The organism is Neomegalonema sp. (assembly GCF_028688855.1).
GTDB lineage: Bacteria > Pseudomonadota > Alphaproteobacteria > Rhodobacterales > Rhodobacteraceae > Neomegalonema.
On sequence record NZ_JAQTXI010000012.1, the window covers coordinates 1 to 54,317 of the forward strand.

Consider the following 54,317-nt stretch of genomic DNA (forward strand, 5'->3'; position numbering starts at 1 on the left):
GTGATTGCCGCCGGGGCGTCCGCCGCCCTGGTTGCCGCCCCAGTTGCCCCAGCTGCCGCCATGCGAGCCGCCCTTGGAGCCGCCTTTCGAGCCGCCCTTGCCGAAGATTCCGCCCAGACCGCCGCCGAGGCCGCCGATGTTCAAGCCCATGATCGAATCCTTCTGGAGTTGGAGACGGCGCTCACCCGCTGTGAAGCTCTGTCGCCGGTTTCGATATGGCACATCTTATCGTGAATATTTTACATTGGGCAAGGTGGATCGTCCTAAATAGATACAATATATCCTTATGGTCAGGATCCTCCCCCGAGATGGACCGCAAAGGTGAAAATCTTCCGCCTTCCGGCGCGAGGCGTCGGCCCTTTCGCCGGTCCCGGAATCCTCCGGATCCGGAGGACCCGAATCGGTCCTTCAGCGCAGGGCCGCCCGCGCCAGATCCGCGCCCGCTCCGGAGGGATCGCGCGCCAGAGCCTCGCGCCAGTCGGCCTGAGCCCCCGCCGCGTCGCCCAGAGCCCGCCGCGCCGCGCCGCGCTCGTAAAGCGCCAGACTCGACGAAGGCGAAAGCCGCACCGCCGCCTCCGCGCTGGCCAGAGCCCCCGCCGCGTCGCCCGTCCGGCGCAGGGCCGCCGCGTGGAGGCTGCGCAGGTCGGACTCCTGCGGCGCAAGCCGGATCGCCTCGGCCAGATCCGCCGCCGCGCCCGCCGCGTCGTTCAGAGCCGCCCGCGCCCGCGCCCGACCCTCGTAGGCCGCCGCGGAGATTCCCGAACCGGGCGCCGCGCTCAGGGCGTGGCCGTAGTCGGTCTGCGCGCCCGAGGCGTCGCCGCCCGCGAGCCGCAGATCCGCCGCCTGAAGGAAGATCTCGCCGCGCTGAGCCGCAAGCGGCGTCTCCAGGCCCAGAGCCTCCAGAGCCGCCGCCGCCTCCAGCGCGCGGCCCAGCCCCGCCAGAGCCATGGCCTCGCAATGGCGCGCCGGAGCCCCTCCGCCCGCGCCGCGCCAGCCCTGGGCCTCGGCCAGAGCCCCCGCAGGATCGGAAGCCGCCCGAGTCACGCAGGCTTCGTAGCGGTCGGCGCCGGGGGCGGCGGGATGGGCGGCGTTCTGCGCGAGGGCGGGCGCCGTCGGGAGCAGGAGCAGGGCGGAGAGGAAGAGGGCGCGCATGGAGCCTCCTGAAGGAGTGGGCCGGAAGGCCGCGAGTCTACGCCTCCCGGCGCTCCGGAGCGAGAGGCGCGCCTTCTCCCCTTGCGCAAAGCCGCGTGAGGCCGATATAGAGGCGTCGGGAGGTCGTGCGGGCGGAAGCCTCGCCAACCCGGTCAGGTCCGGAAGGAAGCAGCCGTAACGAGATCGCTTTCGGGTCGTGCGGCCTCTCCCGAGATCCGTTCCTCAGGTTCAGGAGGCTGCATGTCCGGCGGCGCCGCGGACGGAGCGGAGAGCGCGGGCTATCTTGTGCTCGCCCGCAAGCATCGTCCCCAGACCTTCGACGCCCTGATCGGTCAGGAAGCCATGGTCCGCGTGCTGGCCAACGCCTTCGCGACCGGACGCATCGCTCAGGCCTATGTGCTGACCGGCGTGCGCGGCGTGGGCAAGACCACCACGGCGCGGATCATCGCGCGCGGGCTGAACTGCGTCGGGCCGGACGGGACCGGCGGACCCACCATCTCCCCCTGCGGACTCTGCGAGCCCTGCCGCGCCATCGCGGAAGGCCGCCATGTCGACGTCATCGAGATGGACGCCGCCTCGAACACCGGCGTCGACTCCATGCGCGAGGTCATCGAGAACACGCGCTACCGGCCCGCTTCGGCGCGCTTCAAGGTCTATGTCGTGGACGAGGCGCACATGCTCTCGACTTCGGCCTTCAACGCCTTGCTGAAGACCCTCGAAGAGCCGCCGCCGCATGTGAAGTTCCTCTTCGCCACCACCGAAATCCGCAAGATGCCCGCCACGATCCTCTCGCGCTGCCAGAGGTTCGACCTGAGGCGCGTCTCCGTCGAGCGCATGACGGCCTATCTGGGCGAGCTGGCCGGGCGCGAGGGCGCGAAGCTGGAGCCCGAGGCTCTGGCGCTGATCGCGCGGGCTTCGGAAGGCTCGGTGCGCGACGGGCTGTCGATTCTGGATCAGGCCATCGCCACGGCGGCGGGAGAAACCGCCGCCGCCGCCGAGATCCGGCGCATGCTGGGGCTGGCGGATCGGGCGCGGATCCATGATCTGCTCGACCATATCCTGAAGGGCGCCCCCGCCGAGGCTCTGGCGGAGCTGCGCGACCAATACGCCGCGGGCGCCGATCCGGCGGGGATCCTCCGCGAACTGGCCGAGGCCGTCCACGGGCTTTCGGTGCTGAAGGTCTCGCCGGAGCATGCGGACCCGGCGCTTTCCTCCGAGGCTCAGGCCCGCAGTCGCGCCATGGCCGAGGGGCTCGCCATGCGCACGCTCACGCGGCTCTGGCAGATGCTGCTGAAGGCGCTGGAGGAGGCCGACCAGGCGCCTTCCGCGCTGATGGCCGCCGAGATGGCCGTCATCCGGATCTGCTGGGTCGCGGATCTGCCCAGCCCCGAGGAGATCCTCAAGCGTCTGGAGGCCGAAGGCCCCGCCGCTTCTCCTGCCGGTCCTTCGGCGCCTCCGGGCGGCGGGGGAGGGGGCGCGCGGGCGGCTCTGGCCCTGGCGCCCCAGCCTCTGGGCGAGGCCGCGCCCCTGGAGGCCGTCGCGCCGCAGCATGATCCCGCGCCGCAGGATCTTCAGGGGCTCTCGGCGCTCTTGCGGGCGAAGAAGGAGCTGGTCCTCGCGCTGGAGGTGGAGGGTGGCCTTCGGCCCACGCGCTTCGAGCCCGGACGCATCCTCTTCGCGCCCTCCGGATCCTATGGCGGCGAGGCCGCCTTGCGCCTGTCGCAGAAGCTGGCCGCCTGGACGGGCCGTCCCTGGCTGATCGAGCCCGACGAAGCCGCGCCGACCGCCGCCGCCGCGCCCGCGAGCTTCGCCGAATCCCGCGCCGCCGCCGTCGAGGCGCTGTCGGAGCGGCTGCGGGCGGATCCTGCGGTGGCGGCTCTGCTGGCCGCCTTTCCGGGCGCCGAATTGCTGAAATCGGCGCCTCCCGCCGCGACGCCCGCCCCCGCCGATCCGCCGCCCCTCGGCGACGGAGAGGCGCCGGAGGATCCGGAGGCTTACGGCGCCGCTTTCGATGATGAAGCCCCATGGGGAGAAGAGTGATGTTCGGAGCGATGAAGGGCCTTGGCGACATCGGCAAGATGATGAAGCAGGCCAAGGAGATGCAGGAGAAGATGGCCCAGATGCAGGAGGATCTCGACCGCGTCGAGGTCGAGGGCCGTTCGGGGGCCGGGCTGGTCCATGCGGTGATGAGCGCCAAGGGCGACCTGCGCAAGCTGACCATCGACCCGAGCCTGCTCGATCCCGCCGACGCCGAGATGGTCGGCGATCTGATCGTCGCCGCCGTGGCCGACGCCCGCGAAAAGGCCGCCGTGAAGATGCAGGAGGAGATGGCCAAGGTCACTCAGGGCCTGCCGCCGGGCATCTTCGGGGGCTGAGCCCTCGGGAGAAGCGGGCGGCGCGCCGCCCGTCTTCCGGATTTCAGGCGTCCGAAAACTCGGCCGCGCCCCTGACCTCGCGGCGGGCGGCGGTCCGGCGGCGATGATCGGCGAATTTCTCGCCTTCGCGACGGCCGGTGCGGAAGCCGTTGACCTTCCAGGTCTTGCAGAGCTTGCAGCCCGCCCTCTGGTTGCGGGCGCGGCCTCTCTTGTGATGCATGGGGGTTCTCCTTCAGCGAAAGGACCTTGCGTCGGAATGTCGCGAGTCGGGCCGCCGCGCAAGTCCCGCCTGCGGGCTCGCCCGGAAAAAACCCGCCCCGATGCGCTCCGGACGCGCCTTTCCGGAGCCTGCGCGGCAGGCGATTCGCCGCATCCCCTTTCGCCTGCGCGCTCAAGGCGGTTATGGTGCCAAGCAGGGGATCGGCGTGCGAAAGAGAGCGGGTCATGCAGGCGAGGACGGGGCGGGCGCAGGAGAAGACGCCCGCAAGGAGACGCATCAACGGGGGCAGGGCGATCAGGTGGGGAATCTGGCGGGGAATCCGGAGCGGCGCGGCTCTGGGGCTTCTGGTCTGGGCCTCGGGGGCCGAGGCGCAGCGCGTCGGAGAGCCTCCCGAACCGGGACGCGTCTATACGGGCGAAGGCCGCTGGATCGGCGGCCTGCCGGATCTGGCGGCGCGTCTGGCCGAGACGCGCTTCGTGGCCATCGGCGAGACTCATGACAATCCCGATCATCACCGGATCCAGGCGGCTCTGACCGCCTCCCTCAAGCCCGAAGTTCTGGCCTTCGAGATGTTCCCCGAAGAGAGCGAGGAGGCGCTGAACGACCTGCGGGCCTTCGGCGTCTCGCGCGCGCGCCTCGCGGAGGCGCTGGACTGGGAGAACCGCGGTTGGGGCGACTGGGATTTCTACGCCCAGATCCTGGAGGCCGCGCCCTGGGCGGGCGTGACCGGCGGCGGTCTGCCGCGCGACGTCCTGCGCCGGGTCTCCGCCGAGGGGCTTTCGGCCGCGCCCGGCGACCTCGTGGCGCGCTACGGGCTGGAGGCGCCTCTCGCGCCGGAGGCCGAGGCGGCCTTGCTCGGGATCTTGAACGAATCGCATTGCGGCCATCTGCCCGCCGCTCGGGTGGGAGGGATGATGGCGGTCCAGCGGCTCTGGGACGCCAGCTTCGCCGAGGCCTGGGCGCGCGGCGCCGGAGAGGAAGGACGCGGCGTGCTGATCGCGGGCGCAGCCCATGTGCGTTCGGATTGGGCGGCTCCTGCCCTGATGCGGCGCGCCCATCCGGAGGCCAGGGTGGCGGCGGTGGGGCTCTTCGGCCATCGGCCCGAAGCGCAGACGCTCGCCGATTACGATCTTGCGCCTTACGACTTCATCGTCATCACCGAGGCCGATCCCGAGCGTCCCGACCCTTGCGCGGGTCTGCGCGCCGCCGCCGAGGCTCGCGCCCGCGCGGAGGCCGGAGCCCCCGAAGAGCCCGAAGCCGGAGAGACCGGCGCGCCCTGAGCGCCCCCTCCGGAAGAGGCGCTCCCGGAAGGCGCGGCCCGGCTCACAAGCGCGCGAGAGCCCCTGTCCTGTCCGGGGTTTGCGGCTATGCTGCGCCGCGCGGGGCTCCGGTCGGGGCCCCGAGGATGAGTGAAGGAAGGCCATGTCCGATTCTGCGAAATCCGTCCTGACGCGTCGGGAGGCTCTGGCCCTGGGCGGCGCGGCGATGCTCGGCGCGGGCCTGGGCCCGGTCGGGGCCCTCGCGCGGGAGGCCTCGGCGATCGGCCCCGCCACGGCGCAGGCTCTGGCGGCGCGGGGCTGGTCGGAGGCGGCCTTCGATCCGCGTCTGAGCCTGAGTCTGCCCGATGTGGTGGAGAACGGCGCCAATGCGCCCGTGGACCTCTCCATGTCGGACCTGCCCGAGGGGGTCTTCGTGAAGCGGCTGGGGCTTTACGCCGAAGCGAACTTCACGCCGGAGATCGCGCTCTACCGTTTCGGCCCCGCGACGGGCGCGCCCCTGCGGATCTCGGTGCGGGCGCGTCTGGCGGAGTCGCAGACGGTCCTCGCCGTGGCGGAGCTCTCCGACGGGAGCCTGCTGGCGGCGGATTTCGCGGTCAAGGTCGCCATCGGCGGCTGCGCGGGCTGAGGAGGAAGCGTCCATGAGCGACGAGGAATACGAGATCAGGCCGCGTCTGCGGGCTCCGAAGACCGCCGCCCCCGGCGAGCGCGTCACCATCCGCAGCCTGCTGATGCATCCGATGGAATCGGGGCGGCGCAAGGATCTGGAGGGGAAGGACATCCCGCGCCGGATCATCTACAGCGCCCGCTTCACGGTCGGGGGCGAGGAGGTCTTCGCGGCGGAGCTCTCGCCCATGAACGCCTCGCCGCTCTATCTCGAATTCGACCTGACCATAGAGGGCCCGACGCTCCTCGAAGCGGAGTGGATCGAGGACGGCGACGAACGCCGCTGGACCGCCTCGACGCGCATCGAGATCGCCTGACCCCTTTCCCCTGCGGAGCCCTGCCTCATGACCGCCCTTTCCGATTCCGGGGTCAATCCTCGTCGCCGCGCCTTCGTGACGGCCCTGTTCTTCGTGGCGGGGCTGGCGACGGTCTTCATCGCGCTCGGGGCGACGGCCTCGGCGCTGGGCCAGGCTCTGGCGCGCTACAAGGACCTGCTCGCCATGGCGGGCGGGGCGGTGATTCTCGTCTTCGGGCTGCATTTCCTCGGGATCCTGCGGATTCCCTTCCTCTATCGCGAGGCGCGGGTGCAGGGCGTGGGCGGAGGGGGCACGCGCCTGGGCGCCTACGCCATGGGTCTGGCCTTCGCCTTCGGCTGGACGCCCTGCGTCGGGCCGGTGCTGGCGGCGGTGCTGTTTCAGGCGGCTCAGGCCGAAAGCCTCGGGCGCGGGGTGGGGCTGCTGGCGGCCTATTCGGCGGGGCTCGGGATTCCCTTCCTGCTGGCGGCCTTGTTCATCACGCCCTTTCTGGGCTTCGTGAAGCGGTTCCGCAGAAGCCTCGGGGTGATCGAGAAGGTCATGGGCGGGATTCTGGTGGTCGTGGGGCTGTTGTTCCTGACCGGCGGATTCACCCAGCTTTCGCTCTGGATGCTGGAGAACATGCCCTTCCTCGCCCAGATCGAGACCTTCGCGCCCGGCGCCGAGGGGCTGCGCAGCGGCGGAATCGACGTGGGCTATCCGGCGGCCTTCTTCGGCGGGCTGCTGAGCTTCCTGTCGCCTTGCGTGTTGCCTCTGGCGCCGCCCTATCTGGCCTATGTCGCGGGGATGAGCCTCGACGAGATGAAGGGCGACGGAGAGATGAAGGCGGTGAAGGCGGCCTGAGGGAGGGTCAGTCCCCGCCGCGTTCGATGACGAAGATCAGGGCGCCCTCGAAATTCCGGCGGGTGTCGATCAGCTTGTGGCCCTGTTCGGCGCAATAATGGGGCGCGTCGACGATGGCGGCGGGGTCGTCCGCGATCAGACGCAGACGACTCCCCGGACGCATCCCCTGAAGCCGCTTGTGCGCCTTCAGCACCGGCAGGGGGCATTTCAGCCCCCTGGCGTCCATTTCGGATTCCATGTCGGGTTCTTCGGTCACGTCATGAGCCTTCCCAGCGGCGTAGGGCCAGGACCGCATTCAACCCGCCAAAAGCAAAGGAATTGGATAGGGCCGCCGAGATTTTCGCTTCACGCGCGCAATTGGTCACGATGTCGAGGTCGCATTCCGGATCTGGCTCCTCATAGTTGATCGTGGGCGCGATGATTCCCTCGCGAAGGGCCATGATGGTCGCCACCGCCTCCAGAGCCCCCGCGCCGCCGATGCAATGGCCATGCATGGATTTCGTCGAGGTGACGCTGAGCGCCTCCGCCGCCGGGCCGAGCGCCGCCCGCAGCGCCGCGCATTCGGTGCGGTCGTTGGCCTGGGTGGCGGTGCCGTGGGCGTTGACGTGCCGGATGGCCTCGGGCGAGAGCCGCGCGTCCTCCAGAGCGGCGCGGATGGCCCGCGCGGCGCCGTCCAGCGAGGGCTGCACGATGTCGCTGGCGTCGGAGGTCATGCCGAAGCCGAGGATCTCCGCGAGGATCTCGGCGCCGCGGGCCTTCGCCGATTCCAGCTCCTCGAGGATCAGCACCGCCGCGCCCTCGCCCTGGACCATGCCGCTGCGGTTGCGCGAGAAGGGGCGGCAGGCGTCGCGGGCCATGACCCTCAGGCCCTCCCAGGCCTTGAGCACGCCATAGGTCAGCCCCGATTCGGCGCCGCCCGTGGCGGCCATGTCGGCGCCCCCCGAGCGGATCAGATGGAAGGCCTGTCCGATGGCGTGATTCGAGGAGGCGCAGGCCGTCGAGACCGACCAGGCCGGGCCCTTCAGACCATATTTGATGCTGATCTGGCTGGCGGGGGCGTTGGCCATCAGGCGCGGCACGATGAAGGGATGGACGCGCGTCTTCCCCTCGCCGTAGACGAGCCGGTAATTGTCGTCCTGGGTGTGCTGTCCGCCCATGCTGGTGCCGATCACCGTGGCGGCGCGCAGCTTGCGTTCGTCGCTGAGTTCGAGGCCGCTTTGCGCCATGGCCTCGGCGGCGGCCACGAGGGCCATCTGGGTCACGCGGTCGAAGAGCGAGATGTCCGAGCGGGAGAAATGCTCCTCGCCGATGAAGTCCCGGGCCTCGGCGGCGAAATTCGTCGAGAGCCCTTCGGTGGGAATCATCTGGATCGGCCCGATTCCCGAGCGCCCTTCGCGCAGCCCCTGCAGAAACCTTTCCCGCCCGACGCCGAGGCTGGAGACGACGCCGGATCCGGTCACCACGACGCGGCGCACGCGTCAGGACTCCTTTTCGGCGAGGAGCCGGCGCACCGCCTGCGCGGCCGCGCCCACGGTGGAGATGTCGAAATCCGAGGCGTTCGGATCATTGGCGTTGTAGGGCACCGAGATGTCGAAGGACTCCTCGATGGCGAAGACGATCTCGACCAGCGCCAGCGAATCGAGGCCGAGCCCGTCGGGCGTGGAGTCGGGCGTGATCTGTCCGGGGTCCATCATGGCCTGCTGGGCGATGATGCGGCGGACTTCCGCGAAGACGGAGTCGGCGGTCTCGGTCATAGGGTCCCCTTCATCTGCTCGAACGACGCGTTTCAGGACGCGTCGCGCTTCGGTTCGGTCAGCGCGGCGATCTGGCCCCGCATCTTCTCCATGAAGCGCGGCAGCCGCCGCTGCGCCATGAAGACCCGGATGGCCTCAGCATGGGGCAGGGCCGGAAACCCCATCATGACGGCGCCCGGCGCCACATCGCCGCTGACGCCCGAGGCCGCCGTGACCACCGCGTCGGAGCCGATCCTGACGTGGTCGGCCACCCCGACCTTGCCCGCCAGCACCACCCGGTCGCCGATCTCCGTGCTGCCTGCGATTCCGACATGCGCGCAGATGAGGCAGTTCCGCCCCATGCGCACATTGTGCCCGATCTGCACGAGGTTGTCGATTTTCGTTCCGTCGCCGATCTCGGTGTCCCGGAGGGTGCCGCGGTCGATGGCCGCGCCCGCGCCGATCTCGACGTCGTCGCCGATCCGCAGCCCGCCCAGCGAGAAGACCCGCATCAGACGGGTGTTCTTCGCCTCTTCGGCCACGGCGCCGGTGGATCTGGCGCTCTCGACGGATCCGCGTTCGGGCGTGGCGAAGGAGAAGCCGTCGGCGCCGAGGACCGCGTTGGGATGGATGATCGCCCGCGCGCCGATGCGCGCCCGCGCGCAGATCCGGACGCCTGCGCCGATCAGGGCGTCGGGGCCGATCAGGGCGCCTTCCGCGACGCTGGCGTGCGAGAGGATCCGCGCCCTCGGGCCGATCTTCGCGCCGGGCCCGATCCAGACGAAGGGCCCGACGCCGGAGCCCTCGCCGATCTCGGCCGAGGGATCGACGAAGGCCGTCGGATGGACGCCCTGCGGGGCGTGGATCTCCGGAGCGAATCGGGCGGTGATCGGGGCCATGGCCGATTTGGGGCGACGCACGAGAATCGCGCCCTCCAGCCCGAGGGCCTTCCAGTCGGCGCCCTCGCGCAGCACGGCGGCGCGGGCGGGCGGCCTGACGAGCTTCTCCAGATCCTCGGCCATGGCGAGGGCGAGATCGGTCGGCGCGGCCGCGTCGGAGGGATGGGCGGCGCGGTTCACGCGCAAGGCGCCGTCTCCTTCGAGGCGCGCGTCAAGGGCGGCCGCAAGCTCGGCGAGGGAGACGTCCATGCTGACCCTTCCTTGAGTCCGGGGGGAGAGTGCGCAGGCGCGGAAGCCGCGCGCCTGCGCCTTGCTCTCCGCTTAGCGCGGCGGCTCCCGTCTTGTCAAAGCGTCGGACGGAGAGCCGCGGCGGGCGCGAGAGGCGCCGAAGCGGGCGCGACCGGCGCCGAGACGGGAAGGGGCGCGTCTATGGCCGCGTTCTGGAGAGCCGCCGCAAGCTTCTCGTCGCGATTGTAGACGTCTTCGCGGAACTGGAGCCGCCCCTGGGAATCGACCCAGGCCGTGTGATAGGTCAGGCGCACCTGAACCGGACGGCGCAGACGCACCAGATGCTCGACGTTGTTGGCGAGCTGCCGCGCGACCTCGGCCTGGGGATCCTCGGCCTGGGGCGCGAGCAGCGCCTGAGCCAGCTCCAGCGGGCGCTCGACGCGCACGCAGCCGTGGCTGAAGGCGCGGGCCTCGGCGCCGAAGAGATGCCGCGAAGGGGTGTCGTGCAGATAGATGTTGAACTGGTTGGGGAACATGAACTTCACCCGCCCGAGCGCGTTGTCCGGGCCGGGCTTCTGGCGCACCAGGAAGGGGAAGTTGCGCGGGGTGATCTTCGACCAGTCCACCTTCGTGGAATCGACCACCTCTCCGCCGCGGGTGAGCTCCATGTTGCTCTCGACGAAATATTTCGGATTGCTCTGGGCCTTGGGCAGCATCTCGTTGCGGGCGATGCTCATGGGCACGTTCCAGCTCGGATGGAAGACCATGTGGTCGATCCGGTCGTCGAATTCGGGCGTCATGCTGCCGTCTTCGGTCTGGCCGACGGCCACGCGGCTCCAGAGGACGGGCTGTCCGGCCTCGTAGAGGGTCATCTCGAAGCCCGCGAGGTTCACGTCGACGCGGCGCGGCTCGGCGGTCCGGCCGTTGCGCCAGCGCAGACGCTCCATGTTCAGCATGATCTGCGCGATGCGCCGCTCGATGGGCGCGTTCAGCGCGCGCAGGGTGCGCGGTCCGGCCACGCCGTCGGGCTGGAGCCCGTGGCGGTTCTGGAAGGCGGCCACGCCCTGCATCAGCCGCTGGTCGTAAAGGGAGGCCTGGACGAGCGCGGAGACGGGGAGCGGCGCGCCGAACTGCGGGCCGACGCTCATCGCCTCGACCTCCGGCGGCAGATCCCCCAGAGCCGCCAGACGCCGCCGCAGCAGCGTCACGGCGGGCGAGGCGTCGCCGGGGCGCAGGATCCCGAATTCGGGCAGAGGCCCGCCCCAGCCCCCTTGAGAGGAGAGGCGCAGATAATCGCTCAGCACGCCCTTGAGCCGCGCGTATTCCGGCGCGCGGGGCGCGAGATCCTCCAGATAGGCGCCCAGATCGGGCGCGGCGGCGGCGGCCTCCAGCAGATCGGCGGGAGCGGGGCGGGTCACGTCCAGATGGATGTCGGCGTCCACCGAACGGGGCTCCACCAGCCCGACCGAGACGTCGCGGGCGTAGGAGAGGAAGGCAGTCGCGAGATCCAGATCCAGCGCCGAGGCGTCGGCGGGGCTGAGCGCCGTCGAGCCTTCGAGGCGTCCGCGCAGGGCGGCGCCGCCGTATTTGCGGGCGGGCAGGGCGTGTTCGGCGGCGCGCTCCAGGGTCTCGGCGAGGAGCAGCGCGCGGGCCGGAGTCCAGATGGGCTGGCCGCGTCTGGCGGCGAAGCTCTGGGCGGCGCGGCGGTCGAGGACGTTCTGGGCGATGGGGGCGGGCTTGGGCGGCGGCTTGGGCGAGGAGGCCAGAGGCTTTTCGGGGCCGCTCAGGGGCTCGATCGTCGGCGCGGGAGCGGCGGGCCGGGCGGCGACGGCCGCGGTCGCGGCGGTCGCGACCTGGGTGCGGGCCGCCGCGGCGAGGCTGCGGCCCTCGCCCGTTTCGGCGAAGGCCGACAAGGAGGCGGGCGGGGAGGCCGCGGCCAGAGCCGCCAGGATGGAGATGGCCGCAACGCGCATGGAGAAGGCTCCCTCTGGTCCTTGCGCCTCTCGGCGCGTCGTTTCGCCACCTTGGGGGGCGATGGTAAAGGCGGCTTTAAAGCCATCTTAGGGTTCTTTATACACTGTGGCGGCTAGACTATACGGCGAGCTTCCTGCCGTGCGCGATCACAAGAAAGTTCGAAACCCCGGTCTCTACGCTTCCAAGGATGAATTATGGCCGACACCGATCAGATGACGCCCTCGCGTCGTCGAGTCCTTCAGGCCCTGAGCGCCTGCGCCTTCTCCGCCGTCGCCGCGCCCGCCGTCGCGGGGCCTCTCTTCTCGCCGCTTCCGGCCCGGAAACCCGCCGTGCGCCGACTGCGCCTGAGCAACGCCCATACGGGCGAAAGCTTCTCGGGCGTTTATTTCGCGAACGGCGCCTATGTGCGCGAATCCCTGACGCGCCTCAATTATCTGCTTCGGGACTGGAGAAACAACGAGATCATCGCCATCGACCGCCGAACCCTGGACATCGTATCTCAAATGCAACGTGATCTGGATACGGACGAGCCTTTCAGCGTCATCTCGGCCTATCGCACGCCCGCCACCAACGCCATGCTCCGCGAGCGGGATTCGGCGGTGGCCTCGCGCTCCTATCATCTGCGGGGCATGGCCATGGACCTGAGGCTGAAAGGCCGCAGCGTCGAGCAGATCCGCCGCGCGGCGGACAGCCAGAAGGCGGGGGGCGTCGGGGCCTACGCCAATTCGCGCTTCGTGCATGTGGACAGCGGCCCGCTGCGCAGCTGGCGCGGCTGAGGCCGGGGAAGCTTCTCCGGAAAGGCCTCCATGCTCCGGACCGACGGCCGCGTTCCGCGCGGCCCTCCATGCGGAGCCCGCGCCTTGCGCGCGACCCCCCGGGTTGGGCTGGGGCGGGATCGGGAGGCCGCGCGGCCGCGCGTCTCTGGAGACGCGCAGGCCCTCTGTATCAAGACGGAAATAACGGCGGGCGCATGAGCGGATTGCGGCGCCGGAAGGGCCATTTCGGGATGAAATGCGGCGAAGCCCGTCCTGCGGCCTGCGCCCGAGGCCCCGGTCAGGCCGGATTCCGCGCCTTCGGGCCCTCTCGCACGGATCTTGCTGGAGTTCCGCCGGGAGTCCGCCGGACGGAGGGAGGCGCCCGGTCCGCCGCCGCGAATCCCTGGCCGAATCGTTCCGAGCCCGTCCTTTTACGGCTTGGGAAGGGGCGCAAGGCATAGTCCGGCGCTGGACTTCGGAGCGCGGCTGATCTTGGGGGCCGACGAAGCGGGATGGACGCGATGCGGAAGAACGGTCTGCGGTCGATCAGGGGAGTCATGGCGGCGGCGGTCCTCGCCCTGGCGGCGGCTCCGGGATTCGGGACGCCCGGCGCCTCCGGACGCGCCTTCGCGGCCTCGACGGCGCCCGCCTCGGCCGAGAGGATGAGCCTGGAGATCGACGGCGGCGCCTCCGTGACGCTGGAGCGCGTCGCGCCGCCCCGGCCCGAGGTCTTCGCGGGCGCCCCGGCCTACGCGCTCTGGACGCGCGACGGATTCGCCGAGCCGGTGCGCTTCCGGCTCTCCTCCAATCATGCGGCCTATGTGCGGGGCTGGCGTCTGGCCATCTACCGCTCCGGCGACCTCGAAAGGCGCCGTCCGGTCCAGAGCTTTTCGGGGCGGGGCGCGAGCTACGTCGAATCGCCGGTCTGGGACGGTTCGGCGGCGCCGGGCGTGCCGAAGCTGCGGCCCGGCGAGGAGCTGTTCTACGTCTTCGAGGCCACCGACCGCATGGGGCGCGTGGCGGCCTCCGATCCGGCGCCTCTGCTGCTGGCGCGCTACGTCATGCCGCAGCAGGCCCGCACGCTGAAGTCTCAGGCGCAGTCGACGGCCCTCTCCGGGCGTCCCGAGATGGACGCCGGGCAGGCCTGGGGCTTGCGCATCCGGGTGGCGGGGCTCAAGGCGGGCGAGACCCTGCGACTCGACGGCATGGCTCTGGCCGCCGATTCCTCGGGCGCCGCCGAGCTGACCCAGATCCTGCCGCCCGGCCGCTACGCTCCGAAGGTCGAGCTGACCCGCGCCAGGGGCCGCACGGTTCAGGCCGAGCTCGCCTTCGCGCTGGGCGATCCCGCCGCGAACGCCCAGCCGCGTCCGCTCTGGGGGGCGGGCAGCGCGGCCGCCGTGGCTCTGGCCCGGCCCGCGGCCGTCCCGACCCGCAGCGCCCATTACGAACTCGCCAACCAGACGATGATCTACCTCCCCGACACCGACGTCGCCCGCGATTCGGTGCGCGCGGTCGTCATGGTCGAGGGCGAGACCGCCGCCGCGCTTTCGGCGGGCGAACATTACGTGCTCGATTCGCTCCAGGGACGGCTTGCGCTGACCTCGGCGGGGCGCGACCTCATGGACGGAATCGCCCAGGGGCTGGAGGAGGGCGGCCAGGCCGGCCGTCTGGAGATCGGATATCGTCCTCTCGCCGAGCTTGAGCCCGCCGACGCCGCGCCTTCGGCGCCGGTGGCGGCCGCCAGCGGCGACGGCGCCGATTTCGTCGTGACCTATGGCGACGCCCTCGGGCCGGATCTGCGGCTCGCCGCCGCCGAGGCCCTGATCGCCGAGACCATCGCCGAGGGCGAAGCCGAAAACGAGGCCGACGCCCGCACTCCCCTCCTCGCCCGCGCGCCGGAAGCGGAGACGAAGCCGGAGGCCAGGCCCGAACCGGTCCTGACGGCTCAGGCCAGGCCCCGTCCCGACCATCCGCTGGAGTCTCCCGCGCCCCGCGCCAAGCCCCGGAGCGCCGCCCCCGCCGCCGAGACCCCGCCCGCCGTCCTGCTGGCTTCGGCGCCCGCCGCGCCCGCTCCGGTGGAGGCCGCGCCGCTCTTCGACGATCCGGGGGCTCTGGTCCTCGTCGCGGCGGAGAGGCCGAAGCGGTCGGGCGCCGCGCCCGCCTCCAGGTCCGAGCCGAGCCTCGTGGCTCAGGGCCTCTTCATCGCGGCCTCGGCGCCCGCGGGCTTCGAGTCCGCCGCCCATCCGGGCGAAGAGGCCGCCCGCGCGCCCGCGCGCCTCAGCGCCGCACCGCCGCCCGCCGCCCGCAGCATCGCCGAGATCCTCACTCAGGGCTTCATCCTCGACAAGGACTGAGCCGGGTCCTCGGGAACCCTGCGCGGAAGGCGGAGCGGCGCGGAATCCGGAAAAAACATCCCGGCCCGGTTGGCGCGCTTGCCGATTTCGCATATCATCGCCACATAGGGATCCAGCGCGCTCCGCAGGAGCCGCGGCTTGGCCGCGGAGCTCCTGAGGCCGGAGCGGGCGCGGTCCGGCTTGGAGAAACATGCGGCGATGAATCCAACGACCTTGCGCGGCGTCGCCTATTGGGGGCTGGCGATCGTCATCCTCTTCACGGGTCTGGGCGCCGTCGCCGCCAACGCCGATGAGAAGGAGGCTCCCGCCCCCGTCGCGGAGCCCGCGCGATGAGCGGCGGCAAGCCCTGGGGCGGGCCTTACAGCCCGAAACGCCCTTCGCGGCCCTCGCGGCCGGATTCCCGCGCGCCTGTCGGGACCGGGGAGCGGGCGGATCGTCTGCCCCCCACCGAGAGCCTGCCCGTCTACGGCGAGGAGCGCGAGGCGGCGAAATCCTCCGGCTCTCCCTTCGAGCAGCCCCTCCGCCGCCCCCCGGCCTCCGAACGCCCGGCCTCTCCGCCGCGCGACGACTGGAGATCGCGCTTGACCTCCTCAGCCAAGCCCTATGACGCCGCCGAGCGGCTGCGCCGCCGCGACTCCGCGCGCGCGCGCCGCATTCCGTGGTTCGGCCTGCCGATCCTCTTCGCGGCCTTCGGCTCCCTGGCGACGGGGAAGCCGGGCGGCATGATCGCCTTTCTGGGCGCCTGGGCGCTGCTGGCGCTCGGCTCCCATCTGATCGGCGAGGGCCAGAAGGCCCAGGAGGCCTATGACGCGCGCAGCCTCGCGGCGGCGCCCTCCCTGCCGCGCAAGCTGCTGGGTTCGCTGGCGGTGGGGCTCGGGGTGGGTCTGGCGGGGGTCATGGCCTTCGGCTTCTTCTCGGGCGCGGCGGTCGGGCTGGTGGCGGGAGCGCTGTCGGCCTTCGTCTTCGGCGCCGATCCCCTGCGCGCCAAGGGCGACGCCACGATCTCCGACGTCTCCATCTCCGATCTCGACGCCGCCCTGACCGAAGCCCGCGGCAGGGTCGCGGCGCTGGAGGGGGTCGCGCGCAACCTCAAGGACCGCTCGCTCGGCGCGCCCATCCGCGAGATCGCGGATCAGACGCAGCTCATCCTCAAGCGCATCGAGGAGGATCCGGCCGATCTGCGCCGGTCGCGCAAGTTCCTGAAGGTCTATCTCGACGGCGTGCTGGAGGCCGCGCGGAAATACGAGCGCGCCCAGGCCAACGTCGATCCCGAGACGGAATGGAAATTCCGCAAGCTCCTGCGCGACATGCGTCAGGTCGCCGTCGAGCATCACGACAAGCTGCTCAACGACGACAGGACCGACCTCGACGTGGAGATCGAGGTGCTCGCCGACCGCCTCAAGCATGAAGCGGGCGTCTGAGCCTCTCCGCTTCGCTCCCGCGAGGACGTGAGGATTTCAACCTGAGCCTTTACGCCGACGGCGCGTCGGCCCCCGGAAAGAGGAAGATCATGCCGAACGAGGATGTGACGGAAAAGGCCCGCGTCGCCGTCGCGGAAGCCGCCGAGACCCTGCAGCTGGCGCTGCCCGCGCCCAAGGCCGAACTGATCACCCTGCCCCAGGCCGATCCGCGCGAGGCGCAGGAGATCCGGCGCCGCATGCAGGAGATCGACCTGCACAACACGCAGTCGATCATCAAGTTCGGCTCCAAGGCGCAGGAGGATCTGACCCAGATCTCCGACCAGATGCTGGAAGGCGTGCGCAACAAGGACGTGGGTCCGGCCGGAGGCGCGCTGCGCAACATGGTCGGCGCCATCCGCGGCTTCGACGTCAACGAGCTGGGCGTCAACACGCCTCAGGGCTTCTTCGCGCGCATCTGGAACTGGCTGTTCGGCAAGGCCTCCAGCGTGCATGACTTCGTGGCGAAATACGAGCAGGTCCGCGGCCAGATCGACAAGATCTCCGACGAGCTGCTGGGCCACGAGACCATCCTGCTCAAGGACATCAAGTTCCTCGACAAGCTGTATGAATCCTCGCTGTCCTTCTACGACGAGCTGGCGCTCTACATCGCGGCGGGCGAGGCCAAGATCGCCGATCTCGACGCCAACGACATCCCCGCCAAGGAGCGCGAGGTCCAGGCCGCGCCCGAGGGCCAGGGCCTCGTGAAGGCGCAGGAGCTGCGCGACCTGCGCGCCGCCCGCGACGAGCTGGAGCGCCGCATCCACGACCTCAAGCTCACCCGTCAGGTGACGATGCAGTCTCTGCCGTCGATCCGCCTCGTGCAGGAGAACGACAAGAGCCTGGTCAACAAGATCAACTCGACCCTCGTGAACACCGTCCCGCTCTGGCAGACCCAGCTTGCGCAGGCCGTGACGATCCACCGCTCGCGCGAGGCGGCGGGCACCGTCAAGGCCGCCACCGACCTCACCAACGACCTCCTCAAGAAGAACGCCGAGAACCTCCAGCAGGCCAACCGCGAGATCCGCGAGCAGATGGAGCGCGGCGTCTTCGACATCGAGACCGTGAAGGAGGCCAATCAGCGCCTCATCGCGACCATCGAGGAGAGCCTCACCATCGCCGACGAGGGCAAGAAGCGCCGCGCCGCCGCCGAGCGTGAGCTCCTCAACATGGAGAACGAGCTCAAGCGCACGCTCTCCGCCGCCTCCGCCCGCAAGGACGGCGTGGGCGACAACCTCGGCACCTCGACCGGGCGCCGCCGCTCCTGAGGTTGAGGGCCGCTCTGGTTCTGGCGGCGGGGCTGGCCCTCTCGGGCTGCGCGGCGACGCGCGGAGCGGGCGGGGGCCTCGACGCCGAAGCTCTGGCGGCGGATTTCCTGACGCTCGCCTTCCGGGCCGAGGCTCTGGAGGGCGGGCGCGCGCCGCCCGGCGGGGCTCCTGCGCCTCTGACGCGCTGGGCGTCGCCTCCGGGCTTCGCGCTCGAAGGCGGGACGCCGGAGGATCGGGCCGAGGCGCTGCGGCTGCTCGGGCGGCTGGAGACGCTGACGGGGCTGCGCTTCGCGGAGCGGGAAGGGGAGGGGGCCGCCTTGCGCATCCGCTTCCTCGACCCTGAAGCGCGGCGGCGGGATGCGCTCCGGGCGCGGGATTTCCGGGCGCTGCGGCGGCTCTGGGCGGAGGATTCGGGGGTGTTCTGTCTGGCTCTGGGCGAGACGGATGAAGCCGGGGCGCTGGTCCGGGCGGAGGTCCTGCTCAAGGCAGAAGCCGGTCCGGCGCGTCGGCGGTCCTGTCTGGCCGAGGAGCTGGGGCAGGCCATGGGCCTCTTCAACGACGCGGCGACGCGCGGTCCCTCCGTCTTCGACGACGACGACCGCCACGCCTTCTGGACCGCGCAGGATGAAGCTCTTCTGCGTTTGTTGTATGATCCGCGCCTGACGCCGGGCATGAGCGCCGAAGAGGCCGCTCCGCTCGTGCGGGAGATCGCGAAGGAAGCGGCGCGGCGCGCTGCGGGAGGAGGTCGGCCATGAGTCTCTGGGATCGCCTGATGGGCGAATTCGTCGATGTGATCGAGTGGACGGCCGACGACGGCCGCACCATGGTCTGGCGTTTCGAGCGTCACGGCAACGAGATCAAGTATGGCGCCAAGCTGACCGTCCGCGAGAGCCAGGCGGCGGTCTTCGTCAACGAGGGCCGCATCGCCGACGTCTTCGAGCCGGGCATGTACATGCTCGAAACGAACAACCTGCCCCTGCTCTCGACGCTCCAGCACTGGGACCACGGCTTCCAGAGCCCCTTCAAGGCCGAGGTCTATTTCCTCAGCCTCAAGCGCTTCGTGAACCTGAAATGGGGCACGAAGAATCCGATCATGCTGCGCGATTCGGAGTTTGGTCCGGTGCGGCTGCGGGCCTTCGGCACCTATGCGGTGCGGATCGCGGACCCGGCCAAGTTCATGACCGAGATCGTCGGCACCGAGGCGCATTTCGAAGTCGGCGAGATCGCCGACAATCTGCGCGACCTGATCGTCTCGCGCTTCGCCAACGCCCTCGCCGAGGCCAACGTCCCGGCGCTGGATCTGGCGCGCAACTACGACGACATCGGCGAGTTCCTGCGCCGCCGCATCGATCCGCAGATGCGGGAGGATTACGGCCTCGAACTGACCCAGCTGCTCATCGAGAACGTGTCCTTCCCGCCCGAGGTCGAGAAGGCCCTCGACAAGCGCACCGAGATGGGCGTCATCGGCGATCTCGACCGCTACAAGCATTACGAGGCGGCCCGCGCGCTCGGCGCGGCGGCGGAGAACCCCGGAGGCGCCGCAGGCGCCGGCATGGGGATCGTCCTCGGCGGAGCCCTGGGCCAGGGCGCAGGCTCGATCCTCAACACGCCCGCCCCCGCTCCGGGAGGCGCCCCCGGCGCCGGAGCGCCGCCGCCTCTGCCCGGCGCGGGCAAGCCTGCGGGCAAGCTCTGGCATGTGGCCTTGAACGGCTCGCCCGCCGGACCCTACGACGAGCAGCAGGTCCGCGACTCCATCGCCTCGGGCGGCCTGCCCGCCGACGCGCTGATCTGGAGCCCCGGCATGAGCGAATGGCGCCCCGCCCATGAGGCGCTGAATCTCGGCGGCTCGGCGGCCAGCTCGGCCCCGCCGCCCCTGCCGAAGGGCTGACCGACTTGACCGACCGCGAGGGCCGCAAAGGCGCAGGGATCTGGGGCGCGGCGCCGGAGGACGACTTCAATCCTCCCGCCTCCTCCTCCGAGAGCTTTCCCTGCGCGCAATGCGGCGCGCATCTGGTGTTCCAGCCGGGGACGGACCGCATGGTCTGTCCCCATTGCGGCCATGTGAACTTCATCGATTCGCGCTCCGGCGAGGCCATCCACGAGGTGGATTTCCGGAGGGCGCTGAAGGACCAGATCTCCGCGACGGAGATCGAGACCACCCAGGTCGTGGTCTGCGGGAATTGCGGCGCCGCCGTCGAGCGCGACGAACGGGAGCGGGCTTCGGTCTGTCCCTATTGCGCCTCGCCTCTGGTGGGGGATCCGGGGGCCAACCGCCATTTCAAGCCCAAGGGGATTCTGCCTTTCGTCCTCAGCGAACGCGAGGGACGCAAGGCGCTCGATTCCTGGCTGGGCTCGCGCTGGTTCGCGCCTTCGGGCCTGCGCCAGTTCGCCCGCGCCGACAAGCGCATGACGGGCATCTACACGCCCTACTGGACCTTCGACGCCGACAGCCAGAGCGAATATACGGGCCGTCGCGGCGACACCTATTACGTCACCGAGACCTACACCGTGCAGACCAACGACGGCCCGCAGCGCATGACGCGCCAGGTGCCGCGCATCCGCTGGACCAACGTGCGGGGCCGCGTGCGGCGCTTCTTCGACGACATCCTGGTGCTCGCCTCGACGGGCCTGCCCAAGGCGCACGCCGATCAGCTCGCGCCCTGGGATCTGCATGCGCTGGCGCCCTACAAGGCCGATTACCTCGCGGGCTTCCGCTCCGAGGCCTATACGGTGGATCTGGAGGAAGGCTTCTCCGAGGCCCGCGCGGTGATGGATCTCCAGATCCGCCGCGACGTCCGGTTCGACATCGGCGGCGATCATCAGCAGATCAATTCGGTGGACACCCAGCTCGGGGCGATCACCTTCAAGCACATCCTGCTGCCGATCTGGATCGCGGCCTATCGCTATCGGGGCAAAAGCTATCAGTTCGTGGTCAACGGCCGCACCGGCGTCGTGCGCGGAGACCGCCCCTACAGCGCCTGGAAGATCATCTTCGCCTTTCTGGCGGGGGCGGCGATCATGGCGGCTCTGGCCTATGTGCTGCATGTCAGCGGCGCTCTGGACGACATGGTGGGCGGCGCCATGCCCTCGATCCGCTTCGACACGGGCGGCGGCGGAAGCTGGAACTTCTAGGCTCCGCTCCTCAGGCGCAGGATTCCGCGCCGTCCGGGCGCAAGCTCGGGCGGGGGCGGGGGCGCAAGAGCCTCGGGGAGGTTTTCGGCCCCGCCCGAAGGCGAGGCCGCAGGAGTCTCAGCCCTCTCCGCTTTCGGCGGCGTCGGCGGATTTGGCGTTGAGCTGGCCGTAGGAGGAGGCGCCGATCTCGTCATGCAGCTGGAGCTGCGTTTCGAGGAAGTCGATATGGCCCTCTTCGTCGATCATCAGCTCCTCGAAGAGCTTCATCGAGCCGTAATCGCCGACGGAATGGGCCAGATCGCGGCCTTCCTTGTAGAGCTGACGCGCCTCGCGCTCGGCGGCGAGGTCGCATTCCAGCGTCTCGCGGACGTTCTGTCCGATGCGCAGAGGGTCCAGCGTCTGGAGGTTCGGATGGCCTTCGAGGAACAGGATGCGCGCGATGAACCGATCCGCGTGCCGCATCTCCTCGATGGATTCGGCCCGCGCCTTGGCGGCCAGCTTGCCGTAGCCCCAGTCTTCAAGCAGCCGGAAGTGAAGCCAGTACTGGCTCACGGCCGTCAATTCGCTGCGGAGCCCCTTGTTCAGGTGCTCGATGACTCTGGCGTCGCCCTTCATGATGACATTCTCCCTGACGAATCCCGGCGGCGGCGCAGGGAGCGCCGCCATAGGGGCATTCCGCCCCGCGCGCATGGAGTTCGTCAATGATTTTCATCATCAGGGGACGACAATTGCCGCACCTCGGCCTCTTGCCGAGATGTTTGTAGACGCCCGCGCAGGTCAGGGACCCGCCGTCAGCCGCCGCTGTTTCAACCGCGGATCTGATCGCGCGGTCGTCGATCACGGCGCAGGAACACACGATCATGCCGGTCGCGCTCCGTTTCCGCAGGTGAAGCCTTCGAACCTTGACGCCAAAACCGCGCCGGGAAAGGCGGCTGGCGTCTTGCGCAGGGAGAAACGCGAGGTTTTCGGCATCTGACGGATCCTCGGAGGGTGGGCGACCGGAGATCGGTGAATTCCGACTCCCTTGCTACGCCATAAGTCCGAGGGAATCAATCGGAAAGTCCGAGGGAAAGAATCGGGATGCGGGCGGCGGCGCGGGCGGGTCTCCGGGGCTGAGGCGAAGAGCCGCGCCCCGCGGATCTCCCGGAACGGGCGCCGCGCATGAGGAAGGCCCCGGAGAAACCTCTCCGGGGCCTTGAAATCAGGCGACGATTCGCGTCGGAAATGGCCGGTCTGCGGCGCAGGCGGCTCAGCGGAAGTTCGGATCCTCGATCACGAATTTCGCCGGCTCGATGGCCATGCCGCGCTGCACGTTGTTCATGCTGATGGTGCTGGTCTTGCCCTGGGGATCGACCACGATCCATTGCTGAAGCTCGATGGGATTGGTCGAGAAGATCATGGTCACCGATCCGTCGCCGGGGCGCTGGGGGTCCACGGCGGTCACGCGCAGGATGCCCGGGCCGCGCTGGACGTCGCGCACCGCGCCTTCCGAGGTCAGGTTGACGTTCTCGCGCAGCAGCAGCGCCAGAGGCGTCGAGTTCAGCGGCAGGCGGTCGAGGGTCTTGGCGCGGCGGTTGATCACCGCGGCCCAGACGCCGTCCGCCACCACCAGAGTGGGATAGGGCTCGTCGTATTCGAAGCGCAGACGCCCCGGACGACGCAGATAGAAGGCCCCCTGCGCCACCCGCCCGTCGGAGGACTGCTGCGTGAAGCGGCCCTGCATGGTCGTGACGCTGTTCAGATAGGCGCTGAGCTGCGCCAGCGTCTCGGGATCGCGGGTCTGCTGCGCGAGGGCGGCGGAGGGCAGGCCGACCAGCGCGACGGCGGCGGCTCCCATCTTCAAAAGATCGCGACGTGTCATCAGGCCAATCTCTGTCTCTAGGGGGGGCGCGGAGGCGCCGCGGGAAGGATTCGCAGGCTTCTGAGGCGGCAATATGGCCGCTCGGACCTCGCGAAGGAAGGGGGGCGGAAGAAGCCGGGCGCGGAAGGATCACTCCTCCGCGATCAGCACCTCGCGCTTGCCGACGTTGTTGGGCGGCCCGACGACGCCGTTGTCCTCCATCATGTCGACGATGCGGGCGGCGCGGTTGTAGCCGATGGCGAGCTTGCGCTGGATGTAGCTGGTCGAGACCTTGCGGTCCCGCGCCACGATGGCCACCGCCTGCCGATAGAGCTCGTCCTCTCCGTCGCCCGTCTCGCCGCCGAAGAGCGCGTCGCCTTCCTCCTCCTCGCCGGGGGCGGCGAGGTCGATGTATTCGGGCGGGCCGAGATCGCGCAGATACCGGACCGCCGCCGTGACCTCCTCGTCCTTGACGAAGGGGCCGTGCAGGCGCTGCACGCGTCCGCCGCCGCTCATGTAGAGCATGTCGCCCTGGCCCAGGAGCTGTTCGGCGCCCTGCTCGCCGAGGATGGTGCGGCTGTCGATCTTCGAGGTGACCTGAAAGCTGATGCGGGTGGGGAAGTTCGCCTTGATGGTGCCGGTGATGACGTCCACCGAGGGGCGCTGGGTCGCCATGACGAGATGGATCCCCGAGGCGCGGGCCATCTGCGCGAGGCGCTGGACGCAATGCTCGACCTCCTTGCCCGCCACGAGCATGAGGTCGGCCATCTCGTCGACCACCACCACGATCAGCGGCAGGCGCTCCAGGATGGGGGCTTCGGTCTCTCCGGGGGGGATCTCCGGCGCGCGCAGCGGCGCGCCCGTGGACTCGGCGGCGACGACCCGGGCGTTGTAGCCCCCGAGATTGCGCACCCCGAGGCTGGAGAGCAGCCGATAGCGCCGCTCCATCTCGCGCACGACCCATTTCAGCGCCGAGACCGCCTTGCGCGGATCGGTCACCACCGGCGCGAGGAGATGCGGAATCCCGTCATAGACGGAAAGCTCCAGCACCTTGGGATCGATCATGATCAGGCGGCAGTCGCGCGGCGAGAGCCGGTAGAGCAGGGACAGGATCATGGTGTTGATCGCCACCGACTTGCCCGAACCGGTGGTGCCCGCGATGAGCAGATGCGGCATGCGGGCCAGATCGGCGACCATGGGCTCTCCGCCGATGGTCTTGCCGAGCGCCAGGGCCAGGGCGTAATCGGCCTGGAGGAAGGGCGGGCTCTCCAGCATCTCGCGCAGGAGCACCTTCTCGCGGGTCTGGTTGGGCAGCTCCACGCCGATGGCGTTGCGGCCCTGGACCACCGCCACGCGCGCCGAGGCGGCGGTCATCGAGCGGGCGATGTCGTCGGCCAGAGCCACCACGCGGGCCGCCTTCAGGCCGGGCGCGGGCTCCAGTTCATGCAGCGTGACCACCGGGCCGGGCCGCGACTCCACGATGCGGCCCTTGACGCCGTATTCCTCCAGAACCTGGGTCAGGCGCCCGGCCTGCTCCTGCAGGGCGAGGGGCGAGGCCTGGACCGGGCGGTCGGAGGGCGCGGCCAGCAGGCTCAGCGGCGGCGGGGCGTAGCCGCTGGAGAGGCCTCCGGCGGCGGGGGAGGGGGTCTTGCGCGTCAGGTTGCGCTTGACCTTGGGCGGCAGGGTGGTGGCGCCCAGCACCTCGGAGTCCTTGCCCTTGCGGGAGGGGGAAACCGCCTCCTCCACGCGGGAGGCCGCCGCCCCGAGCAGCGCGCCTATGGCCCCGACGCCCGTTCCCACCAGGCCCGGAGCGGGCGCGGCGGGCTCGTCGCGCGCCTCCGGGGCGCGGGAGGCCGGGGGAGTCCGGGCTGCGGATCTGGCGGGCGCCGGAGCCTTCGGCGCGGGCGCCGCCGCCGGAAAGCGGGTCGGGGCGGAGGGGGCGGGCTCCGCGCGCAGCTTCCCGCGCGCGAGGTCGCGCCAGGAGGAGCGCCAGTCGGCCCGCGTCACGCCGAAGCCGTAGAGGAAGGCGAAGCAGGCCAGAAGCCCCATCAGCATCCCCGGCAGCATGTAGGGCGCGCCCCAGCCGAGCGAGGCCAGAAGCTGCGCGAAGGGCGTGACCACGATGTCGCCGAGACGCCCGCCATATCCGGGCGTGGTCGCCTTGGGATAGGCGCTGAGGAAGCCCGTCAGCGGAAAGACCGCCAGAGCCGCCGCGATCATGCGCGGAGGGACCATCCAGCGCAGCCGGCTGCGCCAGAGGTTCGCCGCCCAGATGGTCAGCGCGGCCGGAGGCGCCCAGGCCGCCGTCCCGAGATAGAACCGCAGCATGTCCGAGACGTTGGCGCCGCTCGCGCCCATCCAGTTGCGCGGCTCCCAGCTGACGGCGCGCCGCCAGCTCGGATCGCTCGGGTTGTGGCTCCAGAGCGCCAGCGCCAGCCAGAGCGCCGCCGCCAGAAGCGGAAGCGCGATCAGCCGCAGGCTCCAGCGTCCGACGGCCGCGCCCAGAGCGCGCGGCGGTCCGGAGGGCCGGAGGCTTTGGGGAGGAAGATCCGTCGCGGAGGTCATGGCTCGATTCAATCCTTGGTCGTTTTTTGATTATGGGTCGTCGTTTTCTTGATCATGGCCTGATCGTTTCTTGATCAGGGGTCGTCGTCGCGGTCAGGCGCCCCGAGGGGCGTCCGCCCTTGCTCAGGCCGCCGGATGGGCGCTCATCTCGTCGCGCAGGATCTCCAGTCCGCGCCGCGTGGCGTCGAGATCCTCCACCAGCGCGACCCGCAGATAGGGCGCGCCCGGATTGCCCTTCGGCCCGCCCTGCGCCCCGTCGGAATCCCGCGCCAGATAGGCGCCGGGCAGAACCCGCAGGCCATGTTCGCGCCAGAGCCGCAAGGCGGAGTCCTCGCCGTCCCGCACGCGCAGCCAGAGGAAGAATCCGCCCTCGGGACGCGCATATCCGGGAAGATTGGCGAGAATCCGGTCGGCGAGGTCGAATTTCTCCCGATAGAGCGCCCGGTTCGCCTCGACATGGACTTCGTCGCGCCAGGCGGCTTCTCCGGCGGCGGCCAGAGGCGTCGGGACCGTCGCGCCGCCATAGGAGCGCAGAAGCGCCATCCCGGAGATCAGCTGCGCGCCTCCCGCCACGAATCCCATCCGCAGGCCCGGCAGATTGGAACGCTTGGACAGCGAATGGAAAACAAGAAGATTCTCCAGGCCCCCGCCCGCCGCCGCGACCTCCAGAGCGCCCGTGGGGGGCTCGCGGTCGTAGATCTCGGAATAGCATTCGTCGGCGGCCAGAACCGCCCCCGCCCGCGAGACGCGCGCCAGAAGATCCGTCAGATAGGCCCGCGAGGCCACCGCCCCCTGAGGATTGGCCGGAGAACAGAGATAGACGAAGGCCGTCCGGTCCCAGATCCCGGCGGGCAGGCTCGCGTAATCGGGCAGATGCCCCGTTGCGGCGGTCGCCGGGACGAAGATGGGCTCGGCGCCCGAGGCGACCGCCGCCGCCGCGTAGCACTGATAGAAGGGATTGGGCAGCAGCACCGCCGGAGTCCCGCCGTTCTTGCGCTCGGGGACCAGCGCCAGAGCCGCCATGAACAACCCCTCGCGGGTGCCGCTGAGCGCCAGCACCTGCTTCTGGGGATCCACGAAGCCCGGGGCGAGGTCGAAACGGCGGGTCAGCCAGTCGGCGGCGGCCTGACGATAGCTCAGGGGGCCTTCGGTCGGCGGATAGCGCCCGAAGCCCGCCGATTCGCGGGCGATGAGCTCCAGCGCGAAGGCGGGCGGCGCATGGCGCGGCTCGCCGATGGTCATGACCAGCTCCGGCCCTCCGGGCTCCAGGCCGCCGAGCAGGCTCCGCAACCGGGCGAAGGGATAGGGCGGCAGGGTCGCGAAGCGATTGAGCGCGGCGAGGGAGGAGACGGACATGCGGAGGCCTCGGACGGGCGCGGGCGAAAGGCTGACGCGTCGCATCAGGATAACCCGACAGGGCAGGATTTTTAAACCCTTATCCGCCCTGCGACGCCGAGTCCGGAGGGCGCAAAGGGCGAGAACTCTGGCCCTCCGCCGCACGGGAAGCTAGATTGAAGGGGGCTGGACTGGAGCCCGTGTCGACGCGGATCGCGGAGCAGGGAGGGCGCATGTCCGGAATTCACGAGAAGGCTCCGGAAGGGGCGCCGCGCGAGGCCGTGCTGATCCTCGGCGGCGGGCTGACGGGGGGCGCTCTGGCCCTGGCTCTGGCTTCGGGGGGGATCCCCTCGGTGGTCATCGACGCCGCGCCGCGCGCGAGGCATTTCGAGGAGGCCTTCGACGGCCGCGCCTCGGCGGCGGCGGCGGGCTCGAAGCGGCTTCTGGAGGTGCTGGGCGTCTGGGGCGGCATGGCCGGCGAGGTCCAGCCGATCGACGACATCCTCGTCACGGAGGGCCGCGTTTCGGAGGGCTCCTTCGCGCATTTCCTCCATTTCGACCATCGCGAGACCGGGCGCGGGCCTTTCGGCTGGCTGACCGAGAACCGCCATCTGCGCCGCGAGATCCGCCGCCGCCTCGAAGAGGAGCCGCTGATCACCCTGGTCGACGAGACGCGCGTCGGGGATCTGACCTCCGGCCCCGCCGAAGCCGAGGCCCTCGCGACGGACGGGCGGCGCTGGCGCGGGGCTCTGGCGGTGATCTGCGAGGGGCGGGGCTCCTCCACGGCGGAGACGGCGGGCTTCCGCTACGCCCGCTGGAGCTACGACCAGACGGGGCTCGTGGCGACCATCCGCCATGAGCGGCCGCACGAGGGCGTGGCGCATGAATATTTCCTGCCCTCGGGGCCTTTCGCGGTGCTGCCTCTGACGGGGAACCGCTCCTCGCTGGTCTGGACGGAGAAGCCCGAGCCCGCCCGGGCCGTGATGGCTGCGGGCGAAGACGCCTTCCTGCGCGAGGTGCGGCGGCGCATGGGCGGCATGCTCGGCGAACTGGAGCTTGAAGGGCCGCGCTGGAGCTATCCGCTGAGCTTCTCGCTGGCCTATGACTATGTGAAGCCGCGTCTGGCGCTTCTGGGGGATTCGGCCCATGCGGTGCATCCCATCGCGGGGCAGGGGCTGAATCTCGGCTTCCGCGACGTGGCGGCTCTGGCGGAGGTCCTGACCGAGGCTCTGCGCCGGGGCGAGGACATCGGAGCGCTCGACGTGCTGGAGCGCTATCAGCGCCGCCGCCGCTTCGACAACGCCGCCATGGGTCTGGGCATGGACGCCATGAACCGCCTCTTCTCGAATGATTCCGCGATCCTGCGGGCCGTGCGAGGCTTCGGGCTGTCGGCGGTGGAGAAGCTCGCGCCGCTGAAACGCCGCTTCATGGCTCAGGCGGCGGGCGAGATGGGCGACCTGCCGCGTCTGCTGCGCGGCGAACCGCTCTGAGCGGGCGGGCGGAGCGCCGGAAGCGCGGCGCTCCCCTGATCCTGCGGCGACGGGCGCCCTCCGGGAGGGGGTTCAGTTGTCGCCGGGGGGCGTCTTCGGCCCGAGGCCCTGCTTGAAGACTCCCACGGCGGCGTAGCAGGCGGGAGCCTGACAGCCGTACATCCGCACCTGGGCCTTGAAGGTTCCGGTCTCCAGAGCGGTGAAGCGGGCGAATCCGGTGTCGCTCATGCCGTAATCGGAGGCGGCTTCTCCGCCCGAGGGGTCTTCGATCTGGAGATCCACGTCATTGCAGTCCACATCGCAGACCGCCACCACGGCGTAACGCTCGCCTTCTTCGAGATAGGCTTCGGAATCCCAGTTGGTGTTGGCCTCCACCGCCGAGACCTGCCGGTGCTGGAGTTCGAAGCCGGCTCCTTCAAGCCTCCGCCGCGCGGCGTCGAGCAGCGCGTTGACCTGTCCCACATAGGCGGCGTCCGCGGAGGGGAAGTCCTCCGGCGCGGCTTCCTGCGCGCGCGCGGGCGCGGAGAAAAGCGACAGGCCCAGAAGCGCCCAGAGCAGATGATTCATCAGATCCTCCCAAGAGCTCGCGCGAGATCCGCAGGCGACGCGCGCCCGCCCGTTCATCCTCCTCTATAGAGGAGGCCGCGTCCATGAAAGAGCGCCGCCGATCAGGGGGGCGAGTCGCTTTCGTCGGTTCAGCGCAGGTCCGCAGAGCGGGAATCGCGGAAGATCTCGCGTCCTTCGCGGATCAGCCTCAGGCTCCCTTCGTAGCGGCCCGGCGGCCAGACGTCGTATCCGCCGTCCTTCGGCTCCACCCCGAGCCGCAGGAAGAAGACGCCCGATCCTGAATCCACGCGATAGGGCTCGTCGGCGGCGATCTTGCCGAAGGGGTCGCGCAGGGAGGCGCGCAGCTCGTCGCCGGGCCGCGCCCCGAGGATCTGCGCCCAGATGAAGACGAAATCCGGACCCCCCGTCGGAGGAGGCAGGGCGGCGGGATCGGTCTTGACCGCCTGAAGGGTGGGCGGCGCGCCCGCCAGGCCCCAGTTGAGGATTTCGGGGCGCGGAGTCCAGCCCGCCAGACCCGAATCGCCGCGCCAGAGGCCGGAGCCTCCGCAGGCGCCCTTGAAGGGATCGGCGACGATTCCATCCTTCTTCGCGGCGAAATGCAGATGGGGAAAGCTCGTCGCGCCCGAGACGCCCATGTTGCCGAGCGGCTGGCCGCGCTGAACGACGTCGCCGGGGCGCGCCTGAACCGAACCGAGCACCATGTGGCAATATTGGGTGATCCAGCCGTCGCCATGCTCCAGCGTGACGCCGTTGCCGCAATTGGCGGAGAACAGCGCCTGACCATCCTCCAGCATGTGGTCGAGCTGGGAATTGGTCGCCCGGATCACGCGGCCTTCGGCGGCGGCGCGCACCGTCACGCCGCGCCGGAGGTCGGTCAGGGCGGGCACGCGGATGTCGACGCCTTCATGGCCTTCGTAGCTCGCGGCGCCGCAGGCGAAATCCTGCACGCCCGGCCCCGGGATGCGGTCCACGAGATGTTGCACGAAGCAGTCGCGGCCCAGGGCGCAGTCGACCGGAAAGGACAGCTCCAGCGCCCCGGCCGGAAGCGGCGTCAGGGCGAGGGCGGCGAAGGCGAGACGACGAAGCATGCGGCTGAGGCTCCTTGGCGGGCGGTCCGCCGCAGGAAAGCGCGAAACGCCGCTCATGTCCAAGGCGCGGGCGGATGGAGGCCGCAGGCGCCCCGGCCATGAAGAAAGGCGCCCTTTCGGGCGCCTTCCTCGATTCCAGCCGGAGCCTCCGTCCTCAGTCGGCGGGCAGCAGCGGCGCGTTGCGCGGGCCGGTCAGAGCCAGAGGCTTGCCGTCGCCGCTGATGGTCTCGATCCGCAGGGCGCCGTCGCGCACGGAGACCCGCGCCACGCCGCCTTTCGCCAGCTTGCCGAAGAGCAGCTCCTCGGCGAGCGGCTTCTTGACGTATTCCTGGATCACCCGCGCCAGAGGACGCGCGCCCATGCGCGAGTCGTAGCCCTTGGTCGCCAGCCATTCGGCGGCCTCGTCGGTCAGCTCGATGCGGACGTTCTTCTCCTTGAGCTGGGTCTCCAGCTGGCGGATGAACTTGCCCACGATGTCGAGCACCACCGGCCGGGGCAGGGCGCCGAAGCGCACCACCGCGTCGAGGCGGTTGCGGAACTCGGGCGTGAAGAGCCGGTTCACGGCCTCCTCGTCCTCGCCTTCGCGCTGCTCGCGGCCGAAGCCGATGGCGGCGCGGGCCATGTCGGAGGCGCCCGCGTTGGAGGTCATGATCAGGATGACGTTGCGGAAATCCACCGTCTTGCCGTTATGGTCGGTGAGCTTTCCGTGGTCCATCACCTGAAGCAGGATGTTGAACACGTCCGGATGGGCCTTCTCGATCTCGTCGAGCAGCAGCACCGCATGCGGATGCTGATCGACTCCATCGGTGAGCAGCCCGCCCTGGTCGAAGCCCACATAGCCCGGAGGCGCGCCGATCAGGCGGCTGACCGAATGCTTCTCCATGTATTCCGACATGTCGAAGCGGAGCATCTCGACGCCCATGATCTCGGCGAGCCGCTTGGCCGCCTCGGTCTTGCCGACGCCGGTCGGGCCGGTGAAGAGATAGCAGCCGATGGGCTTTTCCGGCTCGCGCAGACCGGCGCGCGCCAGCTTGACCGCGCTCGCCAGAGCCTCGAGCGCCGCATCCTGTCCGAAGACCTGGGCCTTGAGCTTCTCCTCCAGCCCGCGCAGCGCTTCGGCGTCGTTCTTGGCGACGCTGCGCGGCGGGATGCGGGCGATCTTGGCCACGATCTGCTCGATCTCCTTGGGGGAGATGACCTTCTTGCGCCGCGAATCGGGCAGCAGGGCCTGAGCCGCGCCCACTTCGTCGATCACGTCGATGGCCTTGTCGGGCAGCTTGCGGTCGTGGATGTAGCGCGCCGAAAGCTCGACGGCGGTGCGGATGGCCTCCTGGGTGTAGCGGACGTTGTGATGCTCCTCGAAGTAGGTCTTCACCCCCTTCAGGATCTTCACGGCGTCCTCGACGCTCGGCTCGTTGACGTCGATCTTCTGGAAGCGCCGCGAGAGCGCGCGGTCCTTCTCGAAGTGCTGGCGGTATTCCTTGTAGGTGGTCGAGCCCATGCAGCGGAGCTTGCCCCCCTGCAAGGCGGGCTTGAGCAGGTTGGAGGCGTCCATGGCCCCGCCCGAGGTCGCGCCCGCGCCGATCACCGTATGGATCTCGTCGATGAACAGGATGGCGTCGTCATGCTCCTCGAGCTCCTTGACGACGGCCTTCAGCCGCTCCTCGAAATCGCCGCGATAGCGCGTGCCCGCCAGCAGCGCGCCCATGTCGAGCGAGAAGATGGTGGCCTCCGACAGGATCTCCGGGACTTCGCCCTCGACGATCTTGCGCGCGAGCCCTTCGGCGATGGCGGTCTTGCCCACGCCGGGATCGCCCACGAGCAGCGGGTTGTTCTTGCGGCGCCGACAGAGCACCTGGATGCAGCGCTCCACCTCGGCGTCGCGCCCGATGAGGGGATCGACGTCGCCGGCGGCGGATTTCTCGTTGAGGTTCACGCAATACTTGTCGAGGGCGCTTTCGCCGCGCTGGGGCCGGGTTTCGGCGGCGGCGCGGGTGGAGGATTCTTCGGTTCCTTCGGCGGGGCCGCGGTTCTCGGAGAGCGAGGCGTTCTTGGCCACGCCATGCGCGAGGAAGCTTTTCACGTCCAGCAGCGTGACGCCCTGATCCTGGAGATAGGAGACGGCGTAGCTGTCGCGCTCGTTGAACAGCGCGAGGAGGATGTTGGCGCCCGTGACCTCGCCGCGCCGGGCCGCGTTCGCCTGATGGGAGGCGGCCGCGAAGACGCGCTGGAAGCCGGAGGTCGGCGTGGCCTCGATGGGATCGCCGTCGATGACGATGCCGGTGAGGCGTTCGTCGATGTGATGGGTGAGCGCGTTGCGCAGCCCGTCCAGATCCACGTCGCAGGCGCGCATGACCTTGGCCGCGTCGGGCTCGTCGATCAGCGACAGCAGCAGGTGCTCCAGCGTGGCGTATTCGTGGCGGCGCTCGTTTGCGAGAGCGAGCGCACGATGCAGGGCGTCTTCAAGAGACTTGGTGAAGGGCATGGCCGCCTCCTTCCCGCGAAATCGGCGACCGGGGGGCGAAGCCCGCCGCCGTCTTAGGATGATGACGCTCCGCCGAGCTTTCTGGCAAGTCCCGTTTTCGGGAGTCTGCCCTTTTGGCGGAGCGCCTATTCTTTCTCCATGCGGCACCGCAGGGGGTGCTGATGGACGCGCGCGTAATCCATCACTTGCGCGATCTTGGTCTCGGCGATCTCGTAGGTGTACACCCCGACGACCGCCGCGCCCCTGGTGTGGACGGTCATCATGATGTCGTAGGCTCGCGCTGTCGGGATGTTGAAGAACATCTTCAACACATGCACGACGAACTCCATGGGGGTGAAGTCGTCGTTGAGCATGACGATGCGATACATGGGAGGCCGCTTCGCCACGGCCCTGGGCCGCGTCTTGAGATCCGCGCCGCGATCCGGATTTCCGGGGTCGCGTTCGGGTCCAAGGCGAAGAGACGCTGACAGATGCGGGATCACGGTCATTACGCCAATCTGATATAGAACCTTTTCGGAAGATAAAAAGACCCGGAGCGTTTTGCAAATTCTCCGGACCGCCATGAGGACATGATCCATGAGGACATGATCGTCTGACGCATTGACGGACGTCGTTAAGAGGGTGTTATGCAGGGGCTTCTAGATTCGGAAGCCGCCGGCGAACGAACCGATGGAGCAGATGGAATGAGGCGATCCCTCCCCCCGACGCGCGCCTTTCCGCGCGCCTTGCGCGCCGCGCGCAGCCTGATCGCGGGCGCGATGGCCGCAGGGCTCGCCGCGCTCGTCCTCGTCGCGACGGCGCCGCAGGCCGCCGCCAACCCCAGATACGCCTCGGTGACGATGGACGTCCGCACGGGCGAGGTCCTGTCCTCCGAGAACCCCGACAAGCGGCTCTATCCCGCCTCCCTCACCAAGATGATGACGCTCTATCTGGTGTTCGAGGCCATCGAAAACAAGCAGCTCCGGATCGATCAGAGCTTCGTGGTCTCGGCGCGGGCGGCGGCTCAGCCGGCCACGAAGCTGGGTCTGCGGCGCGGCGACATGATCACGCTGCGTCAGGCGATCCACGCCGCCGCGGTGCGCTCGGCCAACGACGCCGCCGTGGTGCTGGCCGAGGCCGTCGCCGGCAACGAGGAGGCCTTCGCCGAGCGCATGACCGCCAAGGCCCGCGCCCTCGGCATGACCAACACCGCCTTTCGCAATCCGCATGGGCTGACGGCGGCCGGACAGCATTCCTCCGCCCGCGACATGGCGATTCTCGGCAGGCGCATCCATCTGGATTTCCCGCAATATTTCCCGATCTTCAGCCGTGAGGCCGTGGTCTGGGGCGGGCGGCGCATGCCCGCCACCAACAAGCTGCTGACCGGATATCCGGGCACGGACGGGCTCAAGACCGGCTACACCGTGGCCTCCGGCTACAACCTCGTCGCCACCGCCGAACGCGACGGACGCCGCGTGCTCGTCGCGGTCTTCGGCGGGACCAGCGCCCGCGCCCGCGACCAGCGCGTGATGACCCTCATGGATCAGGGATTCGCCGCGATGAAGGGTCGCACGGCGCCCGCCGCTCCGGCGGTTGCGGCTCCGGCCGTGGCGGCTGCTCCTGCGGCGCGCCCGGCGGCCGGACTCGCGATGGCGCCGCCGCCGCGTCCCAAGCCCACGGTCGCCCAGCGGCCTTCGGCGGTGCGCATGGCGGCCTGGCAGCCCCCCGCCGGAGCCTCCGTCGCCCGAGTCGCCGCCCAGAACGAGGAATGGGCCGTGCAGCTCGGCGGCTTCCCCACCAGCGGCGAAGCCCAGAACCGCATCCACCTCGCCGAGGTCATGGGCGTGCTGCGCCCCGAGACCGAGGCCGCGCCGCGCATCGTCGCCGACGCGCGGACCGGAGGCGGCTTCCTCTATCGCGCCCAGATCCTGAGTCTGCGCATGGCCTCGGCCCATGAGGTCTGCCACGCCTTCATGACCCGGGGCATGGAATGCGCCATCACGCCGCCGGCGGGCTGGCGGCCTCCGGCGCGCTGAAGGCGCCTTCCGCGCAGGCGAAGAAAACGCCCGGCCCTCCCCGAGGGTCGGGCGTCCTCATGTTCAGGAGGCTGTCCCGAACGCGCCGCCGAAGGCCTTGAAGTAGCGCTCCAGAATCGCCTGATGGATCTCGGCGAGCTGCACGACATGGGCGGCCTCGACCCATTCGTCCGCCTTGTGGAGCGTCGCGCCGACGAGGCCGAACTCGGCCACGGGGCAGACCGCCTGCATGTAGCGCGCGTCCGAGGTGCCGCCGGAGGTCGAGAGCTCCGGCCGCAGCCCCGTCGAGGCCTCCACCGAATCGCGGAGGAGATCCGTGAAGGGGCCGGGCTCCGTCACGAAGCTGACCCCCGAGACGCGGCGCGTCAGATCCAGATCCACGCCGGTCGGGGGGAAGATCTCCGCCGCCGCCGCTTCGATCCGCTTCTGGAGCGAATCAGCCGTATGGGCGTCGTTGAAGCGGATGTTGAGCTTCGCCCGCGCCTCGGCGGGAATCACGTTGTCGGCGGGATTGCCCACGTCCACGGTCACGATGGAGAGGGTCGAGGGCTCGAAATGGGCCGTTCCGGCGTCCAGAGGCTCGGAGGCGAGGCGGTCGAGCAGCTTCATCAGGGGCGGAATCGGGTTCCTCGCCCGATGCGGATAGGCCGCATGGCCCTGGGATCCCCGCGCCGTCAGGGCGAAGGTGACGGAGCCGCGCCGTCCGATCTTCATCATCTCGCCCATGCGCTCGGGACAGGTCGGTTCGCCGACGAGGCAATGGTCCGGGCGCTCGCCCCGGGCCGCCATCCAGTCGAGGAGGGCGGGGGTGCCGTCGACGCTCGGGCCTTCCTCGTCGCCGGTGATCAGCAGCAGGATGGAGCCGCCGAACCCCGGATTCGCGGCGAGGAAGCGCGTCGCCGCCACGGCGAAGGCCGCCACGCCCGATTTCATGTCGGCGGCGCCGCGCCCGTAGATCCGGCCGGATTCCAGTTCGGCGCCCCAGGGGTCGCGGGTCCAGCCGCCGCCGGGAGGCACCACGTCGAGATGTCCGTTGAAGGCGAAGACCGGACGGCCCTCGCCGTATCTGGCGAAGAGATTCGGCACGCCGTTGCGGTCGGGACGGGCGCAGCGGAAGCCCCGCGCCTCCAGCCAGCCCTGAAGATGCGCGATGGCCGCCCCCGCGTCGGGCGTCACGGAGGGAATCCGCAAGAGCGCCTGAGTCAGGATCACGGCTTCGTCCAGCGCTTCGTCGGCGCGCATGGCGCTCTCCCTTGTTCGGTGACCGGAGACAGGGAGTTAGCCCGGATCCGGGCCGGTTGGAAGGCCCCGGAGCCCGGCCTCGGGCCGGGATCAGGGGCGAGGGCTCCGGCGCGCGGAAGGCGCCGGGCTCAGAGCTTGTACCAGTCCCTGACGATCTCCCAGCCGCTCGCGGCGTCGTCCACGAAGGAGAAGAGCTTCAGATCCTCCGGCGAGATCACGCCTTCCTCGGCCAGAGCCTCGAAATTCACCATGCGCCGCCAGAAGCTTTCGCCGAAGAGCAGCACGGGCATGGGCGCGGCGCGTCCGGTCTGGATGAGGGTGAGGGCCTCGAAGAGCTCGTCCATGGTGCCGAAGCCGCCGGGGAAGGCCGCCACCGCCTTGGCCCGCATGAGGAAATGCATCTTGCGGACGGCGAAGTAATGGAAGTTGAAGCAGAATTGCGGGCTCACGTAGGGATTGGGCGCCTGCTCGTGCGGCAGCACGATGTTCAGGCCGATGGAGGCCGCGCCGACGTCCTCGGCGCCGCGGTTGCCCGCCTCCATCACGCCGGGTCCGCCGCCGGTGCAGACGACGAACTCCTTGCCGCCGCTCTTGAGCGATTCGCGCGAGGCGATGCGGGCGAACTCCCGCGCCTCCTCGTAGTAACGGGAGTTGGCTTCGAGCCGCGCCCGGATCTCGGGAGTCTTGCCCGCCCAGGCTTCCTTGCCGGGCTCGGGGATGCGCGCGCCGCCGAAGAGCACCACCGTCGAGGCCACGCCCGCTTCGCTCAGGACCATCTCGGGCTTGAGCAGTTCGAGCTGAAGCCGCACGGGGCGAAGCGCTTCATGCTTCATGAACTCCTGATCGGCGAAGGCGAGGCGATAGGCGGGCGCTTCGGTCTGGGGCGTGCTGGGCGCCAGGGTCGCGTCGCGCAGATCCGCTTCGACGGGCTTCAGACGCGAGATTCTCTTGTTCTTGGCCATGGGAACGCCAGCCTTTCGGATGTCCTGGAGCGTCCGCGTTCGGGCGCCCGGGTTTCGGAGGGGGAGAGGCTCGGGCCGCTTCCCGGTTTCAGCCTATGACGGACGGGATTGAAGAAACGCCAATTTTCTCAGCAGCCCCAGGGGCTGCGGGCGAGGCGTCCCTCCATCTCCTCGACCCAGGGGGGCAGGATCTCCGAGGCCGGGCCCCGGATCGTCTCGTGGAAGATCTCCGAGATTTCGGTCGCTTCGAGGTTCAGCTCCACGATCCGCGCCCCTGCGCGCCGCGCCTGAGCCGCGAAGCCCCCCGCCGGCCAGACCGCCCCGCTCGTGCCGATGGAGGCGAAGAAGCGGCAATGCTCCAGCGCGGCCTCGATCTGCGGCATGAACATGGGGATCTCGCCGAACCACACCACGTCCGGACGCGCGCCGCCCGCTTCGCCGCAGGAGGGGCAGGCTTCTGCGGCGGTCAGGTCGCCCTTGTCCGCCCGGACCGCTTCGCAGAAGGCGCAGCGCGTCTTGAACAATTCGCCATGCATGTGGAGCGCCTCGGCGCCCGCGCGCTCCAGAAGGTCGTCCACGTTCTGCGTCACGATCATGACCTGGCCCGGACAGGTCCGCTGCAGCCGCGCCAGAGCCCGATGCGCGTCGTTGGGCTCGGCCTCGCGCAGATTCGCCCGGCGGGCGTTGTAGAAATCGCGCACGAGCTCGGGATCGCGCGCGAAGCCTTCGGGGGTCGCCACGTCGTTCAGGTCGTGGCGGGTCCAGAGCCCGTCCTTCTCGCGGAAGGTCCCGAGCCCCGATTCCGCCGAAAGCCCCGCGCCGGTGAGAATCACGAGATCCGGTCCGTCGGTCATGGCGCCGCCTCCTCAAGCTCGAATTGCAGCAGAAGGGTTCTTTGGAACAGAAGGAAGTTATCGTCGGAGATCAGGTAGAGCCGCAAGCGCCGGGCTTCGCCTTCGCCCTCGAAACGCACGGCCAGGCCCTCCATGTTGTCGAGGCTCTGGCGGCGGTTGCTGAAATCGGCGATCACCATGGCCCCCATCTGGACCTTGGGCTCGACCGCCGCGACCGGCAGACGCCGCACCCGCGCCGCCCAGCCATGGGTGAGGCTCACGCGGCGCTCCAGCAGATAGATCCAGCCGTCCGGCCCCACGTCGAGATCCGTCGGGAGGAAGCCCTCGCGCAGGCGCGGACGCCAGGAAAGCTCCGCGACCTCGTCGCCGCGCAGGATCCAGGCCGGAATCGCCGCGTCTCCGGGGCGCGAGTTCTCCGCCAGAGCCAGAAGCGCGCCGTCCGGCAGCACGCCGAGCGATTCGATCCCCCGATTGCGCGTCAGGGCCCGCAGCTCGGGCGGGGCGTAGGCGCGGGCGGCGCGGGCGGGCCATGCGCCCTCCGGGGTCAGGTCGTAACGCCAGATGCGGTGGCGGCGCTCGAAGCCGACGTAGGCGCTGCGGCCGTCCGGCGAGAAGGCGAGGGATTCGGCGTCGGCGTCCTCCTTGGGGAAGGCCCCGAGTCCGTCCGAGAGATCGCCGACGACGCCGCTCACGCCGGTCAGGCGGCCTGCGGAATCCTGCTCCAGCGCGAACCTGATCCAGCCGCCGACGTCGGTGACGGCGTAGAGCGCGCCCTCCGGCCCGAAGGCCAGGCTGGAGAGCCCGCCGAATCGCGGATGATCCGAATGCAGCGCATAGGCCGCCATCGGCTTCAGACGCGGCGCAGATTCCGCCCGGGGCGCGCGCAGATCGAAGGGAATCGGGACCGCCCGCAGGTTCAGCGGTTCGAAGGAGGCGGGGGGAGAGGCCTCCTGCGCGGCGGCGAGGCCTGCCCAGAAGAGAGCCGCCGCCAGCCCCAGAGCCGTGAAGCCGCCTGCGCTCACGCCGCCGAGGCCTCGGCGTCGATCCATTCGGCGGCGAGGCTGTTGGCGCGCACCTCGGTGATCCGCGCCCGCACGAGCCGGCCCGCCAGCCCCGCCGGAGCGTCGAGATGCACGCCCTGAAGCCAAGGGCTGCGGCCGACCATCTGGCCGGGCTTGCGTCCGGGGCGTTCGAGCAGGACCTCGACCTCCATGCCGAGGCGCGATTGCGCGAACTCCTGCTGCTGCTTCACGAGCAGGGCCTGAAGCCTCTGGAGGCGGTCGGCCTTCTCCGCTTCGGAGACCTGGGGCAGATCGGCGGCGGGGGTGCCGGGGCGCGGCGAATAGGCGAAGCTGTAGGCCTGCGCGTAGCCCACCCGCTCGACGAGGGCGAGGGTGTCCCGGAAATCGGCTTCGGTCTCGCCGGGGAAGCCGACGATGAAGTCGCCCGACACCGCGAGATCCGGACGCGCCGCGCGGCAACGGTCGATGATCGCGACGTATTCGGCGGCGGTGTGCTTGCGGTTCATCGCCTTGAGGATCCTGTCCGAGCCTGCCTGAACCGGCAGATGCAGATAGGGCATGAGCTTGGGGATGGACCCATGAGCCGCGATGAGATCCTCGCTCATGTCGCGGGGATGGCTGGTGATGTAGCGCAGCCGCGCGATTCCCTCCATGGCCGCCAGAGCCTCCAGCAGCCGCGCGAGGCCCCAGATGTCTCCGTCCGGGCCTTCGCCATGGTAGGCGTTGACGTTCTGGCCGAGGAGGGTGATCTCCCGCGCGCCGGAGGCCGTCAGGGCCTCGGCCTCGGCGAGGAGCTTGGCGACGGGCCGGGAATATTCGGCGCCCCGCGTATAGGGCACCACGCAGAAGGCGCAGAATTTATCACAGCCTTCCTGCACGGTCAGAAAGGCCGTGGGGCCGGTCTGGCGACGCGGGATCTTCGGCAGGGCCTCGAACTTGTCCTCGACGGGGAAATCCGTGTCGACGCGCTTGGGTCCGGGCGCCCGGGCCTCGCGGACCAGCTCCGGCAGGCGGTGATAGGCCTGAGGCCCCACCACGAAATCCACCATGGGCTGACGGCGCAGGATCTCCGCGCCCTCGGCCTGAGCCACGCAGCCCGCCACCCCGACGATCACTCCGGCGCCGCCTTCGGCCTTGCGCGCCTCGGCCATCTTCCTGATGCGCCCCAGATCCGAATAGACCTTTTCGGCGGCCTTCTCGCGGATGTGGCAGGTGTTGAGCAGAACGAGGTCCGCCTCTTCGGGCGTGGCGGCTTCGTCATAGCCCTCCGGCGCGAGGGCGTCGGCCATGCGCGTGGAGTCGTAGACGTTCATCTGGCACCCGTAGGTCTTGACGAACAGTTTTTTGCGCGCAGGCGTTTCAGCGGACATGGCTTTCCCGGATCTCGGTCTCGGCTTGCGGAAGGCTCGGGACTATACGCCGCCTCCGCGCCCCGAGTCGAGGCGTCCTGAATCCGGGCGTCCGGAGGCGAGGCGGCGCAGCCAGAAGAAGGACATCAGCGCCCAGGCCGCCGCCAGGGAGAACCAGGTCCCGGCGTATTCGAGATGCTTGTTGCGATAGGAGACGTCGGGCGGATCGGCGAGAGGCAGGGCCGTCGGGTCTTCGTCCGCCGCGAGGATCATCACGGGCTCCGTCCCGAGCGCCGCCGCCAGGGCGGGGACGTCGCGCTCGAACCAGAGGCGCTTGTCGAGATCGGGCGCGGGGAGGGCGAAATTGCCTTCGTCGAACCAGCGGAGCACGCCGCTGAGCTCCTGTCCGCCGGAGCGCAGGCTCTCGGGGCGGGAGGCGGGGTCGCGCTTCGCCGAGGGGACATAGCCCCGGTCCACGAGGATGCGGCGGAAGGCGCCGCCCGGAGTCTCCGCCTCGAAGACCTCGACCACCCGGAAGCCCGGCCCGTCGGGGGCGCGGCTGGTGGCGATGAGCGTCTCGGGCTCTTCGGCGTAGCGGCCCCGGACGACCACGGGGCGGAACTGGTCCGCCTCCGGCGCGGGGGCGGCGGGCAGAGGGCCGGGCGCGGCGGAGATCCGCGTCTCGGCGACGGCGATCAGCGCCTCCTTCCACTGGAGGCGCTGAAGCTGCCAGAGCCCGAGGCTCAGCAGAAGCGCGAGCCCCGCCGCCGCGAAGAGGAGAGCGATCCCCAGAGCGCGACGGCTGCGGCCAGGCTGTGCCGCCTCAGGCGGCGTGGAGGAAATAGGCGCTGCCAAGGTAGACCGAGATGAAGAGGAAGAGCCAGACCACGTCCACGAAATGCCAGTACCAGGCGGCGGCCTCGAAGCCGATGTGGGCCTCGGGGGTGAAGTCGCCCTTCATGGCGCGCACGAGGCAGACCGCCAGGAAGACCGCGCCGACGAACACATGGAAGCCGTGGAAGCCGGTCGCCATGAAGAAGGCCGCGCCGTAGAGGTCGCTCTGGAGCGTCAGGCCCTCATGATAGGCGTGGACGTACTCCAGAGCCTGCATGCCGAGGAAGATGAAGCCCAGAACCACCGTCACCGCGAGGCCGCGGATCAGGTCGCGGCGGTTGTTCTCGAGCAGCGCGTGATGCGCCCAGGTGAGCGTCGCGCCCGAGAGCAGCAGGATCAGCGTGTTGATCAGCGGCAGGCCCCAGGGGTCGACCGGCTCGATTCCGGCGGGCGGCCAGGTGCCGAGCTTGCTGGCGTAATCCTCGGAGGTGACCATGTCCGAGGGATAGATCGCGCCCTTGAAATAGGCCCAGAACCAGGCCACGAAGAACATCAGCTCGGAGATGATGAACAGGATGAAGCCGTAGCGCAGGCCGATGCGCACCACCGGCGTATGGTCGCCGGTGTTGGATTCATGGATCACGCCGCGCCACCAGCCGAACATCGTGACGATCACGCCGATCAGCCCGATCCAGAACATGACGGGCGTGACGTCGTGCATCCACAGAACGCCCCCGACGAACATGACGAAGGCCGCGACCGCGCCCACGAAGGGCCAGATGCTCGGTGGAAGAATATGATAGTCGTGGTTCTTGACGGCGCTCGACATGGCCTGGGCTCCCTCTGGCGGTCTTCAACTCCGGCGACGGGTCAGCGAACCGTCGTCGCCCCCTCGTCGGCTTCCGGCGCGGCGGAGAGCGCGGCGGCCTCCAGCGGCGCGTCGAGCCTGTAGAACGTGTAGGACAAGGTGATGCTCGGCATCCGGCGCGTGCCCGCGTTCTCCCGGATGGCCGGATCGACGTAGAAGCTGACGGGCATGTCCACGGTCTGGCCCGGCTGCAGGATCTGCTCGGTGAAGCAGAAGCAGTCGATCTTGACGAAATATTCTCCCGCCGAGACCGGCGCGACGTTGTAGGTCGCCTGTCCGGCCACGGGCCGGTCGGTGGGATTATGGGCGCGGTAGAAGATCAGCGTGTCCTCGCCGAGCCGCGCCTTCACCTCGCGCTGAAGCGGCGTGAAGCTCCAGGGCATGTCCGGCGCCTTCGAGGCGTCGAAGCTGACGGTGATGAAGTCTCCGGTCGCGCCCGCGGAGGCCCCCCGGTCGGAGGCCAGCACCGGCGTGCCGCCATAGCCCGTCACGCGGCAGAACAGGTCGTAGAGCGGCACCGCCGCGAAGGAGGCCGCGCCCATGGTCGCGACGATCCCCACCGCGATCCGCACCGTGCGGCGCAGGCCCTTGCGGCGGCGCGCCTCCAGCTCTTCGCGCGTCTCGGGGGCGCTCATAGCCCCGGCCCCCAGGAGCCCGCTCCGGTCTTGAGCTTCACGATGGTCACCGCGAAGATCAGCAGGGCGAAGAGGAGCAGCAGCCCCCCGACCAGATAATTGCGTCCCCGGCGGCGACGGAAGATGTCATGTTCGGCCATGGCTCGCCTTTCCTCAGATCAGGGCGCCGATCGTGGGCCAGGCCCAGAAGGCGCGCAAGGCGGCCTCGATCGGCAGGAGCGCGAAGATCGCGAAGAGATAGACCAGCGAGAAGCCGAAGAGCCGCTTCTCCGCGCCGTAGCGGTCGGCTTCGGAATCCGCGGTCGAGCGCCGCGCCACGCGCCGCGCATCGGCCAGGAAGCGCGCGTTGAGCAGCAGCGCCGCCGCCAGAGACAGGGGGCCCCCCACGTCCGACAGCGCCAGCGCGACCGAGGCCGCCGCCAGCAGCAGCGCGTAGAGCCGGATCAGACGGCGCGTATGGGGCTCGCCTGCGGTCACGGGCATCATGGGCACGCCCGCGGCGGCGTAGTCCGGCCGGCGCCAGAGCGCCAGAGCCCAGAAATGCGGCGGCGTCCAGAGGAAGATCAGCAGGAACATCAGCAGGGATTCGACCGAGACCGAGCCCGTCGAGACGGCCCATCCCACCATCGGAGGCAGGGCGCCCGCGGCGCCGCCGATCACGATGTTCTGGGGCGTCGCGCGCTTGAGCCACATGCTGTAGATCACGACGTAGAAGAAGATGGTGAAGGCCAGCAGCCCCGCCGCCAGCGGATTGGCGAAGACCGCCAGCATGGCCACCGAGAGCACCGCCAGCACCAGTCCGAGCGCGCGGGCCTCTTCGGGCTGGACGCGTCCGGCGGGGATGGGGCGTCGGCGGGTGCGGTCCATCAGACGGTCGATGTCCGCGTCCCACCACATGTTGAGCGCCCCCGAGGCGCCCGCGCCCACCGCCACGCAGAGCAGCGACGCGAAGGCGACCACCGGATGCGGAGGATGAGGCGCCGCCGCCATGCCCGCGAAGGCGGTGAAGATCGACAGCGACATCACCCGCGGCTTGAGCAGCTGGAGATAGTCGCCGACCTCCGCGTCGCCGCCCTTGCCGGACGCGGCGCCGATCATCTCCATCTCCACGGCGGGATTGGCCATCTGCTGGTCCCCCTCGACAGCTCGGACAGGTTGGAGGCTCAGCGCGCCTCGGCGAGACGGGTCGGCTGGTCGCCGCCGTCGAGCGCGGCCAGGTTCTCCGCGACCCAGGCGTCGTATTCCTCCTGGGGAACCACCTTCACCATGATGGGCATGAAGCTGTGGTCCTTGCCGCAGAGCTCGGAGCACTGGCCGTAGAAGGTGCCCACGACGTCAGGACGGAACCAGGTCTCGTTGAGGCGTCCCGGCACGGCGTCCATCTTCACGCCGAAGCTGGGCACGGTCCAGGCGTGGATCACGGTGCTGGCGGTCAGCTGCAGACGCACCACCTTGCCCACCGGCACCACCAGCGGATCGCTGGTCGCGAGCAGCCAGGGCAGGTCCTCGGCCTCGGCCTCGTCCTTCTCCAGCATGATCGAGGTGAAGTTGATCTCCTGATCGTCGGCCAGGGGATAGGTGTATTCCCAGTTCCACTGATGCCCGACGCCCTTGATGGTGATGTCGGCGGGAGGAATCTCCTCCTGGAAGTAGAGGAGGCGGATCGAGGGTCCGGCGATGACCGCCAGGATGATCACCGGAACGATGGTCCAGACCACTTCCACGAGCGTGTTGTGGGTGAAGCGGCGGGGCTCCGGATTGTTCTTCGCGCTGAAGCGGAAGCAGGTGTAGCCCAGCAGCGCCACCACGAAGAGCGTGATGATGGTGATGATGACGAGAAGGACGCTGTGCACGCCATGCGTGCGGTCGGCGACTTCGGTGGTCGCCGCCTGAAAGCCCGTCTGCCAGTTCACGGCGTGGCCGAGGGCGTCCTGAGCGGCGGCGGCGCCTGCGGCGAGCGTCAGCCCGGCGGCGATGATCATGGCTGCGGGTTTCGCAGAGCTGCGCATGGGCTTGTCCCTCTCCCTTGCTCCCCTTCGCCGCGCCCTCGACGGGGCCTTGCGAGCCCGGCCGGATCGGCGGACGCGACCTGTCCTTGAAGCGCCACAAAGCACAGGTGAAGCCGGGGCGCAAGTCGGCCCTTGGCCTCATCGGGCGGCGGAAGGCCGCAGAGGCCGCCCGGGGTCGTCCCGCCGTCTGCGGGCGCCTCTTGCGCCGGAGCCCCCGAGGGCGCATCTAGGACGCGATCAGGACGCGATCCGTCGGGGGCGAAGACGCCTTTCGCGCGGATCCTGCGCGAATCTCGCCAGGCCGGAGGCCGGGGCGGCTCCCGAGATCCTCCGGAGATTCCGGAGGAGGCGCGGGCGTCCCGGCGGCCGCAAGGAGCCCAGATGACCCGGACAGCCCCCGCCGACGCTTCCGCCTTCTCCACCGGGGCCGCCTTCGCGCCCTTCGGGACGCAGCTTGATTCGGAGGCGGCGCGGCGCATCCTGAGCGAGGCGCTCAGGGGCGCCGACGACGGCGAGCTCTATCTCGAACGGCGCCGCATGGAGCATCTCGCCTTCGACGACGGACGCCTCGCCGAGGCTCAGGCCGATACGGCCCAGGGCTTCGGCCTGCGCGTCGTGGCGGACGAGGCCGTCGGCTACGCCCATTCGCCCGAACTCGACGAGGCGGCGCTCCGGCGCGCGGCGGCGGCGGCCTCCGAGGCGGCGACGGCGGGGCGTCCGGCGAATCTGGCCCTCTCGCCGGAGCGCGTCGAGCGCCCCTCGCTCTACGAGGCGCGCAATCCTCTGGAGGGCGGTTCGCTCGGGGCGAAGGCGGCGCTCCTGCGCGAGATCGACGCCCATGTGCGCGCCCGCGATCCGCGCGTGAAGCAGGTGAGCGCCTCCATCGGGGGCGGGCTCAAGGAGATCGAGATCCTCCACGCCGACGGAAGGCGCGTTTCGGATTCCCGGCCTGTGGTGGTGCTGCGCGTCAGCGTCATCGTCGAGAGCAACGCCCGGCGCGAAAGCGGCTACGCGCTGCTCGGGGGGCGCCACGGCTTCGAGAAGCTCGTGAGCCCCGAGGGCTGGCGCCATGTCGCCGACGAGGCTTTGCGCCGCGCGCTGCTCAATCTGGAGGCGGAGGAGGCTCCGGCGGGTCAGATGGAGGTGGCGCTCGCGGCGGGCGGCCCCGGCGTGCTGCTGCACGAGGCGGTCGGGCACGGGCTGGAGGGCGACTTCAACCGCAAGGGGACTTCGGCCTTCTCGCGGCTGATGGGCGAGCAGGTGGCGGCCAGGGGCGTCACGGTGGTGGACGACGGGACCATCCCCGAGGCGCGCGGCTCGCTCAACGTGGACGACGAAGGCGAGCCCACCGCGCGCAACGTCCTGATCGAGGACGGGCGGCTCGTGGGCTACATGCAGGATCGGCAGAACGCGCGGCTGATGGGCCTGAAGCCCACGGGCAACGGGCGGCGCCAGTCCTATGCGCACATGCCCATGCCGCGCATGACCAACACCTTCGCCCTGGCCGGTCCGCATGATCCGCAGGAGATCGTCAGGGCGGTGAAGGACGGGATCTACGCCGTGGAGTTCTCCGGCGGACAGGTGGACATCACCTCGGGGAAATTCGTCTTCAACTGCGTCGAGGCCTATCGGGTGAAGAACGGCGAGATCCTGCATCCGGTGAAGGGCGCGACCATCATCGGCGACGGCCCGACCGCCCTGAAGCACATCCGCATGATCGGCAACGACGTCAGGCTGGACGACGGCGGCGGCACCTGCGGCAAGAACGGCCAGGGCGTGCCGGTGACCTGCGGTCAGCCGAGCCTGCTCATCGACGGGCTGGTGGTCGGCGGACGCGGCGAGCGCTAGGCCTCTCTCCAGGCCTCCCAGAGCCGGAGCAGGGGCTCCGGATCGCCCGCCCGGCCCGAGGCCTCGCCCAGAAGCCGCAGATTCCTCCGGGCCAGCTCCCCCGAGGCTGCGGTCTGGGCGGCGGCGGGGGCGGGCGGGGCCTCCAGCCAGGCGATCAGACGCATCTCCATGGCCAGCTCCAGCGCCTTGACCTCGCGGCGGGCGGCTTCGGCCTCTGCGGCGGGAGCCTGGCGGAAGGGCTGCTTCATCGCGCGCCGGAGCGCCCTGAGGGGCTGCGTCGCGCGGGCCGTCCATTCCCCCGCGAGATCCGCCGCCTTCCGGGCCTCCTCCGGCGCCAGAGCCTCGCCGCGCCCGGCCCGCCAGAGCCCGTAAAGCATGAGGATCACGTCCTGTCCGGCCTCGTCCTGAAGCGCGATCAGGGCGGCCTCCACGCCGGGAGCGGCGTAAAATGCGAGGGCGAATCTCCTGAATCCGGAACCGCCGGAGGCTGTCGTCATGGTTTCCTCTGGGTTTGGGGGCGCTTTTGCGCTAGGGTGGAGGCGGGCGGCGTATCTCCGAACATAGGCATGAGATGGAAGATTCCGGCGTAGAATCGGCTTTGCGCGCGCGGCTGGAGGCCTTGCAGGCCGAACACCGCGCTCTGGACGAGGAAATCGCGCAGCGGGCGGAGGTTCCGGGCGACGAACTCGCCCTGCGGCGGCTGAAGAAGCGCAAGCTCATGCTCAAGGACGAGATCGCCCGGCTCAACGACTCGCTCTATCCCGACATCATCGCCTGATTCCGGTCTTGCTTCCTGGCGGCGGGCCTTCATGATGGGCCGCTTCTGAAACGCAGGAGCAGGGGGCGCGCCTTGAGCAAGGCGGAGGGGAACGAGGTCCGGCCGGTGGTCGGAGTGGTCATGGGCAGCCGCTCGGACTGGCCGACCATGAAGGCCGCGGCCGAAATGCTGGAGCGCTTCGGCGTGGCTCATGAGGCGAAGGTGGTCTCGGCGCATCGCACGCCCGACCGGCTCTTCGCCTACGCCGAGACCGCCGCGAGCCGGGGGCTCAAGGTGATCGTGGCGGGCGCGGGAGGCGCGGCCCATCTGCCGGGCATGCTCGCCTCGAAGACCGCCCTGCCGGTTCTGGGCGTGCCGGTGCGCAGCGCGGCGCTCAGCGGCTGGGACAGCCTGCTCTCCATCGTGCAGATGCCGAAGGGCGTGCCCGTGGGGACGCTGGCCATCGGCGAGGCGGGCGCCGCCAACGCCGGACTTCTGGCCGTGCAGATCCTCGCCGCCTTCGACCCCGCCCTCGCCGGACGTCTGGCGTCCTGGCGGGCCGAACAGACGGCTTCGGTGGCCGAAACCGTGGAAGATCCGGAGGTCTCGACATGAAGGTTCTGGCGCCTCCGGGCGGAACGGTGGGCATTCTCGGCGGCGGACAGCTCGGCCGCATGCTGGCCATGGCGGCGGCGCGCCTCGGGATCAAGGCGCATGTCTACGCGCCCGAGGCCGGTTCTCCCGCCTTCGACGTCGCTTCGGCGGTCACCTGCGCGCCCTATGACGACCGGGCGGCTCTGGCGGCCTTCGCGGCCTCGGTTTCGGCGGCGACGACCGAATTCGAGAACGTGCCCGCCCAGACCCTCGCCCTGCTCGGCGAGAGCGTGCCGGTGCGTCCGGGAGCGCGGGCGGTGGCCATCGCGCAGGACCGGATGCTCGAGAAGGACTTCGTCAACCGCGTCGGAGTCCCGACCGCGCCTTACCGCAAGGTCGATTCCCTGGAGGATCTGAGGAAGGCCCTCGCGGAGCTGGGGGCGCCCGCCATCCTCAAGACCCGCCGCTTCGGCTATGACGGCAAGGGTCAGGTCCGGATCCGGGCTCCCGAGGAGGCCGCCGCGGCCTTCGCCGAGATGAAGGGGGCTCAGGCGATTCTGGAGGGCTTCGTCCCCTTCTCCCGCGAGGTCAGCCTCGTGGCCGCGCGCGGCGCCGACGGCGAGATCCGCGCCTACGACCTGACCGAAAACCGCCATGAGGCGGGGATCCTGCGCGAAAGTCGGGTTCCGGCGCGGGGCGGGGCGGAGCTCTCCGCGGTGGCCGCGGACATGGCGCGGCGCATCCTGGAGGGTCTGGACTACGTCGGGGTGATGGGGATCGAGTTCTTCGCCCTCGGCGACGGGCGGCTTCTGGTCAACGAGATCGCGCCGCGCGTCCACAACACCGGCCACTGGACCATCGAGGCCTGCGCCGTCAGCCAGTTCGAGCAGCAGATCCGGGCGGTGGCGGGCTGGCCTCTGGGCGACCCCTCGCGCCACGCCGACGCGACGATGACCAACCTCATCGGCCAGGAGGCCGAGGCCTGGGAGGAATATGCGCGGCAGCCCAACACGGCGGTTCATCTCTACGGCAAGGCCGAAGCCCGGCCGGGCCGCAAGATGGGCCACGTCACCCGCGTGACGCGGATCTGAAACGAAAACCGCGCGCGGCTTGCGGGCCTCGCGCGGCTTCATGTTCTCCGGGGGTCGGGCGCTTATTTCGGCGGCACGCGGAGCGTCTGGCCCGGATAGATCTTGTCCGGATGGCTCAGCATGGGGCGGTTGGCCTCGAAGATCCGCTGATATTTCGAGCCGTCGCCATAGGCCCTGGCCGCGATCTTCCAGAGCGTGTCGCCCTTCTCCACCATCACATAGGTCGAATCCGCCACGGGGGCGGCGGGCGCCGAAGTCGTCACGGCGGCGGTCGTCGCGGCGGCGACGGTCGTGGTGCGGGCGGCGGCGACCTGAGTCTGGGGCTGCGCGGGCGCGGCGGCCGGAGCCGGAGCGGCGGTCGTCGCGGGACGGGCGGCGGGCTGAGCCGGGGCTTGGGCGGCGGGCTGAGCCGGGGCGGGCGCCGCCTGCGGCTGGACCTGATGCACGACCTGGACGTTCTCGTCGATCCGGGCCACGCCGGCGATGTTGCCCGCCGCGACGATGGCCTTTTCGCGCGTCTCCTGGGAGGCGCTGCCGGAGATCTTCACCGTGTCGCCTTCGACCGTGAAGGTCAGATCCTTCGCTTCGGGCAGATGGGCGACGACCGCAGCCTTGATCTCCTCGGCGGTGGGAGTGGCGGCCTCCTCCCTGGAGTCGATCGTGGCGGGGGCGGCCTTGGCCTTGCCCGGAGCGAGCGACTGGCCCGCGCGCTTGAAGAAATCGAACAGACCCATCGAGGCGTCTCCCTGAGCTTCAGCCCTGCGCCGGATCCGGCGGGGCGCTCCACAGATGGACGCGCGGGGGCCTCGCGTCAAGATTTCGTGAGGCCGAAGCCGCGCCGCGCCGGAGGCGGAATCTCCGGAGAGCCCGGATCTTCAAGGGCCTGGCCCCGCCGAAGGGGAGGCGCTTTCCTCTCCTGCGCGCCTCGGGAGGGGCGCGCCGCTTCTGCAATCCATGATTGATGGGATGTATGGGGATCTGTTTTCAGGGAATCGTCAAGGGGAGGAATATTCGCAAGACGGGAGGTTTCATGATGCGCAATCCTCTCACCCCCTGCAAGGCCTGCCGGGAGCAGGTCGCCGAGACGGCCCGGTCCTGCCCGCATTGCGGCGCGCCCGGCCCCGGACAGGAATGGCCCTGGAGCTTCGGCGAGACGCTGATCGGGTCGTTCTTCGCGCTGTCTCTGGCCTATGTGGTCTTCTGGGCCCTGTTCTCGGCGCTGCGGCGGAGTCTCGGGATCCCCTAGAGCGCGGTCTCGAACTGCAGCCGCGCGAGGCGCGCGTAAAGCCCGCCCTGAGCCACGAGTCCGGCGTGGGTGCCCTCCGCGACGATGCGGCCATGCTCCATGACCACGATGCGGTCGGCGCGCTGGACCGTCGCCAGACGATGCGCGATCACCAGCGTGGTGCGGTTCGCCGAGAGCCGCGCCACCGCCTCCTGAACGGCGCGTTCGCTTTCGGCGTCGAGGGCGCTGGTCGCCTCGTCGAGCAGCAGGATGGGCGCGTCGCGCAGGATCGCCCGCGCGATGGCCAGGCGCTGCTTCTGTCCGCCCGAGAGCAGGATCCCCCGCTCGCCGACCAGGGTGTCGTAGCCCTCCGGCAGGCGCATGATGAAGTCATGGGCGGCGGCGGCTCGGGCGGCCTCCTCGATGCGGGCGCGCGAGGCCTCGGCGACGCCCGCGCCGAAGGCGATGTTCTCGGCCACGCTGGCCGCGAAGACGGCGGGCTCCTGAGGCACCAGCGCGATGCGCTTGCGGAAGGCGCGCGGATCGGCCTGCCGGAGGTCCACGCCGTCGATCAGCACGCGGCCCTTCTGCGGATCGTAGAAGCGTTCGAGCAGCTGGAACACCGTGGTCTTGCCCGCCCCCGAGGGCCCCACCAGAGCCACCGTCTCGCCCGGACGCACCGTCAGGTCGAGATCCTCCAGCGCCGAGGCGTCGGGCCGCAGCGGATAGCGGAAGCCCACATGCTCGAAGCGGATCTCTCCGCGCGGAGGCTCGGGCAGGGCGAGGGGCGGGACGGGGACCGGAATGGGGTCTTCGGCCTCCAGCAGCTCGACGAGGCGTTCGGTGGCGCCCGCCGCCTGCTGCATCTGGCCCCAGACCTCCGAGAGCGCCCCGACCGCTCCGGCCACGAGCACCGCGTAGAGGATGAACTGTCCGAGGGTGCCCGGCGTCATCTCGCCGTCGATCACGGCGCGGGCGCCGCGCCACATCACCAGCACCACCGCCGAGAAGACCAGAAAGATCACGATGGCCGTCAGCAGGGAGCGCACCCGGATGCGCTCGCGGGCGGCGTCCCATGCGGATTCCACCGCCGCGCCGAAGCGCTCCCGGACGGCCTCCTCGGCGGTGAAGGCCTGGACGTCGCGCAGGGCCCCGAGGGACTCGCCCGCCACGCCCGAGGCCAGCGCGATCCGGTCCTGAGCCAGCCGCGCCAGCCTGCGCAGCCTGCGCCCGAGCAGCACGATGGGCGCCACCACCAGAGGCACGATCAGCAGCACCATGCCCGTCAGGCCGGGGCTGGTGTAGAAGAGCAGCGCCAGCCCCGCCACGAGCATCAGGAGGTTGCGCAGCGCCACCGAAGCCGCCGAGCCCACCACCGATTGAATCACCGTGGTGTCGGTGGTCAGGCGCGAGAGGGTTTCGCCGGTGCGCATGCGCTCGAAATAGGCGGGCCCGAGCCCCACCACATGGTCATAGACCGCGCGGCGGATGTCCGCGACCACCCGCTCGCCCAGCCGCGTGACGAAATAGAACCGCGCCGCCGTCGCCAGGGCCAGACCTCCCGCCACCGCCAGGAAGGCGAGGAAATACTGATCGATGAAGCGCGCCTTCTCCGGATCGAACCCGAGGTCGATCACCCGGCGCAGCGCCATGGGCATGGTCATGGTGAAGCCCGCCGCCAGAGCCAGCGACAGCACCGCCGCCGCCGCCAGTCCGCGATAGGGCCTCAGAAAGGGCCAGAGCGCCCGCAAGGGCCGCAGGCTTCTGGACTTCGCCCGGCCTCCGGCGAGTGTCTCCGTCGATTCCATTCCGCCTTCGCGCGCCATGCCTGGTCCGTTCCGCCTGCTTTGTCCACCCGGTCTTCGGGCGGCGAGTTAGGCCCGCCTTGAGGATAGGGTCAAGGGGAGAGGCGCCGCAGCGGGATCCGCCCGTCCTGCGTCCTTCCTCCGATCGCGGGGCCCTCCGCCGCCCGAATCGGCGCCGGATCCGGGCCGCAGAGGGGCCGCAGAGGGGCGGAACCCTCGCCGGAGGCGCGGAAATCCTGCCCTGGCGGCATCTTGCGCCGCTTCGGGGCGAGGCGTTACTCTGGACGTCCAAAGAGAAAAAGCCGAAGTCTTGGGAGGAAGTCAGGATGGACGGGACGACCACGCGCTATGCGTCGATGGCCGACAAGCTCGCGATGGATCGCGTGCCGCTCTCGGAACGCTGGAGCGCCCGCAACACCTACGAATTGATGAGCGCCACCGCGGCGAAGCATCCGGACCGCCCGGCGGTCACCTTCCAGCTCACCAGCGAGCCCGACGCGAAGCTGATCTCCTCCACCTGGCGCGAGTTCAAGGGCGAGGTCACCCGGGCGGCCAACCTCTTCCGCTCTCTGGGGGTGGGGCCGAAGGACGTGGTGGCCACGCTGCTGCCCAACTGCATGGAGATGGCCGTCACGCTGATGGCGGGCCAGACGGCGGGAATCGTCCATCCGATCAATCCCCTGCTGGAGCCCGCCCAGATCGCGGCCCTGCTGCGCGAGTCGGGGGCGAAGGTTCTGGTGAGCCTCGCGCCCTTCCCGCGCGCCGACCTCGCCGACAAGGCCGCGGCGGCTCTGGCTCTGGCGCCGGGCGTCAAGACCCTCGTGGAGGTGGATTTCAAGCGCGGGCTCAAGCCGCCGAAAAGCTGGCTCGTTCCGCTGATCCGCCCGAAGCGCCCCGGCGGCCACGCCGCGAAGATCATGGACTTCGCCGCCGGCCTGGCCGGCCAGCCCGCCGACCGCCTCACCTTCGAGCTGACCGCCGGTCCCGAAGACATCGGCGCCTATTTCCACACCGGCGGCACCACCGGCGCGCCCAAGACCGCCATGCATCGCCAGATCGGCATGATCTGGAACGGCTGGGCGGCGAGCGAACTGCTCTTCGACCATGAATCGACGCTGCTCTGTCCCTTGCCGCTGTTCCATGTGCTGGCGGCCTATCCGATCCTCATGGCCTGCATGGCGGGGGGGGCGCATTTCGTCATGCCGACGCCCCAGGGCTATCGCGGCGCGGGGGTGATGGACGGGATCTGGAAGCTCGTCGAGCGCCACAAGGCGACCTTCATCGTGGTGGTGCCGACGGCGGTCTCGGCGATGATGCAGCGCCCGATCGACGCCGACGTCTCGACGCTGAAGCTGGCGCTCTGCGGCTCGGCGCCCATGCCGACCGAGCTGTTCCGCAAGTTCGAGGAGGCGGTGGGCGTCCGGATCATCGAGGGCTACGGCCAGACGGAGACCACCTGCCTGATCTCGTGCAATCCGCCGGAGGGCGAGCGCAAGATCGGTTCGGTGGGGATTCCCTTCCCCTACACCGACATCCGGATCCTGCATCTGGACGGCTCCGGAGCGGTGACGAAGGACTGCGCGACCGACGAGATCGGCGAGATCTGCGTGAAGGGCCCGCAGGTGATCCCCGGCTACAAGGAGGCCGACCGCAACAGGAACCTCTTCGCCGACCGGGACTGGATCCGCACGGGCGACCTCGGGCGGATCGATTCCGACGGCTATCTGTGGATCACGGGACGGGCGAAGGATCTGATCATCCGGGGCGGGCACAACATCGACCCGGGGATGATCGAGGAGGCGGCGGCGCATCATCCTGCGGTGGCCTTCGCGGGAGCCATCGGCCAGCCCGACGCCAAGACCGGAGAGCTTCCGGCGCTCTACGTCGAGCTGAACGCGGGGGCTTCGGCGACGCCCGAGGAGATCAAGGCCTTCGTGGGCGAGCGCATCCCCGAGCGGGCCGCCGCGCCGAGCTATGTCGAGATCCTGCCGGAGTTGCCGAAGACGGCGGTGGGCAAGATCTTCAAGCCCGATCTGCGGCGTTCGGCGATCACGCGGGTTTACGGCGCGGCTCTGGAGGCGGCGGGGGTGAAGGCGGTCCTGCGCGTGGAGGAGGACCCGAAGAAGGGCCTCGTGGCGGTGGTGACGCCGGAGGATCGCGCCGACGAAGGCAGGATCCGCGAGGCGCTGGGGCCCTTCATCACAGCCTGGCGTCTGGGATGAGGGCGGATGATCCTCTTTTGACCCTTCGATGAATCATGGGGGCGCCTCCGGATTGCGGGGCGCCTTGATTCCTCTCGCCGAGGGCGCAAATCTTGACGACTTGCGCGCATGGAGGGGATGTGATGATGGGGGCTCGGTTCCGGCTGGTTTGCGGCGTGGTCTGTCTGGCGCTGGGAGGCGCGCCGGAGACATGGGGGCAGGAGGCCCCCAAGCCGCCTCCGCATGATCCTGGCGGGAGCCGGAGCCATGCCATGGAGAGGTTTGGCAATGATCGCCTGCAATGGTCGCCCTCCATCGTTCCAAGAGGGTTGGCTCGTCCTTCTGAAGGCGACGGGCGTCTGTGGGTAGGGAGAGGGATAGCACATTGGGGATCGGATCATGTGCGCTTCCCACCAGGCGTGCGCCCTGTGGAAGGCGCCGCAGGCCGCAGGGGCGTCATCCTGTTGCGCGAAATCTGCGAAGATGGAAGCAGTCGACGCTGCGTCAGGATTCTGGCGGCTTCTGCGGAAAACGTCGACATCGCGACGCTCCTTCAGCCCGACATGGGGCGGCCATGCAGCGGGCAGGAGCTTTTCAGCGATCTCCGCTGCGTTTCCCCTTCCACCCCGCCTTCAGGCGAAGCCATGGCGGGAGTGCTGGCGCCCTACGAGCTTGGAAGCCAGCCCTATTTCGTGAAAGAAGGCATGGCGTGCAGGGTTGCAGATATGCTCAGACTTCCTGAATGCCAGCAGCGCTTCTCAGGTGAAGAGGTGCGATATATCTCTGGCATGATTGAAGATCCGGCTCGCTTCTATCTGCGCGCAGGGTATGCGGTTGCGCCTGTGGCGGCCTTCACGTCTGATGAGCGCCCGCCCATACTCGCGCCTTCTCCCGCGCCCGCCCCAACGCCTGCGCCCGCTCCGCCAAGGCCGGACTTGCTTCTCCCGCCGTCGATGGCCGCGCCAGTCGAACCCAAGGGGCCCGACTTC

Annotated in this window: 51 protein-coding genes, 1 other RNA gene and 4 pseudogenes (1 of these 56 running past the window's edge); 25 read left to right on the forward strand and 31 right to left on the reverse strand. The window is 69.9% G+C overall.

The features are described 5' to 3' along the window. Positions 1–408: 408 nt before the first annotated feature. Positions 409–1,152: a hypothetical protein gene (locus PHN62_RS10305; RefSeq protein WP_300150008.1), complete on the reverse strand. Its 744-nt coding sequence runs from the start codon at positions 1,150–1,152 to the stop codon at positions 409–411. Positions 1,153–1,268: 116 nt separating this feature from the next. Between PHN62_RS10305 and ffs the strand changes: the two genes are divergently transcribed. The 3 genes from ffs (at position 1,269) to PHN62_RS10320 (ending at position 3,527) form a co-directional block, all read left to right on the forward strand. Next, an RNA gene (gene ffs / locus PHN62_RS10310) (signal recognition particle sRNA small type) lies at positions 1,269–1,364 on the forward strand. Positions 1,365–1,392: 28 nt separating this feature from the next. Then, positions 1,393–3,192, forward strand: a complete 1,800-nt coding sequence (locus tag PHN62_RS10315) for a DNA polymerase III subunit gamma/tau (protein ID WP_300150009.1) — start codon at positions 1,393–1,395, stop codon at positions 3,190–3,192. After that, entirely contained in the window at positions 3,192–3,527 is a 336-nt protein-coding gene (locus PHN62_RS10320) for a YbaB/EbfC family nucleoid-associated protein (RefSeq protein WP_300150012.1), read from the forward strand. Before PHN62_RS10315 ends, PHN62_RS10320 begins: the two co-directional genes overlap by 1 nt. 43 nt (positions 3,528–3,570) lie before the next feature. Here the strand turns inward: PHN62_RS10320 and PHN62_RS10325 are convergent, their stop codons facing one another. Next, positions 3,571–3,747 (reverse strand): hypothetical protein, encoded by a 177-nt coding sequence (locus PHN62_RS10325; RefSeq protein ID WP_300150014.1) that lies wholly within the window; start codon positions 3,745–3,747, stop codon positions 3,571–3,573. A gap of 224 nt (positions 3,748–3,971) precedes the next feature. Here PHN62_RS10325 and PHN62_RS10330 point away from each other — a divergent pair, with 224 nt between their 5' ends. The 5 genes and pseudogenes from PHN62_RS10330 to PHN62_RS10350 all read left to right on the forward strand — a co-directional run. After that, complete coding sequence (locus PHN62_RS10330) at positions 3,972–5,027, forward strand: ChaN family lipoprotein (protein ID WP_300150016.1); 1,056 nt, start codon at positions 3,972–3,974, stop codon at positions 5,025–5,027. 142 nt (positions 5,028–5,169) lie between these two features. Further along, entirely contained in the window at positions 5,170–5,652 is a 483-nt protein-coding gene (locus tag PHN62_RS10335) for a thiosulfate oxidation carrier protein SoxY (RefSeq protein ID WP_300150018.1), read from the forward strand. A gap of 13 nt (positions 5,653–5,665) precedes the next feature. Then, complete coding sequence (locus PHN62_RS10340; RefSeq protein ID WP_300150021.1) at positions 5,666–6,007, forward strand: thiosulfate oxidation carrier complex protein SoxZ; 342 nt, start codon at positions 5,666–5,668, stop codon at positions 6,005–6,007. Positions 6,008–6,034: 27 nt separating this feature from the next. Next, a pseudogene (locus PHN62_RS10345) lies at positions 6,035–6,574 on the forward strand (cytochrome c biogenesis CcdA family protein); the annotation flags it as partial. A gap of 99 nt (positions 6,575–6,673) precedes the next feature. Next, positions 6,674–6,814 (forward strand): annotated as a pseudogene (locus PHN62_RS10350) (cytochrome c biogenesis protein CcdA); the annotation flags it as partial. Between the two features lie 40 nt (positions 6,815–6,854). Here PHN62_RS10350 and PHN62_RS10355 read toward each other — a convergent pair. The 5 genes from PHN62_RS10355 to PHN62_RS10375 form a co-directional block, all read right to left on the reverse strand. Beyond that, a complete protein-coding gene (locus PHN62_RS10355) occupies positions 6,855–7,103 on the reverse strand; it encodes a sulfurtransferase TusA family protein (RefSeq protein WP_300150024.1) in 249 nt (82 codons plus the stop codon). 1 nt (position 7,104) lies between these two features. Next, positions 7,105–8,322 (reverse strand): beta-ketoacyl synthase, encoded by a 1,218-nt coding sequence (locus tag PHN62_RS10360; protein WP_300150027.1) that lies wholly within the window; start codon positions 8,320–8,322, stop codon positions 7,105–7,107. A gap of 3 nt (positions 8,323–8,325) precedes the next feature. Then, complete coding sequence (locus PHN62_RS10365) at positions 8,326–8,601, reverse strand: acyl carrier protein (RefSeq protein ID WP_300150030.1); 276 nt, start codon at positions 8,599–8,601, stop codon at positions 8,326–8,328. A gap of 32 nt (positions 8,602–8,633) precedes the next feature. Next, the gene (lpxD, locus tag PHN62_RS10370; RefSeq protein ID WP_300150032.1) at positions 8,634–9,728 is read right to left on the reverse strand and encodes a UDP-3-O-(3-hydroxymyristoyl)glucosamine N-acyltransferase; all 1,095 of its coding nucleotides are present in this window, start codon (positions 9,726–9,728) and stop codon (positions 8,634–8,636) included. 95 nt (positions 9,729–9,823) lie between these two features. Beyond that, entirely contained in the window at positions 9,824–11,680 is a 1,857-nt protein-coding gene (locus PHN62_RS10375) for a L,D-transpeptidase family protein (RefSeq protein WP_300150035.1), read from the reverse strand. Positions 11,681–11,875: 195 nt separating this feature from the next. On the opposite strand from PHN62_RS10375, the gene PHN62_RS10380 reads away from it, so the two are divergent. From PHN62_RS10380 to PHN62_RS10415, 8 genes are all read left to right on the forward strand, one after another. After that, positions 11,876–12,457 carry a DUF882 domain-containing protein gene (locus PHN62_RS10380; protein WP_300150038.1) on the forward strand — a complete coding sequence of 194 codons (582 nt, stop codon included), beginning with the start codon at positions 11,876–11,878 and terminating at the stop codon, positions 12,455–12,457. 500 nt (positions 12,458–12,957) lie between these two features. Continuing rightward, complete coding sequence (locus PHN62_RS10385) at positions 12,958–14,790, forward strand: hypothetical protein (RefSeq protein ID WP_300150040.1); 1,833 nt, start codon at positions 12,958–12,960, stop codon at positions 14,788–14,790. Positions 14,791–14,988: 198 nt separating this feature from the next. Beyond that, complete coding sequence (locus PHN62_RS10390) at positions 14,989–15,123, forward strand: hypothetical protein (protein ID WP_300150043.1); 135 nt, start codon at positions 14,989–14,991, stop codon at positions 15,121–15,123. Beyond that, entirely contained in the window at positions 15,120–16,211 is a 1,092-nt protein-coding gene (locus tag PHN62_RS10395; RefSeq protein WP_300150046.1) for a 5-bromo-4-chloroindolyl phosphate hydrolysis family protein, read from the forward strand. Before PHN62_RS10390 ends, PHN62_RS10395 begins: the two co-directional genes overlap by 4 nt. Positions 16,212–16,300: 89 nt before the next feature. Continuing rightward, the gene (locus PHN62_RS10400; RefSeq protein WP_300150049.1) at positions 16,301–17,515 is read left to right on the forward strand and encodes a toxic anion resistance protein; all 1,215 of its coding nucleotides are present in this window, start codon (positions 16,301–16,303) and stop codon (positions 17,513–17,515) included. Between the two features lie 2 nt (positions 17,516–17,517). Beyond that, on the forward strand, positions 17,518–18,270 hold the full coding sequence (locus PHN62_RS10405) for a DUF2927 domain-containing protein (RefSeq protein WP_300150051.1): 753 nt from the start codon (positions 17,518–17,520) through the stop codon (positions 18,268–18,270). Further along, positions 18,267–19,403 carry an SPFH domain-containing protein gene (locus PHN62_RS10410; protein ID WP_300150054.1) on the forward strand — a complete coding sequence of 379 codons (1,137 nt, stop codon included), beginning with the start codon at positions 18,267–18,269 and terminating at the stop codon, positions 19,401–19,403. Before PHN62_RS10405 ends, PHN62_RS10410 begins: the two co-directional genes overlap by 4 nt. A gap of 5 nt (positions 19,404–19,408) precedes the next feature. Then, positions 19,409–20,647, forward strand: a complete 1,239-nt coding sequence (locus PHN62_RS10415) for a primosomal protein N' (replication factor Y) - superfamily II helicase (protein ID WP_300150057.1) — start codon at positions 19,409–19,411, stop codon at positions 20,645–20,647. Between the two features lie 117 nt (positions 20,648–20,764). On the opposite strand, the gene bfr is transcribed toward PHN62_RS10415, so the two are convergent. The 5 genes from bfr to PHN62_RS10440 form a co-directional block, all read right to left on the reverse strand. Next, positions 20,765–21,262, reverse strand: a complete 498-nt coding sequence (gene bfr / locus PHN62_RS10420; RefSeq protein ID WP_300150061.1) for a bacterioferritin — start codon at positions 21,260–21,262, stop codon at positions 20,765–20,767. Further along, on the reverse strand, positions 21,165–21,509 hold the full coding sequence (locus PHN62_RS17435) for a bacterioferritin-associated ferredoxin (RefSeq protein ID WP_367187024.1): 345 nt from the start codon (positions 21,507–21,509) through the stop codon (positions 21,165–21,167). Before PHN62_RS17435 ends, bfr begins: the two co-directional genes overlap by 98 nt. Before the next feature lie 387 nt (positions 21,510–21,896). Next, positions 21,897–22,508: an outer membrane lipoprotein carrier protein LolA gene (locus tag PHN62_RS10430; RefSeq protein WP_300150068.1), complete on the reverse strand. Its 612-nt coding sequence runs from the start codon at positions 22,506–22,508 to the stop codon at positions 21,897–21,899. Between the two features lie 129 nt (positions 22,509–22,637). Further along, positions 22,638–25,052 carry a DNA translocase FtsK 4TM domain-containing protein gene (locus PHN62_RS10435; RefSeq protein WP_300150071.1) on the reverse strand — a complete coding sequence of 805 codons (2,415 nt, stop codon included), beginning with the start codon at positions 25,050–25,052 and terminating at the stop codon, positions 22,638–22,640. A gap of 123 nt (positions 25,053–25,175) precedes the next feature. Beyond that, positions 25,176–26,408 (reverse strand): aminotransferase class I/II-fold pyridoxal phosphate-dependent enzyme, encoded by a 1,233-nt coding sequence (locus PHN62_RS10440; protein ID WP_300150074.1) that lies wholly within the window; start codon positions 26,406–26,408, stop codon positions 25,176–25,178. Between the two features lie 212 nt (positions 26,409–26,620). On the opposite strand from PHN62_RS10440, the gene PHN62_RS10445 reads away from it, so the two are divergent. Next, on the forward strand, positions 26,621–27,877 hold the full coding sequence (locus tag PHN62_RS10445; protein ID WP_300150077.1) for an FAD-dependent monooxygenase: 1,257 nt from the start codon (positions 26,621–26,623) through the stop codon (positions 27,875–27,877). 72 nt (positions 27,878–27,949) lie between these two features. Here the strand turns inward: PHN62_RS10445 and PHN62_RS10450 are convergent, their stop codons facing one another. The 4 genes from PHN62_RS10450 to clpS form a co-directional block, all read right to left on the reverse strand. Further along, complete coding sequence (locus tag PHN62_RS10450) at positions 27,950–28,444, reverse strand: hypothetical protein (protein ID WP_300150080.1); 495 nt, start codon at positions 28,442–28,444, stop codon at positions 27,950–27,952. A gap of 128 nt (positions 28,445–28,572) precedes the next feature. Continuing rightward, a complete protein-coding gene (locus PHN62_RS10455; RefSeq protein WP_300150082.1) occupies positions 28,573–29,532 on the reverse strand; it encodes a M23 family metallopeptidase in 960 nt (319 codons plus the stop codon). Between the two features lie 154 nt (positions 29,533–29,686). After that, a complete protein-coding gene (gene clpA, locus PHN62_RS10460) occupies positions 29,687–32,017 on the reverse strand; it encodes an ATP-dependent Clp protease ATP-binding subunit ClpA (RefSeq protein ID WP_300150085.1) in 2,331 nt (776 codons plus the stop codon). A 125-nt stretch (positions 32,018–32,142) separates the two neighbouring features. Further along, the gene (clpS, locus tag PHN62_RS10465; protein WP_300150088.1) at positions 32,143–32,505 is read right to left on the reverse strand and encodes an ATP-dependent Clp protease adapter ClpS; all 363 of its coding nucleotides are present in this window, start codon (positions 32,503–32,505) and stop codon (positions 32,143–32,145) included. Positions 32,506–32,700: 195 nt separating this feature from the next. Here clpS and PHN62_RS10470 point away from each other — a divergent pair, with 195 nt between their 5' ends. Further along, complete coding sequence (locus PHN62_RS10470; protein ID WP_300150090.1) at positions 32,701–34,032, forward strand: D-alanyl-D-alanine carboxypeptidase family protein; 1,332 nt, start codon at positions 32,701–32,703, stop codon at positions 34,030–34,032. 63 nt (positions 34,033–34,095) lie between these two features. On the opposite strand, the gene dapE is transcribed toward PHN62_RS10470, so the two are convergent. The 11 genes from dapE to coxB all read right to left on the reverse strand — a co-directional run bounded on the left by dapE (position 34,096) and on the right by coxB (position 43,807). Further along, positions 34,096–35,274 (reverse strand): succinyl-diaminopimelate desuccinylase, encoded by a 1,179-nt coding sequence (gene dapE / locus PHN62_RS10475; protein ID WP_300150092.1) that lies wholly within the window; start codon positions 35,272–35,274, stop codon positions 34,096–34,098. A gap of 128 nt (positions 35,275–35,402) precedes the next feature. Next, a complete protein-coding gene (locus PHN62_RS10480; protein ID WP_300150095.1) occupies positions 35,403–36,236 on the reverse strand; it encodes an LOG family protein in 834 nt (277 codons plus the stop codon). A gap of 128 nt (positions 36,237–36,364) precedes the next feature. Then, complete coding sequence (locus tag PHN62_RS10485; protein WP_300150098.1) at positions 36,365–37,090, reverse strand: NAD-dependent deacylase; 726 nt, start codon at positions 37,088–37,090, stop codon at positions 36,365–36,367. Continuing rightward, entirely contained in the window at positions 37,087–38,112 is a 1,026-nt protein-coding gene (locus PHN62_RS10490) for an esterase-like activity of phytase family protein (protein ID WP_300150101.1), read from the reverse strand. The genes PHN62_RS10485 and PHN62_RS10490 overlap by 4 nt, the downstream gene beginning before the upstream one ends. Next, positions 38,109–39,482, reverse strand: a complete 1,374-nt coding sequence (gene miaB / locus PHN62_RS10495; RefSeq protein WP_300150104.1) for a tRNA (N6-isopentenyl adenosine(37)-C2)-methylthiotransferase MiaB — start codon at positions 39,480–39,482, stop codon at positions 38,109–38,111. The genes PHN62_RS10490 and miaB overlap by 4 nt, the downstream gene beginning before the upstream one ends. A 42-nt stretch (positions 39,483–39,524) precedes the next feature. Further along, complete coding sequence (locus PHN62_RS10500) at positions 39,525–40,316, reverse strand: SURF1 family protein (protein ID WP_300150107.1); 792 nt, start codon at positions 40,314–40,316, stop codon at positions 39,525–39,527. After that, the gene (locus PHN62_RS10505; RefSeq protein ID WP_300150109.1) at positions 40,285–41,124 is read right to left on the reverse strand and encodes a cytochrome c oxidase subunit 3; all 840 of its coding nucleotides are present in this window, start codon (positions 41,122–41,124) and stop codon (positions 40,285–40,287) included. Before PHN62_RS10505 ends, PHN62_RS10500 begins: the two co-directional genes overlap by 32 nt. 41 nt (positions 41,125–41,165) lie before the next feature. Further along, positions 41,166–41,798, reverse strand: a complete 633-nt coding sequence (locus PHN62_RS10510) for a cytochrome c oxidase assembly protein (protein WP_300150112.1) — start codon at positions 41,796–41,798, stop codon at positions 41,166–41,168. Continuing rightward, complete coding sequence (locus tag PHN62_RS10515) at positions 41,795–41,938, reverse strand: hypothetical protein (protein ID WP_300150114.1); 144 nt, start codon at positions 41,936–41,938, stop codon at positions 41,795–41,797. Before PHN62_RS10515 ends, PHN62_RS10510 begins: the two co-directional genes overlap by 4 nt. 13 nt (positions 41,939–41,951) lie before the next feature. Beyond that, positions 41,952–42,902: a heme o synthase gene (locus PHN62_RS10520; protein ID WP_300150321.1), complete on the reverse strand. Its 951-nt coding sequence runs from the start codon at positions 42,900–42,902 to the stop codon at positions 41,952–41,954. 59 nt (positions 42,903–42,961) lie between these two features. Then, positions 42,962–43,807: a cytochrome c oxidase subunit II gene (gene coxB, locus PHN62_RS10525; protein ID WP_300150117.1), complete on the reverse strand. Its 846-nt coding sequence runs from the start codon at positions 43,805–43,807 to the stop codon at positions 42,962–42,964. 381 nt (positions 43,808–44,188) lie between these two features. Between coxB and PHN62_RS10530 the strand changes: the two genes are divergently transcribed. Beyond that, the gene (locus PHN62_RS10530; protein WP_300150120.1) at positions 44,189–45,655 is read left to right on the forward strand and encodes a metallopeptidase TldD-related protein; all 1,467 of its coding nucleotides are present in this window, start codon (positions 44,189–44,191) and stop codon (positions 45,653–45,655) included. Here PHN62_RS10530 and PHN62_RS10535 read toward each other — a convergent pair. Next, a complete protein-coding gene (locus PHN62_RS10535) occupies positions 45,652–46,152 on the reverse strand; it encodes a TIGR02444 family protein (RefSeq protein WP_300150123.1) in 501 nt (166 codons plus the stop codon). The genes PHN62_RS10530 and PHN62_RS10535 overlap by 4 nt on opposite strands. A gap of 74 nt (positions 46,153–46,226) precedes the next feature. On the opposite strand from PHN62_RS10535, the gene PHN62_RS10540 reads away from it, so the two are divergent. From PHN62_RS10540 to PHN62_RS10550, 3 genes are all read left to right on the forward strand, one after another. Then, entirely contained in the window at positions 46,227–46,433 is a 207-nt protein-coding gene (locus tag PHN62_RS10540; RefSeq protein WP_300150127.1) for a YdcH family protein, read from the forward strand. Positions 46,434–46,553: 120 nt separating this feature from the next. Continuing rightward, positions 46,554–47,027: a 5-(carboxyamino)imidazole ribonucleotide mutase gene (gene purE / locus PHN62_RS10545; RefSeq protein ID WP_300150324.1), complete on the forward strand. Its 474-nt coding sequence runs from the start codon at positions 46,554–46,556 to the stop codon at positions 47,025–47,027. Beyond that, a complete protein-coding gene (locus PHN62_RS10550) occupies positions 47,024–48,097 on the forward strand; it encodes a 5-(carboxyamino)imidazole ribonucleotide synthase (RefSeq protein WP_300150130.1) in 1,074 nt (357 codons plus the stop codon). The genes purE and PHN62_RS10550 overlap by 4 nt, the downstream gene beginning before the upstream one ends. A 62-nt stretch (positions 48,098–48,159) precedes the next feature. Here PHN62_RS10550 and PHN62_RS10555 read toward each other — a convergent pair. Then, a pseudogene (locus PHN62_RS10555) lies at positions 48,160–48,309 on the reverse strand (LysM peptidoglycan-binding domain-containing protein); the annotation flags it as partial. Positions 48,310–48,552: 243 nt separating this feature from the next. Further along, a pseudogene (locus PHN62_RS10560) lies at positions 48,553–48,831 on the reverse strand (BON domain-containing protein); the annotation flags it as partial. A 296-nt stretch (positions 48,832–49,127) separates the two neighbouring features. Between PHN62_RS10560 and PHN62_RS10565 the strand changes: the two are divergent. After that, on the forward strand, positions 49,128–49,343 hold the full coding sequence (locus PHN62_RS10565; RefSeq protein WP_300150133.1) for a hypothetical protein: 216 nt from the start codon (positions 49,128–49,130) through the stop codon (positions 49,341–49,343). Here PHN62_RS10565 and PHN62_RS10570 read toward each other — a convergent pair. Continuing rightward, entirely contained in the window at positions 49,340–51,130 is a 1,791-nt protein-coding gene (locus PHN62_RS10570) for an ABC transporter transmembrane domain-containing protein (RefSeq protein WP_300150136.1), read from the reverse strand. The two genes, PHN62_RS10565 and PHN62_RS10570, sit on opposite strands and share 4 nt — an antisense overlap. 323 nt (positions 51,131–51,453) lie before the next feature. On the opposite strand from PHN62_RS10570, the gene PHN62_RS10575 reads away from it, so the two are divergent. Both PHN62_RS10575 and PHN62_RS10580 read left to right on the forward strand, forming a co-directional pair. After that, the gene (locus PHN62_RS10575; RefSeq protein WP_300150138.1) at positions 51,454–53,349 is read left to right on the forward strand and encodes an acyl-CoA synthetase; all 1,896 of its coding nucleotides are present in this window, start codon (positions 51,454–51,456) and stop codon (positions 53,347–53,349) included. Positions 53,350–53,600: 251 nt separating this feature from the next. Beyond that, positions 53,601–54,317, forward strand: partial view of a hypothetical protein gene (locus tag PHN62_RS10580; RefSeq protein WP_300150141.1) — the 5' portion only. It continues 87 nt past the right edge of the window; 717 of the gene's 804 nt are visible here — the first part of the coding sequence; its start codon is at positions 53,601–53,603; the stop codon falls past the right edge of the window.

What these genes read in the sequence shown, in the direction of transcription:
- PHN62_RS10340 (WP_300150021.1), top strand. Translation starts at nt 5,666, where the DNA reads ATGAGCGACGAGGAATACGAGATCAGGCCGCGTCTGCGGGCTCCGAAG.
- PHN62_RS10365 (WP_300150030.1), bottom strand. Translation starts at nt 8,601, where the DNA reads ATGACCGAGACCGCCGACTCCGTCTTCGCGGAAGTCCGCCGCATCATC.
- PHN62_RS10325 (WP_300150014.1), bottom strand. Translation starts at nt 3,747, where the DNA reads ATGCATCACAAGAGAGGCCGCGCCCGCAACCAGAGGGCGGGCTGCAAG.
- PHN62_RS10330 (WP_300150016.1), top strand. Translation starts at nt 3,972, where the DNA reads ATGCAGGCGAGGACGGGGCGGGCGCAGGAGAAGACGCCCGCAAGGAGA.
- purE (WP_300150324.1), top strand. Translation starts at nt 46,554, where the DNA reads ATGGGCAGCCGCTCGGACTGGCCGACCATGAAGGCCGCGGCCGAAATG.
- PHN62_RS10390 (WP_300150043.1), top strand. Translation starts at nt 14,989, where the DNA reads ATGAATCCAACGACCTTGCGCGGCGTCGCCTATTGGGGGCTGGCGATC.
- dapE (WP_300150092.1), bottom strand. Translation starts at nt 35,274, where the DNA reads ATGCGCGCCGACGAAGCGCTGGACGAAGCCGTGATCCTGACTCAGGCG.
- PHN62_RS10480 (WP_300150095.1), bottom strand. Translation starts at nt 36,236, where the DNA reads ATGGCCAAGAACAAGAGAATCTCGCGTCTGAAGCCCGTCGAAGCGGAT.
- PHN62_RS10305 (WP_300150008.1), bottom strand. Translation starts at nt 1,152, where the DNA reads ATGCGCGCCCTCTTCCTCTCCGCCCTGCTCCTGCTCCCGACGGCGCCC.
- PHN62_RS10440 (WP_300150074.1), bottom strand. Translation starts at nt 26,408, where the DNA reads ATGTCCGTCTCCTCCCTCGCCGCGCTCAATCGCTTCGCGACCCTGCCG.
- PHN62_RS10520 (WP_300150321.1), bottom strand. Translation starts at nt 42,902, where the DNA reads ATGGAGATGATCGGCGCCGCGTCCGGCAAGGGCGGCGACGCGGAGGTC.
- PHN62_RS10455 (WP_300150082.1), bottom strand. Translation starts at nt 29,532, where the DNA reads ATGCTTCGTCGTCTCGCCTTCGCCGCCCTCGCCCTGACGCCGCTTCCG.
- PHN62_RS10430 (WP_300150068.1), bottom strand. Translation starts at nt 22,508, where the DNA reads ATGACACGTCGCGATCTTTTGAAGATGGGAGCCGCCGCCGTCGCGCTG.
- clpS (WP_300150088.1), bottom strand. Translation starts at nt 32,505, where the DNA reads ATGACCGTGATCCCGCATCTGTCAGCGTCTCTTCGCCTTGGACCCGAA.
- PHN62_RS10375 (WP_300150035.1), bottom strand. Translation starts at nt 11,680, where the DNA reads ATGCGCGTTGCGGCCATCTCCATCCTGGCGGCTCTGGCCGCGGCCTCC.
- PHN62_RS10385 (WP_300150040.1), top strand. Translation starts at nt 12,958, where the DNA reads ATGCGGAAGAACGGTCTGCGGTCGATCAGGGGAGTCATGGCGGCGGCG.
- PHN62_RS10395 (WP_300150046.1), top strand. Translation starts at nt 15,120, where the DNA reads ATGAGCGGCGGCAAGCCCTGGGGCGGGCCTTACAGCCCGAAACGCCCT.
- bfr (WP_300150061.1), bottom strand. Translation starts at nt 21,262, where the DNA reads ATGAAGGGCGACGCCAGAGTCATCGAGCACCTGAACAAGGGGCTCCGC.
- PHN62_RS10380 (WP_300150038.1), top strand. Translation starts at nt 11,876, where the DNA reads ATGGCCGACACCGATCAGATGACGCCCTCGCGTCGTCGAGTCCTTCAG.
- PHN62_RS10450 (WP_300150080.1), bottom strand. Translation starts at nt 28,444, where the DNA reads ATGAATCATCTGCTCTGGGCGCTTCTGGGCCTGTCGCTTTTCTCCGCG.
- PHN62_RS10470 (WP_300150090.1), top strand. Translation starts at nt 32,701, where the DNA reads ATGAGGCGATCCCTCCCCCCGACGCGCGCCTTTCCGCGCGCCTTGCGC.
- PHN62_RS10410 (WP_300150054.1), top strand. Translation starts at nt 18,267, where the DNA reads ATGAGTCTCTGGGATCGCCTGATGGGCGAATTCGTCGATGTGATCGAG.
- PHN62_RS10575 (WP_300150138.1), top strand. Translation starts at nt 51,454, where the DNA reads ATGGACGGGACGACCACGCGCTATGCGTCGATGGCCGACAAGCTCGCG.
- PHN62_RS10530 (WP_300150120.1), top strand. Translation starts at nt 44,189, where the DNA reads ATGACCCGGACAGCCCCCGCCGACGCTTCCGCCTTCTCCACCGGGGCC.
- PHN62_RS10565 (WP_300150133.1), top strand. Translation starts at nt 49,128, where the DNA reads ATGATGCGCAATCCTCTCACCCCCTGCAAGGCCTGCCGGGAGCAGGTC.
- PHN62_RS10510 (WP_300150112.1), bottom strand. Translation starts at nt 41,798, where the DNA reads ATGAGCGCCCCCGAGACGCGCGAAGAGCTGGAGGCGCGCCGCCGCAAG.
- PHN62_RS10550 (WP_300150130.1), top strand. Translation starts at nt 47,024, where the DNA reads ATGAAGGTTCTGGCGCCTCCGGGCGGAACGGTGGGCATTCTCGGCGGC.
- PHN62_RS10515 (WP_300150114.1), bottom strand. Translation starts at nt 41,938, where the DNA reads ATGGCCGAACATGACATCTTCCGTCGCCGCCGGGGACGCAATTATCTG.
- PHN62_RS10320 (WP_300150012.1), top strand. Translation starts at nt 3,192, where the DNA reads ATGTTCGGAGCGATGAAGGGCCTTGGCGACATCGGCAAGATGATGAAG.
- PHN62_RS10505 (WP_300150109.1), bottom strand. Translation starts at nt 41,124, where the DNA reads ATGTCGAGCGCCGTCAAGAACCACGACTATCATATTCTTCCACCGAGC.
- clpA (WP_300150085.1), bottom strand. Translation starts at nt 32,017, where the DNA reads ATGCCCTTCACCAAGTCTCTTGAAGACGCCCTGCATCGTGCGCTCGCT.
- coxB (WP_300150117.1), bottom strand. Translation starts at nt 43,807, where the DNA reads ATGCGCAGCTCTGCGAAACCCGCAGCCATGATCATCGCCGCCGGGCTG.
- PHN62_RS10445 (WP_300150077.1), top strand. Translation starts at nt 26,621, where the DNA reads ATGTCCGGAATTCACGAGAAGGCTCCGGAAGGGGCGCCGCGCGAGGCC.
- PHN62_RS10540 (WP_300150127.1), top strand. Translation starts at nt 46,227, where the DNA reads ATGGAAGATTCCGGCGTAGAATCGGCTTTGCGCGCGCGGCTGGAGGCC.
- PHN62_RS10485 (WP_300150098.1), bottom strand. Translation starts at nt 37,090, where the DNA reads ATGACCGACGGACCGGATCTCGTGATTCTCACCGGCGCGGGGCTTTCG.
- PHN62_RS17435 (WP_367187024.1), bottom strand. Translation starts at nt 21,509, where the DNA reads ATGATCGTGTGTTCCTGCGCCGTGATCGACGACCGCGCGATCAGATCC.
- PHN62_RS10535 (WP_300150123.1), bottom strand. Translation starts at nt 46,152, where the DNA reads ATGACGACAGCCTCCGGCGGTTCCGGATTCAGGAGATTCGCCCTCGCA.
- PHN62_RS10435 (WP_300150071.1), bottom strand. Translation starts at nt 25,052, where the DNA reads ATGACCTCCGCGACGGATCTTCCTCCCCAAAGCCTCCGGCCCTCCGGA.
- PHN62_RS10570 (WP_300150136.1), bottom strand. Translation starts at nt 51,130, where the DNA reads ATGGAATCGACGGAGACACTCGCCGGAGGCCGGGCGAAGTCCAGAAGC.
- miaB (WP_300150104.1), bottom strand. Translation starts at nt 39,482, where the DNA reads ATGTCCGCTGAAACGCCTGCGCGCAAAAAACTGTTCGTCAAGACCTAC.
- PHN62_RS10315 (WP_300150009.1), top strand. Translation starts at nt 1,393, where the DNA reads ATGTCCGGCGGCGCCGCGGACGGAGCGGAGAGCGCGGGCTATCTTGTG.
- PHN62_RS10400 (WP_300150049.1), top strand. Translation starts at nt 16,301, where the DNA reads ATGCCGAACGAGGATGTGACGGAAAAGGCCCGCGTCGCCGTCGCGGAA.
- PHN62_RS10335 (WP_300150018.1), top strand. Translation starts at nt 5,170, where the DNA reads ATGTCCGATTCTGCGAAATCCGTCCTGACGCGTCGGGAGGCTCTGGCC.
- lpxD (WP_300150032.1), bottom strand. Translation starts at nt 9,728, where the DNA reads ATGGACGTCTCCCTCGCCGAGCTTGCGGCCGCCCTTGACGCGCGCCTC.